This is a genomic window from Pseudomonas sp. 910_23 (assembly GCF_052850795.1).
In genome coordinates this window covers 169,599-227,269 of sequence record NZ_VXCZ01000007.1, presented here as the reverse complement: position 1 = coordinate 227,269, position 57,671 = coordinate 169,599, and the positions used below count along the sequence as shown (strand labels likewise).

Here is a 57,671-nt window from a genome sequence, read left to right as displayed (position 1 = left end):
CTTTTGCCACTGCCCGACTCGCCCATCAGCGCCAGACTGCTGCGCGCCCCCAGGTACAGGTCGACACCGTCCAGCACGGCCAGCGGACCTTGGGGAGTGGCGTAGTGTTTGATAACCCCTTGTACCTGCAACATAGGAACGCTCATTTGAAGGACTGCCAACGAGAATAACGGCTGAGGGTGATGCCCACGCAAATTTTTCACATGGATTTCACCGCCTGCCCATCCTCGACACTTTAGAGTGCGCTCCCAGTGGTGATAACCCACAACTTGTTAGTTACTAATTTTCACACTTTTTACGACGCTAATGTTCAGCAAAAAGACAGCAGTACTGTGACAGGCTGCTGCTCCACAACGGGCGATCGTCCATTAACTGCACTTGTTATAAACATAATTAAAGGGCCGAGGGTGAACAGCGTGGCAGACATGATCCTGGCCAATCCAAAACCCAAATGGGCAAGGTTGAAGCGCCTGAAAAAGTACCGCCTGCCTGTGCTGGGCATCGGCGTAATCGGCCTGCTGCTGACAGGTTTTCTGTTGTGGCCGTCTTCCCCGCTTGATCTGGGTGTCGGCAATCGCCTGGTCACCTCCGGGGTGCTCGCCAGTTGGCGCCAGGGCGACCTGGTGGTACTGGTGCGTCATGAAGAACGCTGCGACCGCTCGACAAATCCTTGTTTCGGCCCTGCCAGCGGCCTCACGATCCAGGGCACGCAACGCGCGACCGAGCTGGGCAAAGCCTTTGATTCATTGGGTATGGAGGCCACCGACGTGCTGAGCAGCCCGACCACGCGCACTGCCCAAACCTCGCTGTTCATGTTCGGCAAGACCGAGCTGTCCCCTGGCCCGCTCGCCATTTGCGGGGATGCCATGGCGGAGGAAATCCTCAGCCATAAAAAGCCGAGTCGCAACCTCATGTTGATCACCCACAGCGCCTGCATGAGCGACTTCCAGACGAGCCTGGGCTTTCCCCATGCCGCAGCGGCCGAATATGGCAGTGCACTGTTCGTCAAGGTATTGCCCAACGGCAAACTTGAGGCAATGGGCACTCTGAAAATCCAGCAATGGGCCGCAGTAGTTAAACAACTTTAATTACACTTATTTACATATCCAGCAGCTGTTACGTTCAGCAAAACGACAGCCCTGTTCTGGCATGTTCAGTTGCGCCTCTTAGTTAGGTTCCCCCCTCATTGATTCAGTGAACATCACGATGCTCGGCCCGATTAATTCAATACTCTTCCTGCACCTGTTTGAACGTCATGGAGCGACGTGCTCATGACCCGCTTGAACCCTCTGCCCTGGTTAATCCTGGGCTTTGCCGTTTTTTTCTTGCTGCCCCTGGGCTTTCACGGCCTGTGGATTCCGGATGAAACCCGTTATGCCCAGGTCAGCCAGGAAATGCTGATGAGCGGCAACTGGGTAGCGCCGCACTTTATGGGCGTGCGTTATTTCGAAAAACCCGCCGCGGGCTATTGGCTGATTGCCCTGGGCCAGGCGGTGTTTGGCGAGAACCTGTTCGGCGTGCGTATCGCCTCGGTCCTGGCCACGGCGCTGAGTGTGCTGCTGGCCTACCTGATCGCGCGGCGCTTGTGGAACGACCCACGTAAAAGCTTCGCCTGCGCCCTGCTCTACATGAGCTTTGGCCTGGTGGCCGGGCAAGCCGGGTATTCCAATCTTGATCCGCAATTTACCTTGTGGGTCAACCTGAGCCTGGTCGCCCTGTGGTTTGCTCTCGACAGCCCCACCTTACGCGGGCGTTTGGGTTGCTGGGCCTTGTTGGGGCTGGCGTGCGGCATGGGGTTCATGACCAAGGGGTTTCTGGCGTGGCTGCTGCCAGTATTGGTCGCAGTGCCTTACCTGATCTGGCAGCGCCGCGTCGGTGAGTTGCTGCGCTACGGGCCGGTGGCGATTATGGTTGCGGTACTGGTTTGCCTGCCGTGGGCATTGGCGATCCATGCGCGGGAACCGGATTACTGGCGCTTTTTCTTCTGGCACGAACACATTCGCCGCTTCGCCTCCGACAATGCGCAACATGCGCGGCCGTTCTGGTTCTTCCTGCCGATCATGGTCGTGGCGTGTCTGCCGTGGGCCGCATTACTGCCGACAACACTGTGCAAGGCCTGGAACGAAAAACGCCAGCCGGCGATCGCCTTTCTCGCCCTGTGGTGGCTGCTGCCCCTGGGCTTTTTCAGCCTGAGCAAAGGCAAGTTGCCGACCTACATCATGCCCTGCCTGCTGCCCCTGGCGCTGCTGATGGGCCACGGCTTGATCGACCTGATCAAGCAAGGCAAGGCACGTACGATTGTGATCAACGGCGCGGTCAATTTCGTTCTCGGCATGGCGGCCATGGTCGGGCTGATTTACCTGCAAATCACCGACCCGCTGTACGGCAACAGCCACGCCGAGATGTTCAGCCTGTCCCTGGCTTTTATCGTGCTGCTGGGCTGGATCCTCGCCAACCTGTTGCAGGCGGTGCGCCCGCTGACGTTATGGGCGATGCCGGCGCTGGGCATTGGCTTGCTGGTAGCCCTGCTGCCGGCGGGAATGCCGCAGTTGATAGCGGATAACGAAATGCCCGACCAGTTCGTGCTTGAGCACCTGGACGAACTGCAACACACCCGTGCTTTGCTGAGCAACGAACTGGGCCTGGCATCGGCCTTGTCATGGCGCCTGCGTGAGCCAGAGGTGGCGTTTTACGGCACCGAGGGCGAGCTGCGCTACGGCTTGCATTACGGAGAAGCGGCGCACCGCAAGGTCACGCTCGACAACGTGCAAGCCTGGTTGGCCCAAGCCCGCGAGCGAGGTTCGGTGGGCGTGCTGATGCGGGTCCGCAGCACCAGCGAACACCGCGAAGAAGGGCAATTGCCGCCCGGCGGCAAGCGCTATCGCAAGGGCAACCTGGTACTGACGATTTACCCCCAACAACCTTGATCGCCTTTGCAGGAACAGCCCATGAGCCTATGGAAAACCGAACGCGGCGCCCTGGTTTTACTGCTGGGCGTCTCGGCCTTGCTTTTACTGCTGGGCCTGGGCAGCCGCGACCTGTGGGGGCCGGAAACGCGCTGGGCCAACATCGCCCTGCAGATGCTGCAAAGCGGTGATTACTTCGACCCGTATCTCAAAGGCACGCCGTATTACGACAAACCCCTGCCCTCCTACTGGCTGATCACCGGCTTCGCCAGCTTGATGGGCGGCCTTGGCCCATGGTCGTTGCGTCTGTCATCGGTGATTGCGGCGTGGCTGAGTATCTGGCTGGTATACCTGATCGGCGAACGGCTGTTTCGCAAAGGCACAGGCTTGATCGCCGGCTGGATGCTCGCCACCACCTTCTACTTCCTGTTCTGGGCCAGGGTCGCCACCGCCGACGTGCTGACCGTGTGCGGCGTGCTGGCAGCCGTGTGGTGGTATTGGCGCGGACCGGAAGACACCACACTTGGGCGCTACACGGTGTTTTTCCTGTTGCTGGCAGCGACGTCACTGTTCAAGGGCTTGATCGGTTTTGTGCTGCCTGGGCTGGTGCTGCTGCCGCACCTGCTCAGCCAGCAGCGCTACAAACGCCACCTCAATCTGCGTCTGCTGTTGGCCATGCTGATCGCCGCGGCGTTTTACGCGATTCCTTTCGTACTGTCCCACCGCTACGGCGCGCCCTCTTATGGCGAGAGCGGCCTGGCGTTGGTGTTCAGGGAAAACGTAGTGCGTTTCTTCGACCCCTTCGATCACATGGGGCCGATCTACACCTACCTGATCTACCTGCCGGTCTACACCCTGCCCTGGGCCCCCTGCTGGCTACTGGGCCTGTGGCTGGCGGTGCGGCACTGGCGCCACACCCCACCAAACGTGCGCTGGCTGGTGTGGGGCCTGGGCCTGTTGTTTGCGTTCTTCACCGCCAGCGGCAGCCGCCGCAGCTACTACGTACTGCCGCTGGTGCCCTTTGCTCAACTGCTCGCCGCCTGGTGGCTGAGCGAACGCCTGAAGAAAAAACCGGCGAGCTGGCCGCGCTGGCAAAAAGGCTTCGGCATCAGCGCAGGCCTGCTCTTGCTGGTGCTGGGTGTGATCTACCCCTGGACTACCGGCAACGGCGGCGTGACCCGCTTCGCCGAGGATGTGCAAGCCCAAGCCGTGAAAAACGCACCATGGGACCAATGGCAAATGGTGCTGGTGGAGGTCGACAACAAGCTGCCCATGTACCTGCAAAACCACGGCAAGCCCTTCTACTACGTCAGCGAAACCCAGGACTACCCCCGCCAGGGCGACAGCGCCGCGTTCATGGCCTGGCTGGAAAAGACCAGCGGCCAAAGGTTCGATCCGCAACACACGATTATCATCGCGCAGTATTCCAGGGAAGACCCGATGCCGCTGGCGTTTCTGGGCGTGGATCATCGAGTGGTCACTACGCAATCGGATAATGGCGAGCGCTTGTTTCAGAAGCGTGAGGGAGGGAGCGTGGCGTTTGTTCCGATGCCACGCTGAGAATCGAAGAGGCTCTGTTTGCAAAGGTTTGGCGTGAGCCCCCTACGGGGTGCATTTAAACTTCGCACACAAACTCGTCAGCCTGCGCCTTGAGCCAATCAAACAACCGGGCGATATCCGGCTCCGACTGACGACCCTCTCGGCAAATGATGTAATAGGCAGCCGGCGACATCATCACAGGAGCTTCCAGCGCAACCAAGGCTCCCTCCTTCAACGCGTCATGTACCAGTGCAGTTCTGCCCAGCGCAATTCCCCCGCCTTTTACCGCCAGGCTGATAGCCAAACTGGAATCAGGAAAGCGTGGACCATGGTGATAGGGCGGTGCTTGGAGCCCCTGGAAGGCAAACCAGCTCTCCCACCCTGGACACACTTGATCATCCACCCGATGAATCAATGGGTACTGGGCGATATCCGCCAGGGCAATATCGCCGTGTATACGCGCAAACGCTGGCGAACATACAGGAAATACCGCATCGCGCATCAAAAGCTCGACATGGTGGTCCGGATAGTCGCCGTACCCCATCACCACGGCGACGTCATACTGATGCGCACTCAAGCTGCTGCTGCTCATGTCCACGCTGGTCAACACCAAATCCAGATTGAACGACGCGTGAGCATGAGAGCCATGCATCCTGGGAATCAGCCAGGTTGAGCACAGAGAGGACGTACAGGCGAGGTAAAGCGGTTGAGGTTTACCGGGACTGAGCGAATGCAGCACAGCATCCAGGTCTTTGAAAAAACCTTCGGCCACCGGCAACAGTGCCTGCGCCGCCGCCGTGAGTTTGACGCCCCGTGAGTGGCGCTCGAACAACTGCACCCCCCACCACTCTTCCAGACCTGCGATTTGATGACTGATAGCGCTGGCGGTGAGGTTCAAGTCGGATGCGGCACGCGCAAAACTGCCGGTCTGCGCGGCACTCACGAAGGCTTGAAGCATAGGGGTCGGGGGCGGACGTTGGGCCATCAGTTGCTCACTTTGATCAGGATGATCCCGCCAACAATGACGAATGCCGACAGCATTCGCCGCCAGCCAAACCGTTCATGAAAAAACAGTGCGGCAATAATGGCGCCGATAATAACACTGGTTTCCCGCAACGCGGACACCTTGGCTACCGCATCCAGGGACAACGCAAACAACACCAGGCCGTAGGACGCCAGGTAAAACACCCCTCCCAACATTCCCACCCGCCAGTGGCAGCGGATGGCCTGGGTGAATGCCGGACGCGCCTTGATCAACGCCAGTAACGGGATCGGGATGCTCTGAAATACGGTCAGGTAAATGATGTATTGCAGCACCGTCTCACTGGCTCGCACGCCTTTGGCGTCCACCACCGTATAGGACGCAATGAACGCTCCAGCGCACACCGCCATCAGGATCGGCTTGAGCATGTGCGCCGTCATCCTGCGCACAAATGTCAGGCTGATGATCCCCACGCAAATCATCAGCACACCTGCCATCGCCTGAAACGACAGCTGCTCATGCAGTAAGAAGTAGGAAAAAAGCGCAACCAGTACCGGCGGCACACCACGCATGACCGGGTAAACCTGACCGAAATCGCCGGTCTCGTAAGCCTTGATCAGAAACAATCGATAGATCGTATTGAGCACTACGGAAACCAGCACATAGCCCCACACCTCAAGGCTCGGCACATGAACCAACGGCAGCGCTGCCAAACAGATCAGCAATGCGGTGCCATCGACCATTGCCAAAGTCATGAAGCGACTGCTTCCGGCGCGTACTACGGCATTCCAAGTGGCGTGCATGAAGGCGGAGATCAAGACCAGGGTGATCGCGATATCGGAGTTGTCCATGGGGCTCGGCTTTTGCTGAAAACAGGGAGGAATCAGTTATGCAGGGCAAGCCAGGCATCATGGCTTGCGTAACCACATCCGTAGCATGTAGCGGTTGAGATCGCTCAGCCGCTCATCATCACTGATCTGCGCACAGGGAACATTCCTGTCTATGAAATGCGTACGGGTATGCAGGAACTTGTTGTCGGCAGAAATCAATACCTGCCCTGGTTCAAGCAGTATGCGATGTTGGACTGAAGACAGGTCGAGCACAGCATCCAGTATATTCAGCGCCTGAGTTTGTGCGAGGGTCAACGGGATACCAGCCTTCCGATGAGCCGACTCAATGTAGACACGAAAATACCTGATCAAAGGAATGCCTGCGTCTGAAAAACTCAATATGGGCGCTTTAAACAGCGTCTCATCCTCGGCCATGCCTCGATTCTCAAAAAAGAAATCGCATTTCAGCTGTGTCAGTACATCTGGAAACGTCATCAGCTCTGCGTAGACCGCGCTCGCATCAATCAGAATGCTCTCACCACCCAGCAGTGCTTTCTGACCACACGCCAAGATCAAATAGTCGATAGGTAGCGGGTCACTCACACCATCGTTGTGTACGTAAGCACCCTGCCGGGTTTGGTGGTATCTGGCACCCTCTTCAATATTCTTACCGCCCCGATCGTATACTTCAATAACCTTATGACCGAGATGATTCTGTACCATTGGCTTTCCCAGCAAAGAACCAAATGTCCAAATGAGTGATTTGAAGACTGCGAGGCTATCGACTTTAAAGCCATCCAAGATCAACACATGAGTTTCATGGTCAATCATGTTTCGAATATTGTTTAATTCCGCATGCAGGATGGGTGAGCGAAGAGGATTGATGCAGGCAGGTGTTGTATCGAAGCGATGATCTTGACCACTGGACTCGACTATATTCTTTGCGCACAACAACTCATCAAATGCGGCTTTTGAAAGCCTGACTTTGGCTGCCTCTTGACGAAAATGACTGACATCCATGTTCATCGCAATCCTTTACGGTGGTGAGTAGAGCCTCCATTTAACTAAGCTCAACCTTGTCCGAAAAAGCGAAACCTCATCAGGGTAGCCATCAACGCTCGTCATGACAGATTTTTCCTACGCCAAAATATGAGCTGTCACTGCTGGCAGTTTTGTCATGGTTTGTAAAGGGCCAGCAAGCCATCTCTCTTAAATTGCAGGAAGATGATTCTGGCCATGTAGCATTTGCTGGAGATAGCCAGAACCACAGTGGATCGCTCCATTGAGGGCATGAAGGCCTTGAATGCAGCACCTAAAAATGTGGGAGGGGCGGTGCGACGATTCGACTTGCTCCCGATGGCGGTGGGTCAGTTGACAAATCCAGTACTGACACCCCGCTATCGGGGGCAAACCCCCTCCCACATTGGGCGCATTTCAATGCCTTGGTTCAGCTTCGGCAGGCGAAGCGTGGAGGGCTCCATCGAGTGTATGACGCCCTTGAAGGAAAAACCCCGAAATGTGGGAGGGGCGGTGCGACGATTCGACTTGCTCCCGATGGTGCCAGGTCAGTTGATATATCTGCTGCTGACACCCCACTGTCGGGGCAAGCCGTAATGTCTGTAGGAGCGAGCTTGCTCGCGAAAAACGTCAACGATAACGCGGGGTTCCTGAATAAACGCGGCGCTTATGGGTTTTTCGCGAGCAAGCTCGCTCCTACAGGCGTATGGCCTGCCGCCCCACACACATTGAAGGCATTCCAATCCTTAGATCCGCCGGCGGCGGTTGAGGGCGGGAATGGCGGTTTGCGGCACTTCAACGCGCTGGACCTGCGCCACGGTTCTGGCGGCGAGTTGCGCCAGGGTTGGCTGGCTGAACAAGGTGCGTGCGTCCACTTCCAGCCCGGCCTTGCGCAGGCGGGCCACCAGGTTGACTGCCAGCAGCGAGTGCCCGCCCAGTTCGAAGAAGTGGTCGTGGCGCCCTACCCGCTCCAGTTTCAGCACGTCGGCCCAGATGCCGGACATCAAGGTTTCCACTTCGCCCTGGGGCGCTTCGTAGGCACGGCTGAGCACCGCGTCCAGGCCCGGCTCCGGCAGGGCCTTGCGGTCGAGTTTGCCGGCAGGGTTCAGGGGCAGTGCGTCGAGTTGTACAAAGGCGGCCGGCACCATGACTTCCGGCAGTTGCTCCAGCACATGGGCGCGCAAGTCTTCCAGGCTCGGCGCCTGGCCGCGCAGGGTGAAGTAGGCGACCAGGCGCTCATCGCGAATCAGTACCGCCACTTCACGCAACGCCGGGTGTGCACTCAGGCGTGCTTCGATCTCTCCCAACTCCAGGCGCACGCCGCGCAGTTTGACCTGGAAGTCATTGCGCCCGAGGAATTCCAGATTGCCGTCCGGCAGGTAGCGCACCAGGTCGCCCGTGCGATACAGGCGGTCACCGGCGACGAAGGGACTGTCGATAAACCGCTCGGCAGTCATCTGCTCCAACCCCAGGTAGCCGCGGGCTACTCCCACACCACCGATATGCAGTTGACCGCTGATGCCGATGGGTACCGGTGCGTCATGGGCGTCCAATACGTACAGGCGGGTATTGTTGATCGGGCGGCCAATCGGCAGTTGCACCGCGGGTACCGGCGCGCCGGGTTCGAGGGTCCAGGCGCTGCTGTCGACCGTAGCCTCGGTAGGGCCGTAGACGTTGTGCAAGCGCACCTTGGGCAAGCGCGCCTGCACGCCACGGGCCAGGGCCTCGGTCAGTTCGCCGCCGCCGCACAACACATCGGTGAGGCTGGTGCAGAGCGCCGACTCATCCAGCTCAAGAAACTGCTGCAACATCGCCGGCACAAACTTGATCACGCTGATCTGCTGCTCACGAATCAACTGGGCCAGGTACGCAGGTTCACGATGACCATCGGGCCGCGCCAGCACCAGGCGCATACCGTTGCTCAATGGCCAGAACAGTTCCCACACCGAACCGTCAAAGCTGAATGGCGCGCGCTGCAACAAGGCGCCGCCTGCGGCGTCGGGGCACAATTGTGAGCCCCAGTGCAGCAGGTTACCCAGGCCGCGATGTTCGATCATCACGCCCTTGGGGGTGCCGGTGGAGCCCGAGGTGTACATCACGTAGGCCAGGTTGGCGACGCTCAAACCCGATACCGACGGATTATCGGTCGGCGCCTGGCTCCAGGTGCAGCGGTCGAAATCGATCACGGGAATTGCAACCTCGCCCGGCACTTCGCGGGTAGCGCCGTGTACCAGCAGCGCCACCGGCTGGCTGTCGGCGAGCATGTAGCCCAGGCGTTCGCGTGGGTAGCCCGGGTCGAGGGGCACATAGGCACCACCCGCCTTGAGAATGGCCAATAACCCCACCACCAGCTCCAACCCGCGTTCCACACACAGTGCCACCCGCGAGTCGGGCTCTACGCCATGCTCACGCAAGTGAAAGGCCAACTGGTTGGCGCGTTCGTTGAGTTCGCGGTAGGTCAGTTGCCGTTCGCCGGCCTGCACCGCGATGGCATCGGGAATGTCCCGTGCATGGGCTTCGAACAGCGCCTGGACGGTGAGGGTTTGCGGGTAGTCCGTGGCGGTGGCGTTGAAGCCTGACAACTGGGTGTGCAACTCGCTGGCGGGCAACACCTGTATGTCGCGAAGCGGCATTTTCGGCGCCTGCTCAAGCGCATTCACCAGGCCATTGAGCACCGTGTCGAGGTAGCTCAGCACCCGCTCGGCCCCCACTGTGCACGGCGCCTTGGCCTTGAGCCGGAAACCGCTGGCTACGTCATCCACCGTCAACATCAGTGGGTAACTGAGGATATCTTCACTGTTGAGCAAGGCCATGCCCGGTACCAGTTTCAGTTCGGGATCGGCCGAGGTGTGGCGGTAATTGAGCAGGCTGTTGAACAACGGTGACACGCCGCTGCAACGCTGGGCCAACGCCAGGGAGGCTTGTTCATGAGCGAGCAAGGCGCTCAGTTGTGTGTGGGTGTCGTGCAGTGCATCCACCACGCTTTGCCCGGCCAGGCGCAGGCGCAGCGGCAAGGTGTTGATGAACATGCCCAACGCCCGCTCGGCACCCTCGCCGGCTTGCAAGCGGCCAAGCAATACGGTGCCGAACACCACATCGTCGCGGCTCGCCACCCGGCTGAGCACCTGGGCCCAGGCCAGGTGGAACAGGCTCGCGGCGCTCACGCCAAGAGCACGGGCCTGGCTGCGCAGGCGCAGGTTGAGCGCGTCGCTGAGCAGGCGTTCGGCTTCTTCGGTCTCGGCACGCTTGGCCTGGCGCTCCTGCACGCCAAACGCCAGGGTCGGCTCATCCACCTCTGCCAACTGCTGGCGAAAGAACGCCTCGTGCGCAGCCTGGCGCACGGCTGATCGGGCTTGCGCCACCACATTGCGATACGGCACCGGCACGGGCAGTTGCGCCTGTTGGCCGAGCAGATGGGCGCGGATCTCGTCCACCAACAGGGTGGTCGAGGTGGCGTCGTTGACCAGGTGATGAAAGCGCAGCCTGGCGATCCAGCGCTGATGGTGAGGTTCTTCGGCGTAGTCCAGGGCCATCAGCGGCGCCTGGCGCAAGTCCAGCGGTTGAGCCGGCTCGCGCAGCGGTTGGACCCGCAACCGCGCTTTTCGCCACACCACCTGCATCGGTTGTTCAAGGGCATCCCACACCAGGCTGGTGCGCAGGATGTCATGGCGGTCGATCACTTGTTGCAGGGCGTGGGCGAAGGCATCCAGTTGCTCGCGGCGCGCAAAGCTGAACAGAGCCTGTTGCTGATACGGGTCGTGCGCATCGGTGATGTGGTGATAAAGCAAGCCTTCCTGCAACGGCGCCAGCGGGTAGATTTCCTGCACATTCGCTGCGCCACCAGGGATGCTTGCGACGATGCGGTCGAGGCTGGCTTGATCCAGCTCGGCCAGGGCGAGCAGATCGGGGGTGATATGCGTACAGCCCGGCGGAATTCGATTGCCTGGCACCGCCATTTCAGTACCGCCACACGCCGCTGCCAGCGCCGCCAACGTTGGCTGGCCGAACAGCACCTGCACATCGGCACGCAGGCCGGCCTGGCGCATACGCTGCACCAGTTGCACCGCCAACAGCGAATGCCCGCCCAACTCGAAGAAGTGGTCGTGGCGCCCTACTTGCTGCACGTGCAGCAACTCGGCCCAGATCTGCGCAAGGGTAGCTTCCACACCGGTCTGCGCAGCTTCGAAGCGGCGAGCGACAAAGGCTTCCTGGCTGGGTGCGGGCAAGGCTTTGCGGTCGAGCTTGCCATTGGTGGTCAGGGGCAACGCTTCAAGGCGGATATAGGCCGCCGGCACCATGTAGTCAGGTAACGAGGCCTGCAGATGGGCGCGCAGGGTTTGGATCTCGACTGGCTCGCGCGGGATAAACCAGGCCAGCAATTGCCCTTGGCGAAACTGCACTACCGCGTCCTTGATCGCCGGGTGGGCGGCCAGGGCCGATTCGATTTCCCCCAGCTCGATGCGTACACCGCGGATTTTTACCTGGTCGTCGTTGCGCCCCAGGTACTCAAGATTGCCGTCCGGCAGCCAGCGCGCCAGATCGCCGGTGCGGTACATACGCGCGCCGTTGAAAGGATCGTCCAGGAAGCGTTCGGCATTCAGTTCAGGACGGTTCAGATACCCCCGCGCCACGCCTTTGCCGCCCACATACAACTCCCCCACTGCGCCAATCGGCACCGGGCGTTGTTGCGCATCCAGCAGATAAACCTGGGCGTTGGCGACCGGCGCGCCGATATGCAGCGGCTGGCCCACCTCAACGGCTCCAGAGGTGGCAACCACGGTGGCTTCGGTAGGGCCGTAGTTGTTGATCAGTTCAAATGTCTGCGCCTGGGTGAACGTGCGCAGGCGATCGCCGCCAATCAGCAAGGTGCGCAAGGTGGGATGCCCACGCTGCTGGCTGAAGGCGTATTCGGCCACAGGCGTGGGCAGGAAACACACGTCCAATGGCTGCGCGCGCCACCAGTCGAGCAACGCATCGATATTTTCCGCGCCGTCGTGCGCCGGTGGCAGGTGCAGCGTTGCACCCACGCATAACGCCGGCCAGACTTCCCAGGCCATGGCATCAAAACCAAAGCCGGCGACGCTGGCGGTATGGCTGCCCGCGTGCAGGTCGAACGCCCGGCAGTGCCAGTCCACCAGGTTCGATACGCTGTGGTGCTCCACCATCACGCCCTTGGGCAAGCCGGTGGAGCCGGAGGTGTAAATCACATAGGCCAGGTTCGACGGCGAGACCGCAACCTCGGGGTTACTGTCGATGTGCGAGGTGACCTGCTCCAGCACGACCACTGGCACCGTGGAGACAGGCAAGCGCTGGCGCAAATCCTGTTGGGTCAGGATTGCCATAGGCGCACTGTCTTGCAGCAGGTAGTCGAGGCGTTCAGCCGGATGGGCCGGATCCAGCGGCACGTAGCAGGCGCCGGATTTGAGCACTGCCAACAACCCCGCCAATGTGTCCAGCCCGCGTCGGGCCAGCACGGCCACGCGATCATCCGGCTGTACGCCGTGTGCCAATAGTTGATGCGCCAGGGCATTGGCCTGACGGTTGAGGTGGGCGTAGGTCAGCTGATGGCCCTGATACACCGCGGCTATGGCGTCGGGCGTGTGTGCGGCTTGCGCTTCAATCCGCCGGTGCAAGGTTTGCGGCAGTGCGTTGGGCTGCACGGTGGCGTTCCAGTGCAGCAGCCGAGCCTGAGCTTCAGGCGCCAGCATGGAAAACTCACCGACCGGCAACGAGGGGTCTTCCAGCCCTTGCTCCAATAGCCAGGTGAAGCCGCGCGCCATCGCCTGGACTTCGTCGTGCTGGAAGTACGCCTCGTTGTAGACGCAATGCAGCCACGCGCTGTCCTGGTAGCGGTTGCTGCGCAGGTGAATGGCGATCGGCAATGCCTCATGGTGGTTGGACACCTTGATGGCACGCGCCTGCACCTGACCAAAACGCAGGTCATGGTCGTCCTGCTCGAACGACACCGACAGGTCGAACAACTGCCCGCGATCGGTTCGTCGCAGGCCCAGCTCACGGTTCATCTCGCTTAACGGGAAGCGCTGATGGCGGAAATCCTGCTTGAGCTGATCGCGTATGCCGCGCACCAGCTCACCAAAAGGCAACCCTTCGCTGAACTGAAAACGCACCGCACTGACCTGGGCAAACATGCCGACGGTGGCGCGAAAACGCGCGTTGGAGCGGTTGAGAATCGGCAGCCCCACCACCCATTCCTGGCGTTGACTGGTGCGGCTGAAATACACATACATCGCCGCCAGCAGCACATGAAAAGCCGACGCCTGGCAGCGGTTGGCGACCTGCTCCATACGGTTGAGCAACGCCACCGCAAACCCTTCCAGGAAGGTGTTGCTCGACGCCTTGGTGGTTTGCTTCGGCGTCAGCAGTGGCTCGGGCAGTACCTGGAACTTGTCCAGCCAATAGTCGCGGTCACGGGCGTAACGGGCCGAGTGCAGGTAGCGCTGGTCGTTGTCGATAAAGTCGATATAGGACGGTGCGAACGGCTCCACGTGACGGCCCTGCTCCAGGGCGGTGTACAACTGCGCGAGGGATTGCAGCAACTGGCCGAAGCCCCAACCATCGAGAATCAGGTGATGGGCCTGGATACCGAGGTGGTAGTGGTCGTCGTCGAGTTTGACCAGCAGAACACGCACCAGCGGCGCGCCGCTCATCATGAACGGTCGGGCCATTTGCGCCTGCATCAGGGCCCGGCTCGCGGCGCACGGGTCGGGTAACGCCGCGAAGTCATGCAAGGCCACGTCCACCGCCAGTGCCGAAGCGAAGGTTTGCCGTGCCAGCCCCTCGGCGTCGGTATGCAATTGAATGCGCAACGCATCGTGCCTGGACACCAGCTGCGCTACGGCCTGCTGGATGCGCTCGGGCATCACTGGGCCGGCAACATCCAGATAGCCGCCAATGTTATACAGCGGCGAATCGCCCACGCGCATCTGATCAAGCCAAATGTCCTGTTGGGCGGCAGTGAGGGGGAAGCTGGCCGGCTGGCGGGAGGAATACTGCATAAGATCCTTCTCATGGGGGTCAGGCACTGGCCGCGCAGGGTGGCCCATTACGCCGAATTTGCCGGATTTGAGCATGGGGGGCCGCAGGCGTCTGTCACCCGAAACCCGGACATTCAAATGGATGGAACGGGCTTGGTGGGTCGTTCACTGCTGAAACGATTAAAGCGCTGTAGGAGATTGGCTATATATGGCCGATGCTGGCACTTTGAAATTCTGCAAAGTTTTAAATTTTTACCTTAAATATCACCCAGTTACTTAAACCTAAAAATACCTTGCGAGCGTTCGTTGCCGGTTTTATTGACCAGAAACGTCGGAATAATGACGCAGATTTTATGGCAGCTTGTGTCCCTCGTTTCCGCTACATACGTAGGACAAATCCATATGGCTAAATAAAATCTCGAACGCCGAGTTACGTTCAAGCAGTACGGATCGCCCCGCCGCAGCCCGGAGCCTCCGCAGACGGTTTTCGACATCAAGGATGAAATGGCTATGAGTCTGACCCGTAGTATTGGCGACACACAGGGCCCGCATTTTTATGCCGAAATGGGCGAGTTGATTTCAAATAGCGGCCATGAACGCTTCGCCGCAGACATGTTGCACCTGGTAGACAAATGGGTGCCGATTCACCTGGTGGACCTCAGCGAATGGACGCTCGATGAGCTGCGCGACCGCGTGCTCGACATCAAGCTGCTGGGCAGCGCCGGGCTGAAAAAGGAGTTGTCTGTACCCCAGACACTGCACCCGTTGAACGACCACCCGCTGATGCGCGAAATGCTGCGCATGCAAGACCCGTTGTTGATCCAGATGAAAGCCAAGGCCAACAGCGCGCACCCATTGGGCAGTTCGCACCAGTGCAACCTGGTATCGCGCCAAGGGAACCGACGCTGTGTGATTTCGTTCTACCGGCCGCCAACTCAGCGTGGGTTTTCCCTGGCTGAGTTGTCGTTTCTCAAGTGCTTGTCGGACACCCTGTTGCCTTTGATGGAGCGGCACGCGCAACTGCTGCGCCAGGTGCCGCACGCCGAGACGGAGCCGGCCCACACCCTGCTGGAACAATCGCAATTGCAGCGCGAGTTCTACAAGCGCCTGGCTCTGAGCGATATCACCCTTTCGGCGCGCGAGCAGGAAGTGTGCCTCGGCCTGTTGACCGGCGGCACCGTGCCGCAGATCGCGGAAAAACTCAGTGTGAAAAACAGCTCGATCGAAACCTACCTCAAGCGCGCCGCCGCCAAGCTGGGCGTGAGCGGCCGGCATGGCCTGGCCAAATGGATGGTGGGCGCCTGATGAACAAACGGATGCTTTGCTGTGTCGGTGTGGCGTGGACGCTCAGTGGCTGTTCGCTGATCCCCGAGTATCAGCGGCCAGCGGCGCCGACGCCTGCGCAGTATCCTCAAGGCGGCGTGTACAGCCTGGCGCAGGCCGGCGACCTGACGCAGAATCCGGATTGGCAGCAGCTGTTCCACGACCCGGCGCTGCAACAATTGATTGCCGATGCCCTGGTCAACAACCGCGACCTGCGGGTAGCCGCCCGGAATGTAGAGGCGTTCCAGGCGCAGTATCGTATACAGCGCGCCGACCTGTTCCCGGCGATCTCCGCCAGCGGTGCCGGCAAGCGTCAGAAATTGCCGGGTAACGTGACAGGCACAGGCAAATCGGCGATCACCTCCAACTATTCCGCCACCTTGGGCCTGAGCGCTTATGAGCTGGACCTGTTCGGCCGCGTGCGCAGCCTCAGCGAACAGGCGCTGCTGATTTACCTGGGCACCGAAGAAGCCCGGCGCAGTGCGCAATTGAGCCTGGTGGCGAACGTGGCCAACGCCTATCTGACCTGGCGCGCCGATCAGGAACTACTGGCCCTGGCCGAGCAAACCCTGGTGGCCAACGACCACAGCTGGCAACTGACCAGCCGCAGCAAAAGCGCAGGCAAAGCTTCGGCGCTGGAGGTGGTGCAAGCCCGTACCGCAGTGGAAAGCACCCGCGCCAGCGTCGCTCGCTATGAACGCCAGGTCGCCCAGGACCTTAACAACCTCGTGCTGCTGGTGGGCGGCCCGGTGGATGAGCATCTGCCCGCTCGCCCGCTGGCCGATGATCTGGTCGCCCGCGTCCCCGCCGGGTTGCCCTCCGACCTGCTGCAACGCCGCCCGGATATCCTCCAGGCCGAATACCAGTTGCAGGCGGCCAACGCCAATATCGGCGCCGCCCGTGCTGCGTTCTTTCCGTCCGTGACCCTCACGGCCAATGCCGGCAGCACCAGCAAGGAGCTGTCGGGGCTGTTCAAGGGCGGCTCGGGCACCTGGACCTTCCAGCCGCAAATCAACCTGCCGATCTTCAACGCCGGCAGCCTGCGTGCCAGCCTCGATTACGCCAAGTTGCAGAAGGACATCACGGTGGCCCAGTACGAAAAGTCCATCCAGAGCGCCTTCCAGGAAGTGGCCGACGGCCTTGCCGCTCGCCAGACCTTCAACGACCAACTGGATGCGCAACGGGATTTCGTTGCCGCCAACCAGAACTATTACGACCTGGCCCAGCACCGCTACCGCAGCGGCGTGGACAGCAACCTGACGTTCCTCGATGCGCAGCGTGCGTTGTTCAGCTCGCAACAGGCGTTGATCGTGGACAGGCTGGCGCAGCTGGTGGCGGAGGTGAACTTGTATACGGCGTTGGGTGGGGCGTGGCGCGTCAACGCAACGCCGACTGCCGCAACCGATACTCCCCCGGCGTCATCTGCGCATACCGCAGGAAAAACCGGCTGAAATACGCCGGGTCCTTGAACCCCAGCTGGTAGCAGATTTCATTTGCGGAGCTGCCGGTAAACAACAGCAGGCGTTTGGCCTCTTGCATCAGGCGTTCAAGAATCAGGCGCTTGGAGGGCAGGTCGGCGATGCGTCGGCACACCTCATTGAGGCGTGCCTGGGTCACGCCGATGGCCTGGGCATAACGCGCCAGCGGCCAATGCTCCAGGTAATGGGCTTCGATCAGTTCGTTGAAGCGGTGAAAAATCCGCAGGTCTTCATGGGCCGTCGGCCGTGCCGGCAGGGCGTGGGCGCACAGGCGCAGCAGGCGGATCATGATCAGGCGCGTCAGGCTGTCGAGGGCGGCCGCGCGCCCTGCCCGTTCGGCGTTGATCTCGCCGCACAGTTCTTCGAAAAGCTGGTCCAGCCCTTCGGCGTTGGCGCCCAGCGCGACACACGCAGCCCCGGAGGCAAGGCTGGGGTCGGCGTCGATCAAGCCCCACACCAGTTGCTGGCGCACCGTCAGCACATGCCCGTCGGCATCGGCTTCGGTGACGAAGGCGTGGGCCACCGTGGGCGGCGTGAGAAAAAACATCGGCCCTGCTTCGACGTACTGGCGGTCGTCCAGATACACCCGCACCGCGCCACTCTTGACGTAATGCACCTGGAAAAACCGGTCATGGCGATGCACGGCCATATTGCGCCCGAAAAAACCTGCCAGGTTGCCCAGCTTGTCGTAATGCACCTCGGCGTCGCTGTAACGCTGGTCGTAGACCTGCCCGAGGTTGATGTTGGGAATCGGCTGCACGTCGCCCTCCTCTTGTTGTTGTGATGCCATCGGAGTGTGCCACGCTTGACGGTAGTTAACATATTAATTATAACGTTAACAACTTAACGAACTGCCTATGCAGCCGTCGTCACCGCCAGGAGAAACGCATGAGCCGTACCCTGCATGATGTTGCCAGCGGCACCCTGTTCGGCGTTGCGCTGAACTACCAGGGCCTGCTGGACCAACATCTCGCCGCCTTCGAGCAGGCGCCCTACCAGAAGCCGCCAACCAAGCCGGTGTTGTTCATCAAGACGCCCAACACCCGCAATGCCCATGGCGGCGTGGTGCTGCAGCCTGCAGGCGAGCGCCTGCAACCGGGCCCGGCGCTGGGCGTGGTGATCGGCCAGCGCGCCAGCCGCGTCAGCCTGGACAATGCCATGGCCCACGTGGCCGGGTATGTGGTGGTCAACGAATTCAGCCTGCCGGAAGACAGCTATTACCGCCCTGCCGTCAAAGCCAAATGCCGCGATGGGTTTTGCGCCTTGGGCCCGCAAGTGATTGCCCGGGATCAAGTGGCCAACCCCAACGAGCTGGCCCTCAAGCTCTTCGTCAATGGCGAACTGCGCCAGCAAAACTCCACCGCCCGTTGGGTGCGCGATATCCCGCAATTGATCGCCGAGATCAGCGAGTTCATGACCCTGCACCCCGGTGATGTGCTGATCACCGGTACACCGGAGGGCCGCGTGGATGTGCAGCCGGGTGATCGTGTTGAAGTTGAAATCACTGGCGTCGGCCGCCTGCTCAATATCGTTCAGGCGGAGGCACTGGCATGAAGCGCGCACGTATCCGTTTTGAAGGTCAGATCCATGCCGTGCAGGTAGACGACGATCACAGCGTGCGCCTCAGCGATGGCCGGCGGCTTGCCGAAGATCAGGTGCAATGGCTGCCGCCCGCCACCGGCAATATGTTCGCCCTGGGCTTGAACTACGCCGATCATGCCGCCGAACTGGCCTTCACACCGCCGACCGAACCGCTGGCCTTTATCAAGTCGGTCGGCACCTACACCGGTCACCGTCAGGTCAGCTGGCGCCCGGACAACGTCGCCTACATGCACTACGAGTGCGAACTGGTGGCGGTGATCGGCAAGACCGCGCGCAACGTCAAGCGCGCCGACGCCCTGGATTACCTGGCCGGCTACACGGTGTGCAACGACTACGCGATCCGCGACTACCTGGAAAACTACTACCGCCCCAACCTGCGGGTTAAAAACCGCGACGCCACCACCCCGGTGGGACCGTGGATCGTCGACGTGGCCGATGTGCCCGACCCAGGCAACCTGAAATTGCGCACCTGGATCAACGGCGAGCTGCGCCAGGAAGGCAGCACTAAAGACATGATTTTCGATATCCCCTACCTCATCGAATACCTGTCCAGCTTCATGACCCTGCAACCCGGCGACATGATCGCCACCGGCACGCCCGAGGGCCTGGCCGATGTGGTGCCGGGCGATGAAGTGGTGGTGGAAGTCGAAGGCGTGGGCCGCCTGGTCAACCGTATTGTCAGTGAGACGGCGTTTTTTTCCGCCGTCAACGAGGCTTGAACAACATGATCAAACACTGGATCAACGGCCGTGAGGTCGAGAGCAAAGACGTATTCATCAACTACAACCCGGCCACCGGCGAGGCCATCGGCGAAGTCGCCAGCGGTGGTGCTGATGAAGTCGCACAAGCCGTGGCGGCGGCCAAGGAGGCGTTTCCCAAGTGGGCCAACACCCCGGCCAGAGAGCGCGCACGCTTGATGCGCAAGCTCGGCGAATTGATTGAACAGAACGTGCCACGCCTGGCCGAACTGGAAACCCTCGACACCGGTTTGCCAATTCACCAGACCAAGAACGTGTTGATTCCACGGGCCTCGCACAACTTCGACTTTTTCGCCGAAGTCTGCACCCGCATGGACGGCCACAGTTATCCGGTGGACGACCAGATGCTCAACTACACCCTGTACCAGCCGGTAGGCGTGTGCGGGTTGGTGTCGCCATGGAACGTGCCGTTCATGACCGCCACCTGGAAGACCGCGCCGTGCCTGGCGCTGGGCAATACCGCCGTATTGAAAATGTCGGAGCTGTCGCCACTGACCGCCAATGAACTGGGACGCCTGGCGGTGGAAGCCGGGATCCCCAACGGCGTGCTCAATGTGATCCAGGGCTACGGCGCCACCGCTGGTGATGCACTGGTACGCCACCCGGATGTGCGGGCGATTTCCTTTACCGGCGGCACCGCCACCGGCAAGAAAATCATGCAGACCGCCGGCCTTAAAAAGTACTCCATGGAGCTGGGCGGCAAGTCGCCGGTGCTGATTTTTGAAGACGCCGACCTGGAGCGCGCCCTCGACGCCGCACTGTTCACGATCTTCTCCCTGAACGGCGAGCGGTGCACCGCCGGTAGCCGGATCTTTATTCAGGAAAGCGTCTACCCGCAATTTGTCGCCGAGTTCGCGGCGCGGGCCAAGCGCCTGATCGTGGGCGACCCGCAGGACCCCAAAACCCAGGTCGGCTCGATGATCACCCAGGCCCATTACGACAAGGTCACCGGCTACATCAAGATCGGTCTGGAGGAAGGCGCCACACTGCTGGCCGGCGGCCTGGAGCGCCCGGCCAACTTGCCGGCGCACCTGAGCCGCGGCCAGTTTATCCAGCCAACGGTGTTTGCCGATGTGAACAACCGGATGCGCATCGCCCAGGAAGAAATCTTTGGTCCGGTGGTGTGCCTGATCCCGTTCAAGGACGAAGCCGAAGCGCTGCAACTGGCCAACGACACCGAATACGGGCTGGCGTCCTATATCTGGACCCAGGACATCGGTAAGGCTCATCGGCTGGCGCGCGGTATTGAGGCGGGCATGGTATTTATCAACAGCCAGAACGTGCGCGATTTGCGTCAGCCCTTTGGCGGGGTGAAAGGCTCGGGCACCGGGCGCGAGGGTGGCCAGTACAGCTTTGAAGTGTTTGCCGAGATCAAGAACGTGTGTATTTCCATGGGCAGTCATCACATTCCGCGCTGGGGTGTGTAGCCCAGGATCAAACAAGCCTCCTGTGGGAGCCGGGCTTGCCCGCGATGCAGACACCGCGGTCCTTCAGCCGTACCGAGTCGATGCAATCGCAGGCAAGCCAGCTCCCACAGGGACGTCACAAGCCTTACAAGAATAATTATTCAGGAGAATCATCATGGGCGAAGTGGTTCTGGCAGCGAAGATCTGCCACGTACCGTCGATGTACCTGTCGGAACTGCCCGGCAAGCATCACGGCTGTCGCGAAGCGGCGATTGCCGGGCACAAGGAAATCGGCCGGCGCGCCCGCGAACTGGGGGCCGACACCGCCGTGGTGTTCGACGTGCACTGGCTGGTCAACAGCGGTTATCACGTCAACTGTGGCGAGCAGTTCCAGGGCACCTACACCAGCAACGAGCTGCCGCACTTCATCAAGAACATGGGTTACGCCTACCCCGGCTGCCCCGAGTTGGGCGAACTGATCGCCGCCGAAGCCAACCTGGCCGGCGTGCGCAGCATGGCCCATAACATCCCGAGCCTGGAGCTGGAATATGGCACGCTGGTGCCCATGCGTTACATGCACATGGGCGTGCCCGAGGATGAAAAATTCAAGGTGATTTCCATCGCCGCCTGGTGTGCCTGGCATCGCCTGGAAGACAGCTTCGCCTTTGGCGCCGCCGTGCGCCGCGCCATAGAAAAGAGTGACCGCAAAGTGCTGGTGCTGGCGTCCGGCTCGTTGTCCCACCGTTTTTCCGACGACCGCCAGGCCGAAGCGAATATCCACAACTGGACCCGTGAGTTTGACAAGCAGGTAGACCTGCACGTCGTCGAGATGTGGCAGCAAGGTCGCTTCAAAGAGTTCTGCGCGATGCTGCCGGACTACGCCGAACACTGCTTTGGCGAAGGCAAGATGCACGACACCGCCATGCTCCTGGGCCTGCTGGGTGGGCCGGACTATGCCCAGCCGGCCGAGATCATCACGCCGCCGTTCGGCAGTTCGGGCACTGGCCAGATCAACGCGATTTTCCCGCTGTAGCTTTGGGAGAAACCTATGCCGCACTTTATCGCTGAGTACACCGACAACCTTGAACCATTGGCCGATTTGCCTGGCCTGTTTGAAAAAATCCACCGCGTGCTGGGCGACAGTGGCGTGTTTCCGTTGGGCGGCATCCGTAGCCGTGGTGTGCGCCTGGACACCTGGCGCATGGCCGACGGCAAGCATGACTACGCCTTCGTGCACATGACCCTCAAGGTCGGCCACGGCCGCGACCTGGCCACGCGCCAGGCGGTGGCCGAAGCCGTGTTCGCGGTGATCACCGCGCACTTCGCCCAGTTGCAGGCGCAGCGGTTGTTGGCGCTGTCGTTCGAGATGGTCGAGTTGCACCCACAGCTCAACTTCAAGCAGAACAATGTGCATGCGTTTCTGAATAACGCGGCGGGATAAAAACCTGCCCTCCCCTCACGGCCACTCAGACAAAAAGTACAACATCATGAGCACAGCCCACTCCACTGCAAGCCTGCGGCTTGCCGAGCACGACCGCACCCATCGTTTGGTGACCTGGCGCCTGATGCCCTTGTTGCTGGTGTGTTACCTGTTCGCCCACCTGGACCGTATCAACATCGGCTTCGCCAAGATGCAGATGAGCCACGACCTGCAGTTCAGCGACACGGTGTACGGCTTTGGCGCCGGGCTGTTTTTCATTGCCTACGCGCTGTTTGGCGTGCCCAGCAACATGGCCCTGGACCGGGTCGGGCCACGGCGCTGGATCGCCTGCCTGATGGTGGTGTGGGGCCTGCTCTCCACCGGCATGTTGTGGGTGGAAAGTGCTAGGGGCTTCTACGTGCTGCGCTTTTTGCTGGGGGTGGCCGAAGCCGGATTTTTCCCGGGGATCCTGGTGTTTCTCAACCGCTGGTACCCGGCGCGGCGACGTGCCCAGGTCACCGCCTTGTTTGCCATTGCCGTGCCCATGGCCGGGGTGTTGGGCGGGCCGATTTCCGGGGCGATCCTGGAGAACTTCCACGACGTGGGCAGCCTGCGCGGCTGGCAATGGATGTTCCTGATCGAAGGTGCGCCCGTGGTACTGCTGGGGCTGGTGGTGCTCAAGTGCTTGCCGGACAGTTTCGAAGTGGTGCACTGGTTGAGCAGCGAACAAAAACAGCAACTGCGCACCCAGTTGAGCAACGAAGAACAGCGCAAGACCATCACCTCGTTCAGCGGCATCCTGCGGGACCCGCAAGTGTGGCTGCTGGTGGCCGTGTACTTTGCGGTGATGCTGGCGGTCAACACCCTGGCGTTCTGGATGCCAAGCCTGATCCACGGCGCCGGCATCGGCCGCGACAGTCAGGTCGGCTTGCTCAGCGCCGTGCCCTACCTGGCCGGCTGCTTCTTCATGCTCGGCTGCGGGCGCTCGTCCGATCGCCAGCGCGAGCGTCGCTGGCATTTATGCGTGCCCCTGCTGATGGCCGCTGTCGGCATTGCCGTCGCGGGCCTGGCGCCCGGCAATGCGCTGCTGGTGATGAGCGGGTTGGTGGTCGCCGGCATGGGCGCCAGCGCGGCGCTGCCGATGTTCTGGCAACTGCCGCCGGCGTTTCTTTCCAATACCACTCAGGCGGCGGGCATCGCCATGATCAGCTCGTTCGGCAGCATCGCCGCGTTCCTCGCGCCCTACCTGATCGGCTGGATGCGCGACGCCACCCAGAGCGCCAGCCTGGCCCTGTACGTACTCGCCCTGTTTATCGCCCTCGGTGGCCTGCTGGTGCTGCGCACTCAGGCCGCCATCGTCAACCCACACTAGAGACCGTTGCCATGCTCGACTCCCAGCAAATCCTCGCGGCCGCCGCCCACCTGGACCGCGCCGAACGCAGCCGCGAACAGGTGCGTCAGTTTTCCCTCGACTACCCCGGCATCACCCTCGAGGATGCGTACGCCATCCAGCGCGAATGGGTTGCGCAAAAGATCAAGAACGGGCGCACGCTCAAGGGCCACAAGATCGGCCTCACTTCACGAGCCATGCAGGTCTCTTCAAACATCACCGAGCCCGACTACGGCGCCCTGCTCGATGACATGTTTTTCGACGAAGGCAGTGATATTCCCTTCGAACGCTTCATCGTGCCGCGTGTGGAAGTGGAACTGGCGTTCATCCTTGGCAAGCCGCTCAAGGGCCCCAACTGCACGGTGTTCGATGTGCTCGATGCGACCGAATGGGTGATCCCGGCGCTGGAAATCATCGACGCACGCATCCAGCAGGTCGACCCACAGACCAACGCCACCCGCAAGGTGTTCGACACCATCTCCGACAACGCCGCCAATGCCGGCGTGGTACTCGGTGGCCGGGCTGTGCGCCCCACCGAGATCGACCTGCGCAAAGTGCCGGCGGTGCTGTATCGCAATGGCGTGATCGAAGAGTCCGGCGTCTCGGCGGCAGTGCTCAACCACCCGGCCAAGGGCGTGGCGTGGCTGGCCAACAAGCTGGCGGCGCATGACGTCACCTTACTGCCGGGCCAGGTGATTCTCGGCGGCTCGTTTACCCGCCCGGTGGCCGCCCGCCCAGGGGATACCTTCCACGTCGACTACGACCTGCTCGGTTCGATCGCCTGTCGCTTCGTCTGAACACTGGAGGATTGTCATGGACATGCCTGTCAACCGCTTCAAACAACGCCTGCACAACGGCGAGGTGCAGATCGGCCTGTGGCTTGGCCTCGCCAATGCCTATAGCGCCGAGTTGGCCGCCAATGCCGGTTTCGACTGGCTGTTGATCGACGGCGAACATGCGCCCAACCACCTGCAGGGGATGCTTGCGCAATTGCAGGCCATCGCGCCCTACCCCAGCCAGGCGCTGATTCGCCCGGTGGTCGGCGACACGGCATTGATCAAGCAACTGCTCGATATCGGCGCGCAGACGCTGCTGGTGCCCATGGTCGAAAGCGCTGCCCAGGCCCAAGAACTGGTGCGCGCCCTGCAATACCCGCCCCAGGGTATTCGCGGCGTCGGCAGTGCCCTGGCCCGTGCTTCGCGCTGGAACAGCATCACCGACTACCTCGACCAGGCCGACGCGCAGATGTGCCTGCTGGTGCAGATTGAAAATCGCGAGGGCCTGGCCAATCTGGACGCTATCACCGCCGTCGAAGGCGTGGACGGCGTGTTCATCGGCCCGGCGGACTTGAGTGCGGCCATGGGGCATCGCGGTAACCCAGGGCATCCTGAAGTGCAGGCGGCGATTGAAGACGCCATTGTGCGCATCGTTCAAGCGGGCAAGGCGGCGGGGATTCTCAGTGCGGATGAACGCCTGGCGCGGCGCTATATCGAACTGGGCGCAACGTTCGTGGCGGTGGGAGCGGATACAACAGTGTTGATGCGCGGGTTGCAAAGCCTGGCCGGGAAGTTCAAAGACGTACCGGTGGCTGCCAATACCGGTGGTGTCTACTGAGATCCAATGTGGGAGCTGGCTTGCCTGCGATAGCGGTGTATCAGCGACAAATAAGCCAGCTGACCCGACGCTATCGCAGGCAAGCCAGCTCCCACAGTTGACCGGCGGTGGTTCAGTCATTAGTTCAGCGCTTGATGTTCTTCAAGTCATCCAGCAACCCCAGCAAGGTCTGGAATTTCTCTTCGCCAAGCTGATCCTGCAAACGCTGGTAGTTGGCCTCCATGCACTGGCTCATGGACTCGAAACTCGCCTTGCCCTTGTCTGCCAGGGTGATAAGCACCCGGCGCTGGTCCTGTTCGGCCTTGCGTCGGTGCACCATGCCGGCGGCTTCCATGCGCACCAGCACGCCGGTCATGCTCGGCTTTAGGATGCACGCCAGTTCCGCCAGTTGGTAAATCTCCAGCTCACCGTGCTGTTCGAGGATGCGGATGATGCGCCATTGCTGTTCGGTCAGGCCGTGTTCATTCAGCGACGGGCGGAAAAAACTCATCGCGGCCTCACGCGCTTGCAGCAAGGCCAGGGTCAGGGATTGTCGAGGTTTGGACATAGGATCAGGGTCACGAAGTATTTAGTTAATAATTTAACGAAACTCTAACATTCCCCGCCAGCGAGCGCGCTATAACTTGTGTGTGCCCTCGCCCGTGGCGCGCTGAATCAAAAACCCGGGCACGCAGGATCAAGACTTCCAGCCCGTCAGGGGCCCTAATGGAGGCATCCGCTTTAGCGCCTTCCTTCACTTTTTCAGGCTGCGCCATGATCAACATCGAAACCCCTACGTATTACACCGCCACCAAGAAATACAACCTCAGCTTCCCCACCCTGGAGCAAGACATCGACGCGGACGTCGTGGTGATCGGTGGCGGCTTTTCCGGGATCAACACCGCGCTGGAACTGGCGGAAAAAGGCATCACCAATATCGTGGTGCTTGAAGCACGCTACCTGGGCTTTGGCGGCACCGGCCGTAACGGCGGGCAGATCATGGCGGGCATCGGCCATGACCTGGAGAAGATCAAGAAGGACGTGGGCGAAGACGGGCTGCGCCAGGTGTTCGAGATCAGCGACCTGGGCGCCGACATCATCAAGAACCGCATCGCCAAGTACAACATCGATGCCGATTTCTGCCACGGCTACGGCTATATGGGCTTCAACGCCCGCCAGGAAAAAACCCTGCGCGCCTGGGAGAAGGACTTCAAGTCGGTCAACAGCCAGCATGAAATCCGCTTTCTCGGCGGCTCGGATGTGCAGCAGATCATCGGTTCCAACGCCTACACCAGTGCGCTGCTGCACATGGGCGGCGGGCATGTGCACTCGCTGAACCTGCTGCTGGGCGAGGCCACCGCGCTGGCCGGCCATGGGGTAAGGATTTTTGAGAACAGCCCGGCCCTGGAGGTCAGCTACGGCGAACGCATCACCGTGCGCACCGGGCGCGGTTCGGTACGCGCCGGCAAGTTGCTGTGGGCCTGTGACAGCTTTCTCAACAAGCTCGAACCGGAACTGCACCGCTCGACCATCAACACCTACGCCTTCCAGATGATGACCGAGCCGTTGTCCGAAGAATTGATCCAGCGCATCAGCCCGATCCGTGGCGCCTACAGCGATATCCGCCCGGTGATCGACTACTACCGCGTCACCAATGAAAACCGCCTGCTGTTCGGCGCCGCGACGCCTTTGGTCGAGCATATTCCCGGCGACCTGAAAGCCTGGAACCGCCACCTGATGCTGAAGATTTTCCCCTACCTCAAGGACGTGAAAATCGACCTGGCCTGGGGCGGCCCGATGGCGTGCAGCCCGAATCTGTTCCCGCAGATCGGCACCTTGCCGGGGCGCAGCAACGCGTTTTTCGTGCAGGGCTATTCAGGCTTTGGCGTCACCCCCAGCCACATCATCTGCAAGGTCCTGGCCGAAGGCATGAGCGAAGGCTCGGCGCGCTATGACCTGATCAGCTCGATCCGCCGCCCGACCATCATCGGCAAGGACGCAATTCGCCCTCTGCTGCTGACGGCGGGCAAATCCTGGCACCAATTGTCCGGCTACTGGAACGGGCGTCGTTGATTCGCTTTTTTTCACTCATCAGGAACCACTGCCATGACCCTCACCACCGTCAAACATAACGTCCAGCTGTCGGAACTCGATGCCTGGGGCACCGTGGCCGACCTCGGCTCACAAATCCTTGAAGGCGAGGTGCGCGCCTTCGGCAAGATGACATTCGGCGCACCTACCGATGCGGTCAGCAGCGCTTACTTCGGCACCACCCAGGGCAAATTCCGCATGGTCTACCCGTTCGCCGAACAAGCCACGGTGGTCACCGGCGAGGTCATACTCACCGATGAGTCCACCGGCCAGTCCACCCGCTACAAGGCCGGTGACAGCTGGTTTGTGACCAAGGGCACGCCGGTGCTGTGGGAAGTGGTCAGCGAGAGTTTCGTCAAACACTACTTTGCCGTCGTGTAAGGAGCCTTGCCATGAGCACTTCTTCTGACTGGATCACCGTGGGCGCCCTGGCCGACGGTTTTGCACCCGAAGCGTTCATCCTGCCGAACCTCGCCGACCTGGCGGGCCAGACCTTCACTCTGCACTTTGCCAATGGCTGGCAGATCGAGCATCGCTTCGAACAGGAGCGCCTGGCCTGGCACGCCGCCGACGGACACTCCAGCGGTAGTGCAGCCTATCGCGCCAGCTCGATTCGCCCGGGCCTGTACCTGGTGGACTTCATCAAGCACGAGGCCGGGCAAAGCTGGTCGATCAGCCTGGTGCTGGACACGCCAACGGCCTCCTTTACCGCGGTGATTGGCCGTATGCCGGAGCCGGCAGAGACCCACGAAGGTCTTTACCACCGCGCCCTGGCCGGCAAACCGCTGACCTCGGTGCACGCCGAGTTCCTCCACGGCAGCCTCGACCGGCCGTGGCAGGAGGGCCATTGCCTGCACGCCCCCACCGAGGAACTGGTGGGCCTGCGCAACCACTACCGCTACAGCCCCAGCGAGGTCTACGAGCACATCTACCTCAACCCGCGGTTCTATGCCTGGCAATGCCTTGAGGGTGTGGAGAAAGGCTTGTGCGACACCGACCGCTGCCATTACTACAAGATCGCCGAGCAGCTGTACCTGTTCGTCTGGCAGGAGAAGATCGTGCCCACCCTCGGCCTGGTGCTGATCGACCTGCAACAACACCGCAGCGACGGCAAGATCTTCGGCTACGCGGGGGCATCCTTCGACGCGCTGTCGAACTTCCCGATCAGTTCCTATTGCCAGGTGCTCAACCGCACGGAGTACCCCCGTGACTGAGGCGCGCACGGTGGTGATCACCGGGGCCGGCACCGGCATCGGCGCCGCCTGTGCCCGGCTGTACGCGCAGGAAGGCGCACGGCTGGTACTGATCGGCCGGCGCCGCGAGCCACTGGAACAGGCAGCGCAGGCCAGCGGCGGCCTGATCCTGGTGGGCGATGCCGCCTGCCCCGACACCTGGGAGGGCTTTATCCGCGAGATTCACGCCCACTACGGGCGTATCGATGTACTGCTGGCGTGTGCCGGCGGTCATGGCCTGGGCAGCGCGACCCAGACCAGCCCGTCTACGTGGGAAGCGGCGCTGCGCAGTAACCTGGACAGCGCGTTCTACAGTGCCCGCGCCTGCCTGCCGATGTTGCAGGAAAGCGCCGGCAGTGTCGTGCTGATCGGCTCCATCGCCTCGCTCGCGGCGGGGCCCGAGGTGTGCGGCTACACCACGGCCAAACATGCGTTACTCGGGCTCAATCGCTCGCTGGCACGGGACTACGGCCCCCACGGCGTGCGCGTGAACGCGGTGTGCCCGGGCTGGGTGCACACGCCGATGGCCGATGCCGAGATGCAGCCGTTGATGGAGGCGTACGGCGACACCTTGCAGCAAGCGTACGAGCGCGTGTGTGCCGATGTGCCGCTGCGCCGCGCCGCCCGGGCCGAAGAGATCGCCAAGGTATGCCGCTTCCTGGCCAGCGACGACGCATCGATCATTACCGGAGCGACCTTGGTGGCGGACGGTGGGTCCAGCATCGTCGACGTGCCGACGCTGGCGTTTACGCGCCTGGAGCCTGCTCATGCCCAATGACCTGGATTTCAGCGGCCAAGTCGTGCTGGTCACCGGCGGCGCCCAAGGGATTGGCCTGGGCATCGTCCAAGCCTTTGCCGAACGCGGTGCGCGGGTGGTGATTGCTGATCGCCTGCTGGAACAAGCTGAAAGGGTGGCCGCTGGGTTGTGCGCGCAGGGCTATCAGGTCGAGGCCGTGGGCGTTGACCTGGCGCAAGCCGAGGCGGTATTCGCCTGCGTTCAAGGGTTGGCGCAACTGGATATTGTGGTGCACAACGCCGGGTATTTCCCGCTGACAGCCTTTGCCGACATCACCCCGGCGATCTTGCAACGCACCTTGGCTGTAAACCTTTCGGCGCTGTTCTGGCTGACCCAGGCGGCGTTACCGACGTTTCGCGCGCAAGGCCGGGGTTGCGTGCTGGTGACGTCTTCGGTCACCGGCAATCGGGTGGGTTATCCGGGGCTCAGCCACTATGCGGCGTCCAAGGCGGGAGTGAATGGGTTTATCCGCAACGCGGCGCTGGAACTGGCGCCGTTGAATGTGCGGGTCAATGGCGTGGAGCCGGGCATGATCGCCACGCCGGCGATGAGCAACCTGGGCGATGCCGCGTTGAATGAGAGCATCGCCAGCCGTGTGCCGTTGGGGCGCTTGGGCGCGGCTGCGGATATCGCCGGCGCGATGTTGTTTCTGGCTTCTGACCTGGCTGGCTATATCACCGGGCAGACCTTGGTGGTGGATGGTGGGTCTACCTTGCCCGAAATCTAAAAACTCAATTCGGTCCAATGTGGGAGGGGGCTTGCTCCCGATAGCGGTGTATCAGCCAGCACATGTGTAGCTGATACACCGCTATCGGGAGCAAGCCCCCTCCCACATTGGATCTCATGCACATTGAAGAAGCTGTTTATGCCCCCACCGCCTGCAACCGGCTGGAGCGAAAATCCTTGGGCGACACTTCGAACTGTTTCTTGAATGATCGGCTGAAATGCGCCGAGTCGGTAAAGCCCCACTTGTAGGCAATCGAGGTGATCGACTCGCTACGCAGGAAGGGGTTGGTCAAGTCGTCAGCACTGCGCTTGAGCCGCGCCCGCTGGATGTAGCGGCAGACGCTGTCGTCCTGTTCCTCGAACAAACGGTACAGGTGCCGCACCGAGATATTCAGGCGGTTGGCCAGGCCAATCGGGCTCAGGCCAGGCTGGCCCAACGACTCATCAATGATCTTTTGCACATAGCTGCGCAGATTACTGCCCTGCAACGCAGCAACGCCCTCGCGGCACTCATCGCCCTGCTCCAGCGCCGAGCCCAGCAGCGACACAAAGGCCGCCTGCAGCGCGTCCACTTGCGTGGCGTCGTCGTCAGTGTCGTCCTTGCACAGTTGATCCATCAGCACATGCAACATACGCCCACAGGCTTTGGTCGAGGAGATCTTGCCGAACGCCCGCGCCTGGCCGCCCAGGTGCTTGCACACCTCAGTGCGCGACAACGACAGCGAGGCATGTTCGATCAAACCAAAGGGGGTGATTTCGATCGAGCCCACCGAGTCCATCAACAGCATCTCGCCGGGGGCCAGCTGCACGGTCTGCTCGTTCTGGGTGATCTGCGAATAGCCGCTGCGCTGGCTGACCAGGAAGCACTCCTGGTCATTGTCGTGATCGGCGTGGTGCGTCGGGCGTTTGATCAGCCCGGCATTGGTGCGCAGGATGGCCAGGCCACGGGGCAAGTTGTGGATCTCGCCAATAAACAGCGAACGGTTGAAGGCCAGTTCGGTATCGAAGTGGCCGCACGCGGCGCGCAGTTCGCGGTTCCAGCTGTCGAGCCCGTCGGGTGCATGCTGTGGGATGCTCATGGGGGTGTCTCCGCAGTGGCGTTCTTTTTGTTGTTCTGATGCAATAGTTAACATGTTATCTATATGCACGCAACAACAACCTGTTTGCCCTTTGCAGAAGCACTAATGATGCCAAACGGTATGTGGGAGGGGGCTTGCTCCCGATAGCGGTGGGCCAGCCAACACATTCATTGGATGACCCGCCGCTATCGGGAGCAAGCCCCCTCCCACAGAGGTGCGTCATTGGTTTCACAGGCCAGACATCACCCGCTGCAACCCACCTATGGCTGCCAATAGATACCTGCGTTGCTCGGTGCTCAACGCAATGTAACGCCGAAACGCAGGCATCCGATTGACCACCTCACTCCCGCCCATATGCTCCAGGCGCACACACCATTGCCGGTCCTTGAGATCAATGCGCAGGCGCTTGAAATCCAGCGGCATCAGCGCCTGGAACAACCCGCTGTCGGCCAGCAAACGCGCCTGTAGCTCACACGCCAGAGCCTGGCTGCCGGAGCGCCGGCGCACGCGGATACCGTTGCGCCGAATAGCGCCGCCATGGTGCACCTCGAAGCTGCCAGCGCCACTCGCTGAAGCCGGTACGCGCAGGACGCACTCGGTCAGCACCAGGTGCATCAACAACTGCGACTCGGTGCGCTCGACAATCTCGAAGTTCACACCGTCCACTTCAAGCGTCGCCAGGCTCAGATCACGCCGCAAGCGCGCCAGGGTCACCCCAGGTCGATAACCGCTCGGTGCACGGTCTGCGCTGAACAGCTCACACAGTTTTTGCCGCAAAGTCGTTATAACCGTCATGGGCAGGCCCCGGTTCGTGGCTGAATTCCTTGGCCAACACCTCCTCAACGCAGGCGGGCTTGAAGGGGTTGACCTTCTGCACCACCAGGGTCCAGAACAACGCATAGGTGGCGGTCACGCCGAGCATCACCCCAAACGGCACATAAATGTCGGCCGGGTTCATGCCTGGCGGGGTGATAAACCACATGCCCAGCAGGATTCCGATGCTGGAGACGATCTGCGGCAGCGGGAACCACGGCGATCGGTACGCCCTGGGCAAATCCGGACGGCGAATGCGCAGGATCACCACAGACAGCGTCACCAACAGGTAAGCAAAACTCCACGCGCACACCGCCGCCAGCACCAGGTGCATGATGTTGTCGGTATTGCCGCCCAGGTACAGCGCGTGCAGGCACGGGATCAGCATCGCCACCAGAATGCACAGCAACGGCGTCTTGAAGCGCGGGTGCAGGTAGGTGAACACCTTCGGCAACGCGCCATCCACCGCCATGCCGTAGAGGATGCGCGGAACACCGGCCATCAAGGTATTGATGGTCGCAGCACCAGCGAACAGGAAGCCGATACCCAGCCACAGCGGCCCGATCTGCCCCATCACCTGTTCAGCGAACCGTGGGATAGCCATGGGTGTGTCCAACAGGTGCACGCCGGAGGCGGCGTCGAGCACCACGTTTTCCACCTGGCGCTTCATCGCGGCGCCATAGATAAACATGCACGTCGCCACGCCCATCAGCCCGAGCATCATCGCCCGTGGCATCACCTTGGCCGATTGGCGCAGGTCCGGCGCCAGCGGGGTGACGAACTCGCAGCCGACGAACATGAACATCGCCATGCCCACCAGCGACAACACGGTGACCAGGTCGGTGCCCACCAGTGATTCCCCGAACCAGCCATCCAACTGCACCGCCGGCGCGGCGATCAGGCCCAGCACGCCGAACACCATCAGGGTGGTCCACATGCCGAACGTAAGGATGATCTCTGCGCGGCCAAAGGCGCTGACCCCGAAGGCGTTCAGCACCCCGAACACGATCACGAAACCCACGCCCAGCAGCCATGAGCCGCCGGCCGATTCTGCCAGGGTATTGAGGTGTTCGAAGTTCACCAGCGCCATGACCCCGGCGAGGATGGTTTCGGCGGTGCCGGCGAACACGTGCACGATCAGATACGCCGACAAAGTGCCGGTAATCGCAAAGAACCGGCCCATGCCGCAGTTGATGTAGTCGTACACCGAGCCGGTGGTGGGCAGTATCGAGGCGGCCTCGGCGAAGGTCGTCGCCTGGGCCAGCATCATCACCACGGCGATCAGCATCGCCAGGGCAAAGGCGCTGCCGCCAATGCCAAAACCCATGGTGGCGGTGAGGATCACCGGGCTTGCCATGATCAGCCCGATGGTGCTGGCCAACGCGGTGGGGAAACCTACCGTGCCCCGGTTGAGGTGCGCGGTGAGTCGGTCGTTGATCGACATGGTGGGGTCCTCGAAAGCGGTTTTTTTAGTGTGTCGGCACTCTGCGCCCCACCTGGCTCGATCGTCTTGCCCCTGTCTGCCGAAGGTTTTGTTGCTGCCTGCCACGGCGTATCGCCTGGCGGCCAGGGTCAACTGCCTGGCACGCATATGAAAGACTTGGCCTGCGACCGCTCGCCCTAATGCGCCCTCACTCTTAACCAAGATGGGGACAATAACAATGGAGCACACATTGAAAAACCGCCGCCTGCGCCAGGCGGTCGGCCTCGGCATTGCACTGCTGGTCGGCCAGGCCCAGGCCATCGAGTTGTATGCCGATACCGACACCCAGGTCACCGGCAACTTCCTTGCCGTCTACGGCCTGTTCAACAGCCCGAAGAACTACGATGGCCGCAGCGGCGGCTCCACCTGGCGCGAGGGGTTCATCAAGTACGGCCTGAGCGTCGAGCAGAGCCTGGGCAACCTGGGCGGCGTATACGGCACGGCGAACCTGGTGAGTTCCGGCACCTGGGGCGACGGCGATGCGTCGGGGTTGACCAACGGCACCGAGCGCACCACCAAGTTTGACGAAGCGTTCGCCGGCTGGCGCTCCGGCGAGCTGTTCCCGGCGCTGGGCAAGGATGGGGTAGACCTGTCGTTTGGCCGCCAGATCATCATGTTGGGCGACGGCTTCATCATCAACGACGACGGCCCCAACCTCGGCAATGGCGTAGGCGACGGCGAGTTCAATCGCGGCGGCGCCTACTACATTGCCGCGCGCCATGCCTTCGACAAGACTGCGGTGATTCGCCTGGGTGGCAAGGACGGCGTGCATGGCAGCCTGATGTGGATCAAATCCGACAACCGCGCCCAAGCCCTCACCGAAATGGCCGCTGGCACCCTGGAGTACAGCGCCGCGCCGGGCACCCTGGGGCTGACCTATATTCATGGGATCGATGTGGATGAGCGCTTCGCCACCGACCTGCAGCGCCAGCGCAAGGGCATGAACCTCTATAGCCTGCGCGGTGCCGGTAATGCAGGTATCGACAACGCGCACTTGGCTTTCGAACTGGCCCGCCAGGACCGCCGCGACAGCCAGCAAAACGCCGGTTACGTCGAAGCCGGCTACACCTTTGCCCACCTGCCCTGGTCACCGGACCTGACCTACCGCTACGCACGTTATTCGAAAAACTGGGACGGCATGTTCTCAGGCTTCAACCGTGGCTACGGCACCTGGGTGCAGGGCGAAGTGGCGGGCAACTATTCAGGCCCATTCAACAGCAACACGGCGGTGCAACATGTGGCGTTCAAGGTTAAGCCGCGGGACAACGTCACCCTCGGCGCACTGTTCTTTGACTACAACACCGTCAGCACCCGCGGCCAGTTGAACCTGGATGGCCGCGAACTGGACCTGTACGCCGAATGGGCGGTGAACGAGCACCTGATCATCACGCCGCTGCTGGGCCTGTACAAACCCGATAAAGCGGCCGACACCGGCGGTAACCAGGTCGGCGGCAACGGCACCAATGTCTACAGTCAGCTGGTGGTGGCCGTGCCGTTCTGAACCACCTCGGGCGCGCAGGGAGGCAGCGCCCGGACCTCGGCGTAGGCGCCCTGGTGGTAGAGCAACGGCGCACGGCCGAAGTCATCGAACGCCACCACCTTGCCGATCATGATCCAGTGATCGCCGCCATCGATCTGCTGGTACTTCTCGCAGTGAAAGCGCGCCGAGCAATCGGCGAACACTGGCGAGCCGCCCTCACCCGGCTCGTACTCGATGAGGGCGAAGCGGTCTTCACGGGGGCGCGCAAAGTTGTTGGACAGGTGCACCTGGTCCGCCGCCAGCACATTCACCGCAAAATGACTGGCCTCCTCGAACACTGCATGGCTGTTGGAGCGCTTGTCGATGCTCCACAGCACCAGCGGCGGGTCGAGGGACACCGAGTTGAAACTGTTGGCGGTCACGCCGACCTTGTGCCCGGAAGCGGTGGCGGCAGTGACCACCGTCACACCGGTGGCGAAGTTGCCGAGGGCGCGGCGAAAGGCCCTTGGGTCGAAAACGTCAGACATGCAAGACTCCCAGGTGGCCGCGAGTGGCCGCCCTTATTGTTATGGGTGATAGGCGCGGCTACACCATGCTCGGGTCGGGTTCCAGACCCATCAGCTCACGGCCGAGGATTTGCGCGCACACGTCGTAGTCGGTATAGGCATGGGCGCCTGTCATATGGGAATCGCGGAACAGGCGCTGCATCTCGTTGTGCTCGAACCAGGCATTCCCGCCCGCAGCGGCGAACAGGCGGTCTACCGCGTCGATGCACATCTTGGTGGCGTAACCCTGATTGGTGCGCCAGAACGCCAGGGTTTCCCGCGTGGGATAACGGTGGGCGGCGCTGTGTTCGGCGTGTTCCTGCCAGGTTTTTTCCAGGAACGCTCGGGCGGCGGCGACCTGGTGGGTGGACTCGGCCAGGCGCATCAACGCCGGGGTGGCTGCGCCGACGGCGGCACCGGTGTAGGCGCGCACCCGCGTCCTGGTTTTTTCGCGAAACACCTCAAGCATACGCTCGGCCACACCGAGGCTGACGGTGGAGAAGCCACTGGCAAAATATGGCCGATACGGCGCGTAGAAAATCTGGCTGTCGGGGTAGAGGCCAAAGCCTGCGGACTTGCCCTCCATCATGTCCTTGGCCTTCTGGATACGGTGTTCGGGCACCCAGGAGTTGTCGATGATCAGGGTCTTGGTGCCGCTGCCTTTCATGCCAGCGGCGAACCAGTCGTCACGAATCTGATAGTCACTGCGCGGCAACACGGCAAAGCAGTAATCCTGGGTGCCTTCGGCGTTCTGGCGACGGCAGCCGACAATCGCCCACTCGCCATGGTCACAGCCGCTGCTCCAGCCCATCTCACCGCTGAAGTACACCCCGCCCTCGCCCTCGGTCACCCGACCGAACGGCGCAATACTGCTGCTGGCCGTGGCATCCGGGTTGGCACCCCAGATTTCCTGCTGCAACTGGGCCGAGAACAGCGCCAGTTGGTGGCTGTGAGTACACAACAAGCTCATCGCCCAGGCGGTACTGGCGCAACTACCGGCGAGCAAGGCGATGCAGTCGGCGAACTCGGGCAGCGTCAGCTCCAGGCCGCCGAAGGCCTTGGGCTGAAAGGCACGGTGCAGGCCGATGCTTTTGAGCAGGGCGATATTTTCATCCGGTACCTGGCGCAGTTGCTCGGCACGGCTGGCATTCGCGGCAATGGCCGGCAAAAGGGGTTTGAGGTCTTCAAGGAGCGGGTTTGGCTTTTTCATGGACGGCCCTGCTTATTATTGGAAGTCCGACAGGCGTTCCGGATTGCGGAACGGCGCTGGATGCAGGGCCAGTATCGAACGGGCCGTGCTGGCGGGAAATGCACGTTCGGCAGGCAAGCTTGTACTTTTCACAGGCGCGGCAGGCACAGGCATAAAACCTGGCAGGCACAGTCAAGCCGCTTATTGGTGCGTTGGTTACCCTCGGGTTTTCTTTTGTGAATTGCCAGGAACCTGCCATGAGCGATATCCCGTTGCTGCCTCAAGTCGAAGCCTTTTTGCGTCGCCGCCATGGGCTGTTTATCGACGGTGTCAGCGTGCGCAGCCACGCCGATCAAACCCTGAACGTCATCAACCCTGCCACCGGCCAGGTGATCGCCGAAGTGGCCGACGCTGACCTGGCGGATATCGACGCCGCGGTCGCTTGCGCCAACCGTGGTTTCCAGCGATGGTCCCAGGCCGCGCCCGCCATACGCGGCAACGTGCTACTCAAATTGGCCGATCTGTTGGAACAGCACCGTGAAGAGCTGGCGCAGATCGAAACGTGCCAGTCGGGCAAGATCATCCAGATCTCCCGCGCCTTCGAGGTCGATCAGGCCGCGCATTTCCTGCGCTACTACGCCGGCTGGGCCACCAAGCTCAGCGGCCAGACCCTGACCCCATCCCTGCCTTCATTCAATGGCGAGCGCTACACCGCCTTTACCCTGCGCGAGCCGGTGGGCGTGGTGGTTGGCATCGTGCCGTGGAATTTCTCGACCATGATCGCCATCTGGAAACTCGCCTCGGCGCTGGTGACCGGCTGCAGCATCATCATCAAGCCCAGCGAATTCACGCCTCTGACCCTGCTGCGCATCGCTGAACTGGCCATCGACGCCGGGCTGCCGGCGGGTGTGCTGAATGTGCTCACCGGCGGCGGCCATGTCGGCAAGGGGCTGGTGGAACACCCCGGCACCCATAAAGTGTCCTTCACCGGCTCAGTGCCCACCGGCATCGCCGTCGGCCGCAGCGCCATGGGCGCCGGCCTCACCCGTGCAACCCTGGAACTGGGTGGCAAGAATGCCGCCGGCTTCCTACCCGATATGGACGTGGACAAGGCAGTGGACGGCATCATCGAAGCGGGCTTTTTGCATTCGGGGCAAATCTGCGCGGCGGCCGAACGCTTTTTCGTGCACCGCTCGCAAATCGACGCCGTGCTGGAAAAACTCAAGACGCGCCTCGGCCGCCTGAACATCGGCTCACCGCTGGACGAACACACCGAATTCGGCCCGGTCACGCACCAGCAGCACCAGCACAAACTGCTCGGCTACTTCAACCAGGCCCGCGCCGAAAACAACACGATCATCCACGGCGGCCACCTTATCGACCGGCCTGGTTGCTACGTCGAACCCACGGTGATCCTCGCCAACCACCTGCACGACACCCTGCTCAACGAAGAAACCTTCGGTCCTATCGCCACCTTCCTGCCCTACGATGACGAAGACGAACTGCTGGCGCTGATGAACCACGGGCCCTATGGGCTGAGCGCCAGCCTGTGGACCAACGATTTGGGCAAGGCCCTGCGCATGATCCCGGCCATCAATGCGGGCACCTTGTGGGTAAACATGCACACCTTGCTCGACCCGGCAGTGCCGTTTGGCGGCAGCCGGTCTTCGGGGGTTGGGCGGGAGTTTGGCAGTGCATTTATTGAGGATTACACCGAGCTTAAGTCGGTGATGATTCGGTATTGATTGGGGGGGGGGGCAGTGCACATCTGGTTTGGTGTACACCGCCCCCTCCCACATTTGGATCGCATTGCATCAGTGAGATAGCTGTCTTTGTCAGCCACTACTTGCTGCTTTCAAAAAAGCGCTCGCCTAACTGAACGGAACCACCGCCTCTGCCTCCACCTCGATCAACCATTCCGGCAACGACAACCCACTGACCATAATCCACGAAGACGGCGGCGGGTTATGCGCGAAGCGCTGGCGCAAAGCTTCAGCAATCGGCTCCTGCTGCTCCCGGGCAGATTCGACGATATACAACCGCAGCATGATCACATGGGACAGATCACCCCCCACCTCAGCCAGCACCTTCTCGACATTGTCCAACGCCGTGGCCGTCTGCTCGGCAATGCCAGGGCCCACAGTGCGCTCTTGAGCATCGACGCCCACCTGCCCGGAGAGCATGATCCGTCGCCCTTGCGGCACTTCCATGGCCTGGCTGAAACCGTATTGCAGGGAGTTAAATACCGTCGTGGGATTAATGACCTTTCGCTGCATGACGAGTCCTTGTTGGCAGTAGGAAAACAAGGCTAACCCAAAGGAACTCCTCAGTCAGACGGTTCAACATCCAGCAACATGTTCATGGATAAAGCGCTGAAGCGGACATGTCCGGTGGCCTGATGAATAAACGCAATTCAACAAGCAATGACGCCCCTCCCACATTTGGGTCGCATTGCGTCAGTGAGATAGCTGTCGTTTTCAGCGCCCAGCGCCTGCGCCTCCATCTCGATCAACCTTGCGGCAACGACCACCCGCTGGCGTTGATCCAAAGAGTGAGTTCATCAGACCGCTCTTACACAAACTTCGGGTTGCGTCCGATGAGTCTCGCCGCTAACCTTCGCGGGTCGCTGCAAAATCAGCGAATGGGTGTGGTAGCCCAGTTCTTTCATAGACCCCAAAACGCTCAAGGGCGTTTTTTTGTGCGGGCTGCTTTGTGGCGGCTGTGCATGGGAGGCTTCGGCCTGCCGGGTTTCTATGACCGGTCTACCACCCCGTGTACAGTCGCCTCCTTACTTCGTGTGGTAGCGAAATGGAGGTGCTCATTCATAGGAGCTTCGCCATGAAGAAAGTCACACCCAATCCCCCGCCATCCCCCTCGGATGACAACCCACAACTACCTCCCGATGTCATTTTCACCGTCCGCCCCGGACTCAGCACTGAAGCCGCCTTGAGCAATGCCAGCGAAATGCTGGAGTCAGCGACTGTCTGTGCCTACGACTGTGCCGAACAGCTTGACGGCCAGAGCCGCAAGCATGTGCTGGCGGTGGTGCAGATGATTGAGATTGCGCAGTTGCTGGTCGATGAAGCGCTGAACCGGGAATGCCCGGCGGCCTGATTAACAAGCGCAAACTCAACAGGCAATGACGTTCCTATATGGGAGGGGGCTTGCTCCCGATGGCGGTGGGTCAGTCACAAATGTGTCTACTGACACTACCTCATCGGGGGCAAGTCGAATCGTCGCACCGCCCCTCCCACATTTGATCTCACTGCATCAGTGAGGTAGTTGTGCCAGGGAGAGCGTGCCAGGCTATCAGGTGCCCATTGCTAGGCTGTGCGGTGAAAACTCTGCGAACTGCCAGCGCAGTGCCAATGCTGCCGGACGGCGGACCACGTGCTCCACCGTCACCGTCCACAAGCGCTGCGCGCCCTCGAACTCGGCCACTGGCGGCCCGCTGAGAATCAACGATGTGCGCCCCGCCACTTGCAGCACGTCGCCGGTTTCAAAATCGACAAACAGCAACCCCGCTACCGGATTGGCGTGCAGGTTGCCGAGGGTGTTGAAAAACAGGTTGCCGGCAAAATCGGGGATGGTCAGCACGTTGCCTTCCACCCGCACAAACCCCGTGTTGCCGCCGCGATGGGAAACGTCCACCGAGCGTTCGCCGTGCTGGTCCACGTAGCTGGCGACGAAGAAGGTGTCAGCGTTGCGGATCAGCGTTTGGGCGGCGGCGTCCAGGCTGGTGCTGCGCTCGGCTGTATCGCCAGGTTTGCGCGCAATCCCAGCGACGGGCCGCAGTTGGATGTACTTGGGGCAGTTGCCGAAAGTGTGCACCACATCAACCGCAAAGCCGTCATGATCCAGCGCTCCGATCCGACCGTTCATGCGGTTGCGACGCCGGGTGCCGAGGTCGATGCCCAGCAGGCCAACGGACGCGCCACGAGTGATGCCAGCCGAGGCCGGATCGCTTCTGGCGGGCAGGCTGTCGATTTGCAGCGCCTGTGGATCCGGTGAATGGGCAAACCCTGGCGCGCCCTCCAGCATGGTCGCCCAGGGGATACCCTGTTCGTCCACCACACCCAGAATGAGGTAAGGCAACAACGGATAAAAATCACGATGCTGCTCGGGCAAATGATCACGAATGACCTTTGGCCCGATCATGGCCATGCGTTCGGCGACGCCTGCACTTTCCTGCAAGTGCCGTTCGCCGACATGCCAAGGGGATTGTTCGATCGAGTTCATGGCGATCACCTCTGGTTGGATAACCGAATGCTGCGCCTACCCAACCCTGCAGAGAATGCCCACCCTGGGCAATCCACTATTACGCCAACTGAAATGCCGGATGTTCGCGCAACGCGGTGACGCAGTAGTCGACAAAACTGCGCACGCGCATCGGCGCATGGCGGCCTTCGCGGTAGATCACATGCACCGGCAGCGGCGGCAGTTCAAAGGCCGGCAAGACACGACGCAGTTGGCCATTTATGAGGTGATCATGAACCGGATAACTGAGGCAACGAATCACCCCTGCGCCCTGCACCGCCGCATTGATCGCGCCTTGCACCGTGGCGCAACTGAGGCGGGCGCGGGCGTTGAGGGTGTAATGCAGGAAATCCCATCGCAGCGCTTCGGCGCTGGCAATCAGATGATGTTGCTTGAGGTCGGCCGGATGCCGGGGCTCGCCTTTGGCCGCCAAATACGTGGGGCTGGCGCACAGCAGGGTGCGCACCTGGCCGACCTGCCGTGCAATCAGCGACGAGTTGGGCAGCTCACCCACCCACACCGCCACGTCAAACCCCTCTTCGTGCAGGTTGGGGTAATAGTCGTGGTAGTTAGCAATGACACGCACCGCCGGGTAGCGATCCATATAGCCAGCCAGCAGCGGCGCCATCACATAGCGACTGAACAGCAACGGCAGGCATATCCGCAGGTTGCCCTGGGCGTGCACATGGGCGCCGTTGGCCGAGGCTTCGGCCGCATCCACCGCTGCCAGCAGGCGTGCACAGTCGGCAAGATAAGCCTGGCCTGCATCGGTGAGGTTGACCCCGCGTGTGCTGCGCTGCAGCAACACCACCCGCAGGCGTGCCTCCAGGCGCGCAACCGCACGTACCAGGGTCGGGCCGGAAACCCGGGCTTGGCGTGCTGCCGACGCCAGGCTGGGTTGCCCGGCCAGCGCCGCAAACAACTGCATATCGCGAAAGCGCTCCATCAGGTGCGCCGCTTCGTCGCCGGGTTCAGGGCCGGGTCCTGCCCGAGGCGATGGCTTAAGAAGTCCACAAAGGTGTTGATCTTGGCCGGTACGCGACCATTGTGCTGGAACACCACCTGAATCGGCAGCGGCGCCGGTTCGAAAGCCTCCAGCACCAGCTCCAGCTCACCCGCCGCCACCGCTGCCGCGACTTGATACGACAGCACCCGGGTCATGCCCCAGCCCAGGCGCGACAGGTTGATTGCGGCATTGTTCGCCGTAACGCTCAGACGCGGCTCAATGGCTATCTTCAGCGGCTGGCCGGCGTCGACGAACGTCCATTCACTGACCAGTTGGCTGGACGATGAGGTGACGATCTTAGCTTCTCGCAATTGCTCAGGCCGCTGCGGGCGCCCATGTTGGTCCAGATAAGCCGGCGATGCGCACACCACCCGGCGCACTTCGCCGACCTTGATCGCCTGCTGCCCGGGTTCGTGCAGATGGCCGATACGCACCGCTACATCGACGCCTTCGTCAGCCATATTGACTACACGGTCGACCAGCAAGGCACTGATGTTCACCAGGGGAAACTGGTCCAGGTACTCCCCCAGCACAGGCGCCACATACAGCTCGCCAAACAGCACCGGTGCGGTCACTGTCAGGTGACCGCCGGGGATGGAGTAACTGCCCGCTGCCGCTTCCTCGGCCTCGTCCAGCTCGGCAAGGATACGCCGGCAATCTTCCAGGTAACGCTGGCCGGCTTCGGTCAGGTGCAGGCTGCGCGTGGTGCGCGCCAGCAGTTGCGTACCGATGCGCTGTTCCATAGCGGCAATGGCGCGGGTCACGCTGGGTGGCGAGGTCTTCAGGCGGCGTGCAGCAGCAGAAAAACCCTCCTCCTCGGCCACCGCCAGGAATACCTGCATCTCATGAAATCGGTCCATCGCCATCCCTTGATCGTTACTGTGATTGCAGCCCCACCGCCGTGCGCGGCATAGCGACAAACCCTGGCAAGGCTTCGATGCTGGCAAGCCAGGCACGCACCTCAGGGTAGTCGGCCAGCGACACGTTGCCTTCCGGCGCATGGGCCACGTAGGTATAGAACGCAATATCGGCAATGCTTGGCTGATCACCAGCCAGAAAACGGCTCTCGCCCAGCTGCTGCTCCATCACGTTCAGCAGGGCATAGGCTCGGTTGATTGCGCTGACAGTGTCCACCTCGGCGCCAAACACTGTGGCCAAGCGCGCCGTGGCGGGCCCCGCATGGAGTTGACCGGCGGCGGCCGACAGCCAGCGTTGGACCCGCGCATGCCCGATGGGCTCGCTCGGCAACCACTGCCCTTTGCCATAGGTACTGGCAAGGTAAACCAGAATCGCATTGGAGTCGGCCAAGACAGTACCGCCGTCATCGATCACCGGTACCTGGCCGAAGCAGTTGAGATTAGCAATGAATTCGGGCGTTTTATGCGCACCTTGCTTGAGGTCCACCAGGATAAATTCATTGGGCAAGCCCAGCAGGGACAACATCAGCTCGACCCGATGGGAGTGGCCGGACAATGGAAAACCATAAAGTTTGATCGCAGGCTGGGTCATGAAAGGCTCCAAAAGAATGGGTATCGACGCCAGGCATATTCCACTGCCGCCTCAGTCGGCGGAATGACCAGAATTTACAATCCAGCATTTCATTGGGCGAAACAATCACCTGTCCGAAATTCTCGGCGCCGGCGTCGCAATTTCATGAAAAAAATTCAAACTATCGTCCTTCCTATCGTTCACACCTTCACGTGCAACGTTAAGTAGGAGGCGACATGCAATACCGACAACTGGGTCATTCCGGCCTGCTGGTATCGGAAATCATCCTGGGCACCGTGCCCTTTGGCGGTCGTGCGGAGTTCGAAAAATGCGGCGCAGTGGACGTGCCCTTGGCCAAGCGTATGTTCGATATCGCGTTCGATGCCGGGGTGAATATGGTCGACACCGCCGATCTTTACTCCCACGGCTTGGCCGAAGAGGTCGTCGGCAAAGCCTTGGGCGACAAGCGCAACGATATTCTGCTGGCGACCAAGGGCCGCAGCCCGGTGGACCAGAACCCGAACAATTCCGGCTCATCGCGCTATCACTTGATTCGCGCCTGTGAAGCCAGTTTGAAGCGTTTGGGCACCGACCATATCGACCTGTACCAACTGCATAACTGGGACGGCATGACGCCCATCGAAGAGACCCTCGAAGCCCTGCGTCTGTTAGTCGGCTCGGGAAAGATCCGTTACTTCGGCACCAGCAACTTCACCGCCTGGCAGATGATGAAAACCCTGGGCAAGGCTGAGCTGCACGGCATGCTCAAGCCCATCACCCAGCAGATCTACTACACCCCGGAATCCCGTGAAGCCGAGTACGAATTGCTGCCGTTGGCCTTGGACCAGCACGTCGGTACTTTGGTATGGGGCCCGATGGGCGAAGGCTTGCTGACCGGCTCGACCCGACGCGGGCATAAGCCGCCGGCAAATACGCGCCAGGGCAGCGGCTGGCCGGAACCCTATGTGCATGACCAGGAGCGTGCCCTGGACATTATCGAAACCCTTGCCGCCGTCGGTGATGAGCATGGCGTATCGGTCGCCCGTACCTGCCTGGCCTGGCTCAAGGATCGTCCGGGGATCACCTCGCTGATCGTCGGAGCGCGTACCGAAGAGCACCTGCGCGATAACCTTGCCGCGACTGAACTGAAGCTGACCGAGGAACAATCGTCACGCATCGAGGCGGTCACCCGGCGTCAGCCGTTGTATCCCTATTGGCATCGCTTTACGGCCGGGATTGATCGTTTTGATCCTGCGGAACAGCCGTTCCTGGCCGAGCACCAAAAGACCATGGATGCGCGCAAGGACAAGTAAACACAACCCTTAATGTGGGAGCGAGCTTGCTCGCGAAAGACGTCATCGATAACGCGTGGTTCCTGATTAAACGTGGCGCCTGTGCGTTTTTCGCAAGTAAGCTCGCGCCTACAAAGAACCTTAAGCCCGCGCCCACATTTTCGGGTTGCACCGAATAGCAATGCTGCCTATATTTGCCGCCTGGCGCTCTCTACGCCACCTTCCGCGGAAAGGGCTGCGCCCAGGACATCACAGCTCTACCTCATTTCTACGACTCCCAACCTTAAAGCGGAAAAGGTTCGAACAAGGAGCTCGTATGTCGCAACGCCCTTTCGCCTCAAACACCGACGGCCGCCTCAACCTTGAGCAGCAGCGCAAGCGCGCCAAGGAACTGTTGTCGCGCCTGAAAAGCCAAGACCCCAGCGCAACCTTGTCCCAGGCTCAATGGCAGCTTGCCAAACAGCTGGGCTTCGCCAGTTGGCCCAAGCTCAAGGCCCATGTCGACGCCCTCGACTTTGCCGCCCGCCACCCTGGTTTCGAGGCCAGCGATGAATCCCGCACCACCCATTGGCGGTGTGGCAATGATATTGCCCACAGCCTGCAACTGGCCGGGTTCAAGGGCCAGTTCCGGATGCTCACGGACCCGTTGTGCATGGGGCCAGTGCGTGAACTGCCAAGCGAAGCGTTCCGCGCGATGCGCAGTACTTTTATCAGTCAGGCCTTTGCCCTTGACTCCACTGAAGTTGCGCATCGCGTCAACGATGAATACGACCAACTACAAACCTTGGCCAATACCGATCACAGTGTGCTGTGGTGCGAGGCGGACGCCTACGACCAACTGTTTCTGGTGCGCGCCCTGGCCGGCCTGGAGCAGGCGCCGCGCAAGCTGGAGCTGATTGAGGCCGACCGCATTCCCGGGGTCGAGCGATTTATCGGCATAGGCCAATTGGCCCCCGATGTGCTGGCCTGGCTCTGGCCGCAGCGGCGCTTGATCGACGACAACGCAGTGCAATTGGCCAAACGGGCCTGGTCGGCTTATTGCGACAGCTCACCGCTCAAGCTCGCGGAACTGGCCCATGGCAATTACCCTGCCCTGCCTTTTCTGGCACCGGCGTTACGACGCCAGTTACAGGAGTTGCCGGGTATCGAGGACGGTTTGTCGCTGACTGAACGTTTGTCCCTGAGGTATATCGCCGAGGCCGGGCCTGTGCCTTTCGGCCGGGTGTTTGCCGAGTTGATGGCCAAGCGCGAGCCACTGCCTTTCCTGGGCGACATGATGTTCCATGCGCTGCTGCGCCCATTGATTGATGGGGCGGCGCCGCTGCTGATCGAGTCCGAAACGGACGTGGAGTGGCCGCGCCGCGTATTGGCGTTGACGCCACTGGCGCAGCAGGTGCTGGATGGCAATGCCTGCTGGCTGGACCACGCCAGCCATGAGCGTTGGGTCGGCGGTGTGTGCCTGCGGCCACGGCAACCTCATTGGGCACTGGGCCTTGATGATCTGCCCGTCTGGCGTGACTGATGCCGCGCGATACGATCAGCGCTTGGGAAACAACCCCACGGCACATGCCACCACAGTCGGGTCGCCTTGGTAGACCGCCCGCGGGCTCATCGAAGGCGGGGGCGACCGGCCGTCCACGGTGCGCAGTATCGGCCGCTCAACGGTCGGGGAACTGTGCGCCGGATCAACAATTTCCATGCAGCGACGCAGGGAGTTGAAGTCGGGCGATTGTGACAACGACAGGTGCAGGGTCTGGCTAACCGAGACCGACACCACAGAGCGCTGCGCACATTGCCCGTCATAGATCAGCGTATGGCGGATCAACGGGTTGTCATGGCAGTACTTGAGCAGGTTGACCTGCCGTGAGTGCACTAGCGCAGTGTTGATGATCAGCAGGTCAAACGCCACAACGCCCGAGCGTGTCAGTGCCTGCAACTCGTCGAACGAACTCAACGGCGCGATGCGGTGATAGCCCAGCTGGTTGAGCATTTTCTCGATCTTGATCCGTTGCAAAAGCTCTGCATCGGCAATCAGAAGGCGTAACGCTTTATTGGACATAGGGTAAACCTGACAGTTGGGCATCCGCGTCGATCATTCAACGCTGAGCAAAGTAACCGTCAGGGGTGAACCCTGACTTTAAGGCGATTCTGAAACGGCAATCCGGGGCACACCGTACTTTTAAGAATCGCCTCAAAGCCTTCGCGCCACTCGCCACCTACCATGAGCTGCGTTCCCTTACCCGACCATGGAATTGCCGTGTTCATGTTTCTACTCAGAATGGTGCTGGTGGCCTGCGGGCTGCTGGTGCTTGCGCCCCCGCCTGCCAATGCGGCGCTGAAGATCGAAGGCACGCGCCTGATCTACTTCGGCCAGGACAAAGCCGCCGGTATCAGCGTGGTCAACCAGGCCTCGCAAGAAGTCGTGGTGCAAACCTGGATCACAGGCGAGGACGAATCCACCGACCGTACCGTGCCCTTTGCCGCCACCGAGCCATTGGTACAGCTGGGCGCCGGGGAGCATCACAAGCTGCGCATCCTGTATGCCGGTGAAGGCTTGCCCAGCGATCGCGAATCGCTGTTCTGGCTCAATATCATGGAGATCCCGCTCAAGCCCGAAGACCCCAACAGCGTGCAATTCGCGATCCGCCAGCGGCTCAAGCTGTTCTATCGGCCCCCCGCACTCCAGGGCGGCTCGGCCGAGGCGGTGCAGCAATTGGTATGGAGCAGCGACGGGCGCACGGTAACCGTCAACAACCCCAGCGCCTTTCACTTGTCACTGGTCAACCTGCGAACCGACAGCCAGACGCTCAGCGATTACCTGCTGCTCAAGCCCCATGAACGCAAAACCCTGACCGCGCTCGACGCTGCGCCCAAGGGCGCCACCCTCCACTTCACCGAAATCACCGATATCGGTTTGCAAGCCCGTCATAGCACGGCGCTTAACTGATAAATCACGGGGTATTTGAACCGATGTCACTGACCAAACGCTGTTTACCGCTTCTGGTGTTGACCTGCGCGGTCTTGCCCGCCACCAGCTACGCACTGGCCTGCCGCGAGGACGGCACCAACTCGATCATCACCCAGGAAGCGCTGGGCACGGCGCTGGCGGTGGCAGCCGATGCCCCCAACGGCACGATTATCTGGGAGTCCGGCCCTCGCTCGACCAACGTGATCTGCAAGGACGACTACCTCCACGGCCGTGAGGAAGTGTATTTCTACGTCAACCCGGCCAACGTGAGCATCGGCACCGGGATCCGCGTGGGCATTCGCTACAACAACCAGCCGATTACCCAAAGCACCGGCAAGGTGGGCACCGGTTTCTTCTCCGACCGAGGCTGCAATTTGTCCAATTGCGTGGGTTGGGACAAGGCGCGCTTTACGCTCAATTTCAGCGTATTCATCGAGAAGTACGACCCCACCCCACCGAGTGGCCAGGCCAGCACCTTGACCTCTTACCGCGTGTTCCAACTGGATGGCGTGCGCGGGCTCAACTCACGACCCAACAGCAACTTCAATTATGTGGTCACCGGCATGAACGATATCCGCTTCGTACCTTGCACTCCGGAACTGACCATCAGCCCCAGCGTGGTCAACTTCCCCACACCCTCGCGCAAGGCCTCGATCGGTGAAGTCGCCAGCAGCGCGAACTTCAGCCTGAACCTGCGCAAGGGCTGCGACACGCCCTATACCGTCAGCGCACGCTTCGCCACCACGCCGGGCGGCGGCAGTGTGAACAATGGCCTGCTGGTGCCGGACAACAACAGCTCAGTCGGCATCTCGCTGTCTCGCGCCGAGAGCCAGCAGCAACTGCCCTTCAACAACTGGTTCACGCTGCAGGAGCTGATGGGCCTGGGCCAGAGCCACGATGAATTCCGCGCCGACCTCAAGTGGCGCACCCTACCGATTCCCGGAGCGTTCGACGCTGCCGTGGTGGTGGATATGTACTACAAGTAGGTGATTTTTAAGGATCGTCTTATGTCACCGGCAAAGGCCGAGACGTAAAGTCTGCCGATGCGATTGAAAAGTTATCTGCTCCAGATCAACCCCGTCCTCTCCCGACCCGAAGCAGCCAGGAGGCTGCTTCGTATTTTTGCGACTGTGCTGCTGGTAGGCATCCTCAGCGGGGTCTATACCTTTTTGCTGTCGACCTTCAACAACGACATCTCCCAGCGCCGCGGCTACATGAGCAGCGCCATTGCCGAAGCCCATACCTTTTTCACCAACCGCCAAGCCCTGCTCGAAAGCCTGAGCCTGTCGGCAGTGCGCAAGCAGTCCAGGGTCTATCCGTCCTCGGCCGAAGAACAACACCTGGAATTAGGCGACACATCAGGCAACCAGTGGAGCATCTGGCTGACCGCACGCATGCGCGACTACCTCAAGGCCAAACAGCTTAACCTGCTCTATGTCAACGCCGGCCCCAACCCGCAAGTGATGCGCCTTTACGACGCCACCCCGCAGGTATTGCCGATTTCCAAATGCATGCTCAACCGCCTCAAGGCCCTGCAGCACACCGACCCGGCCACGCTTAACGAACTTTGGCTGAGCGACAGGACTGAACAGCACTCGCACCTGTATATCTTCATCCGCCTGGACGAGCGTGATCGCGACTCCGGCTGGCTGGGACTGGAGATGGAGAGCAGGGAAGTCTCCTCGACACTCAGCGACCAGAGCGCCGGTGAGTTCATGATGCTCAATTCCCAGGGCATGCTGGTGTTCACCAACAGCACCGATACACAGTTGAGCCAGCAACACCTGAGGCCCGGCGAAGACAGTTTTTTCGGTTTTGTCGGCAACGGCTGGCTACCCGACCACCTGGTGATTCGCAAACACCTGAAGTCCTCCGAGTGGCAGTTGATGTACTCCATCGACCTGCGTGCGGTGGTCACCGGCGTGTGGAAACAGCTGCTCGGTTCGCTGCTGTTCTGCCTGTTCAGCCTGACACTGATCTGGCTGGTGATGCGCCGCGTCGACCAGCGTTTCATCCTTCCGTCGATCCATCGCATCCAGGCGTTGATTGAAAGCGAAGCCTTCGGCCGCGATGTGATCCAGACCGCCCCCGTGGCCCTCTGCGTGCTGCGCCGCACCGACGGCCAGGTGGTACTGGAAAACACCCTGGCCCAGCAATGGCTGGGTAACGGGCCGGAGCGCGAGGCGCTGCGCGCCGGCTGGATCGAGCAAGCCTTTGCCAACGGCCCTTCCGAGCGCAGTGACTACTTTGAAACCATCGACGGCCGTCATCTGTACCTGAGCAGTGCACCGACCCGCTACAAAGGCGAAGACGTGCTGTTTTGCGCCTTCAGTGATATCAGTGCGCGCAAGCAGGTCGAGGCGGCGCTGGAAGAGGCGCGGCAATCGGCGGACGCAGCCAACGCGGCAAAAACTCTGTTCCTGGCGACCATGAGCCATGAAATCCGTACACCGCTGTATGGCGTGCTCGGCACCCTGGAACTGTTGGCGCGCACGCAACTGGATGCGCAACAAAAGGACTATCTGCAGGCGATCGAAGGCTCATCGTCGACCTTGCTGCAACTGATCTGCGATGTGCTGGACGTATCGAAGATCGAGGCCGGGCAGCTGGCACTGGAGATGAGCGAGTTCTCGCCGCTGGACCTGGTGCATGAAATCATCCAGGGCTACGCCGCAGCGGCCCACGCCAAGGGCCTGCAGCTGTATGCCTGCTTCGATCCCAAGCTGCCGGAACTCCTGATCGGCGACGTAACGCGCATCCGCCAGATTCTCAATAACCTGCTCAATAACGCGGTGAAATTCACCGACTATGGGCGCGTGGTGCTGCGGGTCAAAGTGCTGGGCCGCGACGGGGAACGCTCCAGTCTGTTGTGGCAAGTCTCGGACACCGGCAAAGGTATCGCCCAGGAAGATCAGGCGATGATCTTCGAGCCGTTTTACCAGAGTGAGGGCAATACCAATGTGGTCGCCGGCACCGGCCTGGGCCTGCCGATCTGCCAGCGCCTGACGGAGTTGATGAACGGCAATATCCGCATGGTCAGCGAACTCGGCCTGGGTAGCAGTTTCAGCCTGATCCTGCCGTTGGAGGAAGCATCTGTTGCACCGATGACACCGTTGCTGGCCGAGACCATTTACGTGGCCTCGCCGATCCCGGAACTGGCAAACGCGATCGCCGGCTGGTTGCGCCGTTGGGGCGCAAGGGCCCAGGCCGGCTTGCCGACGCTGGCGGACACGCATCTGCTGTTGCAAGTGCACCCCGGCAGCGTCGACCCGTTGCTGGTGCCCGAGTGGCCCGGGCCGGTGATTCACGTAAGCAGCAACGCCTGCCCCGGCGTAGAAGCCGACGCCGGCGCCTGGCACGTCAACCTCAACCACCTGGGGGCTATTCATCAGGCCGTGAGCCAGGCGCAAGGGCTATGGGTGGCCCGCGCCGATGAGCAAACGCACCGGCGGGACCTGAACAAACTCAACCTGCACCTGCTGGTGGCCGAGGACAACATCATCAACCAGCTGATTTTGCGTGATCAACTCGAAGAACTCGGCTGCACCGTGGAGCTGGCGGCCGACGGTCAGCAAGCGTTACAGCTCTACACCGCCGGCAATTTCGACGTGGTGTTGACGGATGTGAACATGCCCCATATCAACGGCTATGAACTGGCGCGTGAACTGCGTCGACAGGGCTGCACGTTGCCGATTATCGGGGCCACCGCCAACGCCATGCGCGGCGAGGCCGACCTGTGCCTGGCCGCCGGCATGAACCATTGCCTGGTCAAACCCTTTGCGTTGCGGGCTCTATTCAACTCCCTGGCGCCTTATGCACGGATCCCCCATGAAGCCCCTTAGTATTCTGATTGTCGAGGACCATCCCCTGCAGCATATCTACCTGCAGAACCTGCTCAGCGAGTTGGGAGATTTCCTGCTCGAAACCGCCGAGGATGGCAAAGAAGCGCTGGAGCGCCTGCGCCAGCGGGACTTCGACCTGGTACTGACCGACCTGCTGATGCCCGGCATGGACGGCGTGCAGTTTATCCAGTGCCTGGCCAGCCTGCGCTGCAAGCCGGCGCTGGCGATCATGAGCGCGGCGTCGAGACGCATGCTGATGGCGGCCAGCCTGGTGGCGAAAAACCTCGATGTGGAAGTGATTGGCCTGATTTCCAAACCCGTGAACGCCGAGGCCTTGCGCACCCTGGTCAACCAACTCAGAAACAGGGTGCGCAAGCCTGCCCCCGAATTACCAGAGCACATGGACATCGACCGTCACACGCTGGTGCAGGCCATGAGCAGCGGCCAGTTCCAGGCCTGGTTCCAGCCGAAAAAATCCCTGGCCAACGGCCGTATCGTCGCCGCCGAAGCCCTGGTGCGCTGGATGCACCCCGAGCAAGGCGTGATGCTGCCTGCCGCGTTCCTGCCGGCGATCAAGGCGTTCGAACTGGAGGAGCGGCTGTTGTGGCTGGTGCTCAAGCAAGCGATCCACGCCCAGGAACACTGGCGCCAGCGCGGCTATGAAATTCCAGTGTCGATCAACCTGCCGACCCACTTGCTCAACAGCCATGACCTGGCAGACCGTTTGCTGGAGTTCGTGCTGCACCACAATGGTATCCCGGGCATGATCTGCTTTGAGTTGATGGAGTGTTCGGTGCCGCAGGACATCAGCAACTTCTACGCCGGCGCCTGCCGATTGCGGATCAAGGGGTTCGGTTTGTCCCAGGATGATTTCGGCAAGGGCTACAGCTCCTACCTCAATCTGGTGTCCACGCCCTTTACCGAACTGAAGATCGACCAGGCACTGGTGCAGGGCAGTCACGACAACGAAGGCATCGCCCAGGCATTGGCGAGCATTATCGCGCTGGGCCGCAAGTTGGGTCTGACGGTGGTCGCCGAGGGCGTGGAAACCCCGCAGCAATTGGCGCTGCTGCGCAAAATCGACTGCAATCAGGTGCAGGGTTTCCTGATCTCTCACGCCGTGTCTTCGGACCAATTTCAGCAACTACTGAACAATGATGGCCCCGCGACATCTCACTAGCTGGCGGCCCCGGATTACTTGCCCTTTAAAGGAGTAAGCAGCATCCAGTGCCGATTTTTCCTGCGCCTGCGGACCCCCTGATGAAGCACAACAACGCGATCCTCGAAGCCTTTACCCGCAGCTCATTGCGCCTGAACAAGGGCTTGATGGTCCTGATGGGAATTGCTTTGCTACTGGTACTGACCAATTACTGGTCTCTGCAAAGGGGCGTCGAAATCCGGTACGGCGCCATGCGCTTTCACTTTGCGCGACTGATGGAAAATCTCTCAGATCAGCAAACCTACCTCAAGAGCCTGACGCATCCCGGCATCCAGGCCGAACTGCTGCACGCCACCCACGTGCAGATCAGCCTCAAGAGCCGCATGGTCGACAACCGCCGCACGTTGTACGAAGGCCAGAAGTATTCGTTTTCGGTACCGTTCAGCATCAAGTTCGATGAACAGCAGATCGGCGCCGCCGCCAGACCGCCGATTTTTGCCCTGGGCGCGCACCTGACCAGTTACTACAGCGCCTTCTGGTCCTCGTCGCCGTACGAGGCACCGCAAACCTTTGTGCTCAATCGCCAGACCAACTACACCATCACCATTCCGTCCGTGGGCTACCGGCACCGGGAAAGCCCCGAGGATACCGATAACCCGGTGGCGCGGGTCAACGCCGTGCAGCAAATCCTTGCACAGACGCCGCAGCCGCTGGAGCAGAATCGGGTGTATTGGCAGGCCGGTCCCGAACCCGAGCATTTGCTGGCCTACATCGGCCTGCCACTCGACGCACAGGGCCAGGCAGTGATCGGCACCCTGCTCGACGTGTCGCAGGTCGACGATGTACAGCGCGCATTGAATCACTCGGCGTTTGATCGCTTCACCCTGATTGGCCCTGACGGCAGCCGGTTGATCGGGCCTACCATCCAGGCGCAGCTCAGCGACGGTGTGCACTTCACGGCCAACGGCATTGAATTCAAGATAACCCAGGCCGGCGACCAGCCCTGGAGCGCGGTCTATGGCCTGAACTACTCGCACTTCTTTCACTCCGCATTGTGGCCGTTGAGCACCTTGGCTTTGCTGCTGTTCAGCCTGATCACCCTGGGTTGGGCCGGCAGTCGCTGGTATCGGCGCCAGGTGATTACGCCGGCGCAACTGGCCCACGAACGCATTGCCGAAAGCGTGGCATTCAGCCGCGTGATCATCGACACCGCCCCCACCGGGTTATGCGTGGTGCGACGCAGCGATGGCAAGGTGTTGATCGAAAACCAGCGGGCCCAGCAATGGCCGGGTACCGCACGTTTGGTGGCGGCCATGGCCGGTAAGCACGACATGGCTGAGAGCGGAGAAACGCATCTGGAGATCGAGGGCCGGCACCTGCAGATCGGCTTTGTGTCGACCCGCTATCAGGCTGAAAACGTGCGCCTGTACGCTTTCAACGATATTACCCGGCATATCGAAGATGCCCAGTCCCTGGAGGAAGCGCGTCACGCCGCCGATGCGGCCAGCGAGGCCAAGACGTTGTTCCTGGCAACGATGAGCCATGAAATCCGCACGCCGCTGTATGGCGTGCTCGGCACCCTCGAATTACTCGGTCTGACGAACCTTGACCCACACCAGAAGGCCTACCTTCACACCATCCAGCGCTCGTCCGCCACGCTGTTCCAACTGATCAGCGATGTGCTGGATGTCTCGAAGATCGAGTCCGGGCAAATGGCGATAGAAGCTGTGGAGTTCTGCCCGCTGGACATGCTCGAAGACACCCTGCACACCTACGCCGCTTTCGCCCATCGCAAGGGGCTGCAGCTCTATAGCTGCATTGACCCGCAGTTGCCGGACTGCGTGATGGGCGACCCGATGCGCATCCGCCAGATTCTCAATAACCTGGTCAGCAACGCGATCAAATTCACCGATTTCGGGCGCGTGGTGATTCGTGCCAGGGTGACGGGGCGCGACGCCAATCATGTCGACCTGCAATGGCAAGTCACCGACTCGGGCGTAGGCATCCCCGAGGCGCAGCAGGCCAAGCTCTTCGATGTGTTCTACCAGGCGCCGGACACCGCCAGCGAAGGTGGCGCCGGGCTTGGCCTACCGATCTGCCGGTGGCTGGCGCAGATGATGGACGGCGAGATCCGTGTGGTCAGCGAGCCTGGGCTGGGCAGCAGCTTTACGTTGAAAATGCGCCTGCCGCTGTGTGGCGGCACACTCACCAACCTGCCGCTGATCGAACCCAGCCCGACGCCGGTATACGTACAGGCACCGGTACGCGAACTGGCGCAGGCGATGAGTGACTGGCTCAACCGCCTAGGCATTACCGCCGCCCTGGCGGCGACCACCCAAGACAAAGACAACCACCATGCAGTGCTGGTGGACCTGTTGCCCAGGGAGCCCGCCAGGCCATGGGTCGGCCAGCGCGTGCTGTGCCTGCCGGGGGCGCACAGCCCGCCGCTGCACACGGCGCAAGGCTGGGTGGTGGATCTGCACGACGTACGCGCCCTCGCCGCCACCGTGTCACTGGCGCAGCATGGCAAGCATGAGCAGCCGACGCCGACCCGACCACAAAGCGCGGGGCGGTTGGGGCTGCGCATCCTGGTGGCCGAGGACAACCCGGTCAACCAGGCGATCATCAAGGAGCAGCTGGAGGCACTCGGTTGCTCAGTGAGCCTGGCCGCCAACGGCGAGCAGGCGTTGCAATTGTGGCAACCCCAGGCTTTCGACCTGGTACTGACCGACGTGAATATGCCGTTGATGAATGGGTACGAGCTGGCCAGAATCCTGCGCGAACATGACCCTCAGTTGCCGATTATCGGCGTGACCGCCAATGCGATGCGTGAGGAAGGCGTGCGTTGCCTGGCGGTGGGCATGAACGCCTGGATCGTCAAGCCCTTGAGCCTGCAAACCCTGCGTGGCCAGTTGATCAAGCTGTGCAAGGTCCAGCCCCCGGTTGAGCCTGCCGCGTCGGTATTCGACGACAGTGTGCAACTGTCGGACAAGATGCGCCCGCTGTTCATCAGCAGCGTGCAGCAGGACATACAGCGCATCGGTGTGGCTCTGGCACAGCGTGATACCCGCAACCTCGGCCAATTGCTGCATTCGATCGCCGGCGCCCTGGGTGCTGTTCAGGCCCTCAGCCTGGCCCAGGCGTGCATCGAACTGGAAAGCGCCCTTGACCGCGGCAGCCTCGACACAACGCTTGAGCTCAAGGTGAAGACTGTGATGCGGCGTCTGTCGGCCGTTCTGGAGACTCTCCAGCCCGGGCATTCTTCACTCACTTGAACTGGCACTACGGACGGCCCTTTATGAAAAAATTCAACGTGGTAATCGCCGACGATCACCCGATCGTGTTGCTGGGCGTTCGCGAACTGGTAGAGCGTGACATGCGCTTTCAAGTCGTCGGCGAGGCCGTGTGTTCGGCCGGCCTGATCGAGCTGTTGCAGCATCAAGGCGCTGACATCGTGATTACCGACTACAACATGCCGGGCGACTCGCCTTATGGCGATGGCCTGAAGCTGGTGGAGTACCTGAAACGACACTTCCCGCAGGTACAGATCCTGATCCTGACCATGATCTCCAACCACCTGATCCTCACCCGCCTGCAAGAGCTGGGCGTGGTCGGCATCATCCAGAAAAGCCAGTTGCATACCGAGATTCAACTGGCACTCAAGGCGATCGCCCAGGACAGCGACTATCGCAGCCTGGAGCCGCCAAAGACCTCGGTGATAGAGACCCTCACGGCAATTGACGAGCGCTTTACCAGTTTGTCGCCCAAAGAGTTCGAGATCCTGCGCCTGTTTATTTCCGGCATGAGCGTGAGTGACATTGCGCGCCGCCAGAACCGAAGTTCAAAGACCATCAGCGCACAAAAGATATCGGCCATGCGCAAACTTGAAGTGAGCAGCGACCAGGATCTACTTGCTTATTGCCTGGAACGAAACATCTTCAACTAACGCATAACTTGCAAGCCATTCCTGGACAATGGCTTTGCCCTTTGTTTTCGAGCCTTCCACCGTAGCAACAGCACAAATAAGCTGCCCGCCCCAGAGCTTATAAGAATCGTCTTATTCGCTCCCTCCGCCTCGTCGCCTACTCTTTGCTCGCAGTTCAACAACAGCACTTTTTTCAACTAACACTTACGGACATCATCATGAAGAAGTTTTCCCTGGCTGTGATCGCCTCGGCCATTATCGCCGCTTCCGGCAGTGCATTTGCCGCGGACCCTGCTCCGACGCCAACTCTGGGCGGCAGCGGTAAAATCACCTTCACCGGCGTCATTAATAACGATGCCTGCTCGGTGGACGGCGCCAACTCCGACCGCACCATTTCGGTGGACATGGGCAACGTATCGATCAAGGACATGGGCACCGCGGAAAACCCGACCGCAGGTCGCGTGACCGCCAAAGACTTCAACCTGAACGTCAACTGCAACCAGGGCACCAAGGTCGCCATGATCTTTGACGCCAACAACGGCGGTTCGGGCCTGGTCACCGGCAAAAAGGTACTGGCCCTGAACCCGGGTTCGGCCACTGCACAAAACGTCGGTATTGCCCTGCTCGACAGCAAGGGCGGTCTGATTGACCTCAGCTCGCCAAGCACCGCACGCATTGAAAGCACCATGCACGGTGCCGGTACTGAAGGCGGCGACGCCACCCTGAGCTTCGCGGCCGCCTACGTCACTACCGCAGCCGCGGGTTCGTCCACCGCCGGTCGCGGTGACGCCACCCTGCCGTTCATCCTGCAATACGAATAATTCGGCGCCCCGGGCACCGAACGCGCGAGGCCTTGCGGCCTCGCCATTGTCTTCTGATTACACCGGATAACCCTCATGCCGCCTCGTTCTATCGCCGCATGTCTGGGGCTGCTGGGCTTGCTCATGGCTACCCAGGCCGCCGCCAGCATTTCATTGAATGCCACCCGTATCGTGTTTGACGGTGACCACAAGGAAGCCAACATTACCGTGCGTAACGGTAACCAGGATGTATTGATTCAA

General features: G+C 61.1%; 48 protein-coding genes and 1 pseudogene (2 of these 49 cut by a window edge). 31 read left to right on the top strand and 18 right to left on the bottom strand.

The window, feature by feature from the left end; all coding sequences use genetic code 11:
• Positions 1–134: the beginning of an ABC transporter ATP-binding protein gene (locus FW800_RS11265; RefSeq protein WP_446437638.1), read on the bottom strand. 535 nt of this gene lie to the left of the window's left edge; the window shows 134 of its 669 coding nt (coding positions 1–134); the start codon lies at positions 132–134; its stop codon lies beyond the left edge, outside the window.
• Between the two features lie 273 nt (positions 135–407).
• Between FW800_RS11265 and pmrG the strand changes: the two genes are divergently transcribed.
• From pmrG to FW800_RS11250, 3 genes are all read left to right on the top strand, one after another.
• Entirely contained in the window at positions 408–1,088 is a 681-nt protein-coding gene (pmrG, locus tag FW800_RS11260; protein WP_446437637.1) for a lipopolysaccharide core heptose(II)-phosphate phosphatase PmrG, read from the top strand.
• A gap of 183 nt (positions 1,089–1,271) precedes the next feature.
• The gene (gene arnT / locus FW800_RS11255; protein ID WP_446437636.1) at positions 1,272–2,927 is read left to right on the top strand and encodes a lipid IV(A) 4-amino-4-deoxy-L-arabinosyltransferase; all 1,656 of its coding nucleotides are present in this window, start codon (positions 1,272–1,274) and stop codon (positions 2,925–2,927) included.
• Between the two features lie 21 nt (positions 2,928–2,948).
• Positions 2,949–4,466 carry an ArnT family glycosyltransferase gene (locus FW800_RS11250; RefSeq protein ID WP_446437635.1) on the top strand — a complete coding sequence of 506 codons (1,518 nt, stop codon included), beginning with the start codon at positions 2,949–2,951 and terminating at the stop codon, positions 4,464–4,466.
• 55 nt (positions 4,467–4,521) lie between these two features.
• On the opposite strand, the gene FW800_RS11245 is transcribed toward FW800_RS11250, so the two are convergent.
• From FW800_RS11245 to FW800_RS11230, 4 genes are all read right to left on the bottom strand, one after another.
• Positions 4,522–5,430 carry a LysR substrate-binding domain-containing protein gene (locus FW800_RS11245; RefSeq protein WP_446437634.1) on the bottom strand — a complete coding sequence of 303 codons (909 nt, stop codon included), beginning with the start codon at positions 5,428–5,430 and terminating at the stop codon, positions 4,522–4,524.
• Positions 5,430–6,278, bottom strand: coding sequence for an EamA family transporter (locus FW800_RS11240; RefSeq protein ID WP_446437633.1), 849 nt, complete (start codon positions 6,276–6,278; stop codon positions 5,430–5,432). Before FW800_RS11240 ends, FW800_RS11245 begins: the two co-directional genes overlap by 1 nt.
• 57 nt (positions 6,279–6,335) lie before the next feature.
• Positions 6,336–7,277, bottom strand: a complete 942-nt coding sequence (locus FW800_RS11235; protein WP_446437632.1) for a TauD/TfdA family dioxygenase — start codon at positions 7,275–7,277, stop codon at positions 6,336–6,338.
• Between the two features lie 743 nt (positions 7,278–8,020).
• Positions 8,021–14,290, bottom strand: coding sequence for an amino acid adenylation domain-containing protein (locus FW800_RS11230; protein ID WP_446437631.1), 6,270 nt, complete (start codon positions 14,288–14,290; stop codon positions 8,021–8,023).
• A gap of 489 nt (positions 14,291–14,779) precedes the next feature.
• Between FW800_RS11230 and FW800_RS11225 the strand changes: the two genes are divergently transcribed.
• Positions 14,780–15,574: a helix-turn-helix transcriptional regulator gene (locus FW800_RS11225; RefSeq protein WP_216091783.1), complete on the top strand. Its 795-nt coding sequence runs from the start codon at positions 14,780–14,782 to the stop codon at positions 15,572–15,574.
• Positions 15,574–17,043, top strand: a complete 1,470-nt coding sequence (locus FW800_RS11220; RefSeq protein WP_446437630.1) for an efflux transporter outer membrane subunit — start codon at positions 15,574–15,576, stop codon at positions 17,041–17,043. The genes FW800_RS11225 and FW800_RS11220 overlap by 1 nt, the downstream gene beginning before the upstream one ends.
• On the opposite strand, the gene hpaA is transcribed toward FW800_RS11220, so the two are convergent.
• The gene (hpaA, locus tag FW800_RS11215; RefSeq protein WP_164699538.1) at positions 16,970–17,860 is read right to left on the bottom strand and encodes a 4-hydroxyphenylacetate catabolism regulatory protein HpaA; all 891 of its coding nucleotides are present in this window, start codon (positions 17,858–17,860) and stop codon (positions 16,970–16,972) included. The genes FW800_RS11220 and hpaA overlap by 74 nt on opposite strands.
• A gap of 98 nt (positions 17,861–17,958) precedes the next feature.
• Between hpaA and FW800_RS11210 the strand changes: the two genes are divergently transcribed.
• From FW800_RS11210 to hpaI, 8 genes are all read left to right on the top strand, one after another.
• Positions 17,959–18,624 (top strand): fumarylacetoacetate hydrolase family protein, encoded by a 666-nt coding sequence (locus FW800_RS11210; RefSeq protein WP_122733792.1) that lies wholly within the window; start codon positions 17,959–17,961, stop codon positions 18,622–18,624.
• Positions 18,621–19,391, top strand: coding sequence for a fumarylacetoacetate hydrolase family protein (locus FW800_RS11205; protein ID WP_446437629.1), 771 nt, complete (start codon positions 18,621–18,623; stop codon positions 19,389–19,391). The genes FW800_RS11210 and FW800_RS11205 overlap by 4 nt, the downstream gene beginning before the upstream one ends.
• A gap of 5 nt (positions 19,392–19,396) precedes the next feature.
• Complete coding sequence (hpaE, locus tag FW800_RS11200) at positions 19,397–20,857, top strand: 5-carboxymethyl-2-hydroxymuconate semialdehyde dehydrogenase (RefSeq protein WP_032880382.1); 1,461 nt, start codon at positions 19,397–19,399, stop codon at positions 20,855–20,857.
• A 154-nt stretch (positions 20,858–21,011) separates the two neighbouring features.
• Complete coding sequence (gene hpaD / locus FW800_RS11195) at positions 21,012–21,869, top strand: 3,4-dihydroxyphenylacetate 2,3-dioxygenase (RefSeq protein WP_446437628.1); 858 nt, start codon at positions 21,012–21,014, stop codon at positions 21,867–21,869.
• Between the two features lie 15 nt (positions 21,870–21,884).
• Positions 21,885–22,277 carry a 5-carboxymethyl-2-hydroxymuconate isomerase gene (locus FW800_RS11190; protein WP_446437627.1) on the top strand — a complete coding sequence of 131 codons (393 nt, stop codon included), beginning with the start codon at positions 21,885–21,887 and terminating at the stop codon, positions 22,275–22,277.
• Positions 22,278–22,323: 46 nt separating this feature from the next.
• Positions 22,324–23,628 carry an MFS transporter gene (locus tag FW800_RS11185; RefSeq protein ID WP_446437626.1) on the top strand — a complete coding sequence of 435 codons (1,305 nt, stop codon included), beginning with the start codon at positions 22,324–22,326 and terminating at the stop codon, positions 23,626–23,628.
• Between the two features lie 11 nt (positions 23,629–23,639).
• Complete coding sequence (gene hpaH, locus FW800_RS11180; RefSeq protein ID WP_032880377.1) at positions 23,640–24,443, top strand: 2-oxo-hept-4-ene-1,7-dioate hydratase; 804 nt, start codon at positions 23,640–23,642, stop codon at positions 24,441–24,443.
• Positions 24,444–24,459: 16 nt separating this feature from the next.
• Positions 24,460–25,260, top strand: coding sequence for a 4-hydroxy-2-oxoheptanedioate aldolase (gene hpaI / locus FW800_RS11175; RefSeq protein WP_446437625.1), 801 nt, complete (start codon positions 24,460–24,462; stop codon positions 25,258–25,260).
• Positions 25,261–25,384: 124 nt separating this feature from the next.
• On the opposite strand, the gene hpaR is transcribed toward hpaI, so the two are convergent.
• Entirely contained in the window at positions 25,385–25,807 is a 423-nt protein-coding gene (gene hpaR / locus FW800_RS11170) for a homoprotocatechuate degradation operon regulator HpaR (RefSeq protein WP_005789546.1), read from the bottom strand.
• 206 nt (positions 25,808–26,013) lie between these two features.
• Here hpaR and FW800_RS11165 point away from each other — a divergent pair, with 206 nt between their 5' ends.
• Genes FW800_RS11165 through FW800_RS11145 form a run of 5 tightly spaced genes read left to right on the top strand, consistent with a single transcriptional unit; the run spans position 26,014 to position 30,085 of the window.
• The gene (locus FW800_RS11165) at positions 26,014–27,312 is read left to right on the top strand and encodes an NAD(P)/FAD-dependent oxidoreductase (RefSeq protein ID WP_446437624.1); all 1,299 of its coding nucleotides are present in this window, start codon (positions 26,014–26,016) and stop codon (positions 27,310–27,312) included.
• Positions 27,313–27,345: 33 nt separating this feature from the next.
• Positions 27,346–27,711, top strand: coding sequence for a cupin domain-containing protein (locus FW800_RS11160; protein ID WP_078821793.1), 366 nt, complete (start codon positions 27,346–27,348; stop codon positions 27,709–27,711).
• Between the two features lie 11 nt (positions 27,712–27,722).
• Positions 27,723–28,544, top strand: a complete 822-nt coding sequence (locus FW800_RS11155) for a molybdenum cofactor biosynthesis F family protein (RefSeq protein WP_078821794.1) — start codon at positions 27,723–27,725, stop codon at positions 28,542–28,544.
• On the top strand, positions 28,537–29,340 hold the full coding sequence (locus tag FW800_RS11150; RefSeq protein WP_446437623.1) for an SDR family NAD(P)-dependent oxidoreductase: 804 nt from the start codon (positions 28,537–28,539) through the stop codon (positions 29,338–29,340). The genes FW800_RS11155 and FW800_RS11150 overlap by 8 nt, the downstream gene beginning before the upstream one ends.
• Positions 29,330–30,085 carry an SDR family oxidoreductase gene (locus FW800_RS11145; RefSeq protein ID WP_446437622.1) on the top strand — a complete coding sequence of 252 codons (756 nt, stop codon included), beginning with the start codon at positions 29,330–29,332 and terminating at the stop codon, positions 30,083–30,085. The genes FW800_RS11150 and FW800_RS11145 overlap by 11 nt, the downstream gene beginning before the upstream one ends.
• Before the next feature lie 136 nt (positions 30,086–30,221).
• On the opposite strand, the gene feaR is transcribed toward FW800_RS11145, so the two are convergent.
• The 3 genes from feaR to FW800_RS11130 form a co-directional block, all read right to left on the bottom strand.
• Positions 30,222–31,163, bottom strand: coding sequence for a transcriptional regulator FeaR (gene feaR / locus FW800_RS11140; RefSeq protein ID WP_446437621.1), 942 nt, complete (start codon positions 31,161–31,163; stop codon positions 30,222–30,224).
• Between the two features lie 228 nt (positions 31,164–31,391).
• Complete coding sequence (locus FW800_RS11135) at positions 31,392–31,958, bottom strand: DUF3156 family protein (RefSeq protein ID WP_446437620.1); 567 nt, start codon at positions 31,956–31,958, stop codon at positions 31,392–31,394.
• A complete protein-coding gene (locus FW800_RS11130) occupies positions 31,921–33,420 on the bottom strand; it encodes an APC family permease (protein WP_446437619.1) in 1,500 nt (499 codons plus the stop codon). The genes FW800_RS11135 and FW800_RS11130 overlap by 38 nt, the downstream gene beginning before the upstream one ends.
• Positions 33,421–33,637: 217 nt before the next feature.
• On the opposite strand from FW800_RS11130, the gene FW800_RS11125 reads away from it, so the two are divergent.
• Positions 33,638–34,960 (top strand): hypothetical protein, encoded by a 1,323-nt coding sequence (locus FW800_RS11125; protein ID WP_446437618.1) that lies wholly within the window; start codon positions 33,638–33,640, stop codon positions 34,958–34,960.
• Between the two features lie 32 nt (positions 34,961–34,992).
• Here FW800_RS11125 and FW800_RS11120 read toward each other — a convergent pair.
• Positions 34,993–35,466, bottom strand: a pseudogene (locus tag FW800_RS11120) (flavin reductase family protein); the annotation flags it as partial.
• Positions 35,467–35,524: 58 nt separating this feature from the next.
• Positions 35,525–36,694: a p-hydroxyphenylacetate 3-hydroxylase oxygenase component gene (locus tag FW800_RS11115; protein ID WP_446437617.1), complete on the bottom strand. Its 1,170-nt coding sequence runs from the start codon at positions 36,692–36,694 to the stop codon at positions 35,525–35,527.
• 236 nt (positions 36,695–36,930) lie between these two features.
• On the opposite strand from FW800_RS11115, the gene FW800_RS11110 reads away from it, so the two are divergent.
• Complete coding sequence (locus tag FW800_RS11110; protein ID WP_446437616.1) at positions 36,931–38,418, top strand: aldehyde dehydrogenase family protein; 1,488 nt, start codon at positions 36,931–36,933, stop codon at positions 38,416–38,418.
• A gap of 126 nt (positions 38,419–38,544) precedes the next feature.
• On the opposite strand, the gene FW800_RS11105 is transcribed toward FW800_RS11110, so the two are convergent.
• Entirely contained in the window at positions 38,545–38,949 is a 405-nt protein-coding gene (locus FW800_RS11105; RefSeq protein ID WP_446437615.1) for a RidA family protein, read from the bottom strand.
• A gap of 562 nt (positions 38,950–39,511) precedes the next feature.
• On the opposite strand from FW800_RS11105, the gene FW800_RS11100 reads away from it, so the two are divergent.
• The gene (locus FW800_RS11100; protein ID WP_032880349.1) at positions 39,512–39,787 is read left to right on the top strand and encodes a DUF6124 family protein; all 276 of its coding nucleotides are present in this window, start codon (positions 39,512–39,514) and stop codon (positions 39,785–39,787) included.
• 195 nt (positions 39,788–39,982) lie between these two features.
• Here FW800_RS11100 and FW800_RS11095 read toward each other — a convergent pair whose 3' ends face one another.
• From FW800_RS11095 to FW800_RS11080, 4 genes are all read right to left on the bottom strand, one after another.
• Positions 39,983–40,912, bottom strand: a complete 930-nt coding sequence (locus tag FW800_RS11095) for a flavin-nucleotide-binding protein (RefSeq protein WP_446437614.1) — start codon at positions 40,910–40,912, stop codon at positions 39,983–39,985.
• Between the two features lie 79 nt (positions 40,913–40,991).
• Positions 40,992–41,876: a LysR family transcriptional regulator gene (locus FW800_RS11090; RefSeq protein ID WP_446437613.1), complete on the bottom strand. Its 885-nt coding sequence runs from the start codon at positions 41,874–41,876 to the stop codon at positions 40,992–40,994.
• Positions 41,876–42,796, bottom strand: a complete 921-nt coding sequence (locus tag FW800_RS11085) for a LysR family transcriptional regulator (protein ID WP_446437612.1) — start codon at positions 42,794–42,796, stop codon at positions 41,876–41,878. Before FW800_RS11085 ends, FW800_RS11090 begins: the two co-directional genes overlap by 1 nt.
• A 16-nt stretch (positions 42,797–42,812) precedes the next feature.
• Positions 42,813–43,445: a glutathione S-transferase family protein gene (locus tag FW800_RS11080; RefSeq protein WP_446437611.1), complete on the bottom strand. Its 633-nt coding sequence runs from the start codon at positions 43,443–43,445 to the stop codon at positions 42,813–42,815.
• Between the two features lie 215 nt (positions 43,446–43,660).
• On the opposite strand from FW800_RS11080, the gene FW800_RS11075 reads away from it, so the two are divergent.
• Both FW800_RS11075 and FW800_RS11070 read left to right on the top strand, forming a co-directional pair.
• Positions 43,661–44,737, top strand: a complete 1,077-nt coding sequence (locus tag FW800_RS11075) for an aldo/keto reductase (protein WP_103733819.1) — start codon at positions 43,661–43,663, stop codon at positions 44,735–44,737.
• A gap of 295 nt (positions 44,738–45,032) precedes the next feature.
• Positions 45,033–46,238, top strand: a complete 1,206-nt coding sequence (locus FW800_RS11070) for a DUF1835 domain-containing protein (protein WP_446437610.1) — start codon at positions 45,033–45,035, stop codon at positions 46,236–46,238.
• Positions 46,239–46,253: 15 nt separating this feature from the next.
• Here the strand turns inward: FW800_RS11070 and FW800_RS11065 are convergent, their stop codons facing one another.
• Entirely contained in the window at positions 46,254–46,775 is a 522-nt protein-coding gene (locus FW800_RS11065) for a chemotaxis protein CheY (protein WP_248128619.1), read from the bottom strand.
• A 204-nt stretch (positions 46,776–46,979) separates the two neighbouring features.
• Between FW800_RS11065 and FW800_RS11060 the strand changes: the two genes are divergently transcribed.
• From FW800_RS11060 to FW800_RS11025, 8 genes are all read left to right on the top strand, one after another.
• Complete coding sequence (locus tag FW800_RS11060; protein ID WP_446437609.1) at positions 46,980–47,663, top strand: fimbrial biogenesis chaperone; 684 nt, start codon at positions 46,980–46,982, stop codon at positions 47,661–47,663.
• A gap of 23 nt (positions 47,664–47,686) precedes the next feature.
• On the top strand, positions 47,687–48,670 hold the full coding sequence (locus tag FW800_RS11055; RefSeq protein ID WP_046068816.1) for a fimbrial protein: 984 nt from the start codon (positions 47,687–47,689) through the stop codon (positions 48,668–48,670).
• 57 nt (positions 48,671–48,727) lie between these two features.
• Positions 48,728–51,526: an ATP-binding protein gene (locus FW800_RS11050; RefSeq protein WP_446437608.1), complete on the top strand. Its 2,799-nt coding sequence runs from the start codon at positions 48,728–48,730 to the stop codon at positions 51,524–51,526.
• Positions 51,513–52,706, top strand: coding sequence for an EAL domain-containing response regulator (locus FW800_RS11045; protein ID WP_223019066.1), 1,194 nt, complete (start codon positions 51,513–51,515; stop codon positions 52,704–52,706). Before FW800_RS11050 ends, FW800_RS11045 begins: the two co-directional genes overlap by 14 nt.
• A gap of 80 nt (positions 52,707–52,786) precedes the next feature.
• Positions 52,787–55,960 carry a response regulator gene (locus tag FW800_RS11040; RefSeq protein ID WP_446437607.1) on the top strand — a complete coding sequence of 1,058 codons (3,174 nt, stop codon included), beginning with the start codon at positions 52,787–52,789 and terminating at the stop codon, positions 55,958–55,960.
• A gap of 23 nt (positions 55,961–55,983) precedes the next feature.
• Positions 55,984–56,631, top strand: a complete 648-nt coding sequence (locus tag FW800_RS11035) for a response regulator (RefSeq protein WP_032880328.1) — start codon at positions 55,984–55,986, stop codon at positions 56,629–56,631.
• A gap of 197 nt (positions 56,632–56,828) precedes the next feature.
• Entirely contained in the window at positions 56,829–57,431 is a 603-nt protein-coding gene (locus FW800_RS11030; protein ID WP_059397238.1) for a fimbrial protein, read from the top strand.
• A gap of 75 nt (positions 57,432–57,506) precedes the next feature.
• Positions 57,507–57,671, top strand: the 5' end (the start) of a protein-coding gene (locus tag FW800_RS11025) for a fimbrial biogenesis chaperone (RefSeq protein WP_446437606.1). 576 nt of this gene lie beyond the right edge of the window; the window shows 165 of its 741 coding nt (coding positions 1–165); its start codon is at positions 57,507–57,509; its stop codon lies off the right edge, out of view.

Bases quoted from the DNA above. Each gene is read 5' to 3' on its own strand.
- arnT (WP_446437636.1), top strand. From the start codon at position 1,272: ATGACCCGCTTGAACCCTCTGCCCTGGTTAATCCTGGGCTTTGCCGTT.
- FW800_RS11250 (WP_446437635.1), top strand. From the start codon at position 2,949: ATGAGCCTATGGAAAACCGAACGCGGCGCCCTGGTTTTACTGCTGGGC.
- FW800_RS11245 (WP_446437634.1), bottom strand. From the start codon at position 5,430: ATGGCCCAACGTCCGCCCCCGACCCCTATGCTTCAAGCCTTCGTGAGT.
- FW800_RS11240 (WP_446437633.1), bottom strand. From the start codon at position 6,278: ATGGACAACTCCGATATCGCGATCACCCTGGTCTTGATCTCCGCCTTC.
- FW800_RS11235 (WP_446437632.1), bottom strand. From the start codon at position 7,277: ATGGATGTCAGTCATTTTCGTCAAGAGGCAGCCAAAGTCAGGCTTTCA.
- FW800_RS11230 (WP_446437631.1), bottom strand. From the start codon at position 14,290: ATGCAGTATTCCTCCCGCCAGCCGGCCAGCTTCCCCCTCACTGCCGCC.
- FW800_RS11225 (WP_216091783.1), top strand. From the start codon at position 14,780: ATGAGTCTGACCCGTAGTATTGGCGACACACAGGGCCCGCATTTTTAT.
- FW800_RS11220 (WP_446437630.1), top strand. From the start codon at position 15,574: ATGAACAAACGGATGCTTTGCTGTGTCGGTGTGGCGTGGACGCTCAGT.
- hpaA (WP_164699538.1), bottom strand. From the start codon at position 17,860: ATGGCATCACAACAACAAGAGGAGGGCGACGTGCAGCCGATTCCCAAC.
- FW800_RS11210 (WP_122733792.1), top strand. From the start codon at position 17,959: ATGAGCCGTACCCTGCATGATGTTGCCAGCGGCACCCTGTTCGGCGTT.
- FW800_RS11205 (WP_446437629.1), top strand. From the start codon at position 18,621: ATGAAGCGCGCACGTATCCGTTTTGAAGGTCAGATCCATGCCGTGCAG.
- hpaE (WP_032880382.1), top strand. From the start codon at position 19,397: ATGATCAAACACTGGATCAACGGCCGTGAGGTCGAGAGCAAAGACGTA.
- hpaD (WP_446437628.1), top strand. From the start codon at position 21,012: ATGGGCGAAGTGGTTCTGGCAGCGAAGATCTGCCACGTACCGTCGATG.
- FW800_RS11190 (WP_446437627.1), top strand. From the start codon at position 21,885: ATGCCGCACTTTATCGCTGAGTACACCGACAACCTTGAACCATTGGCC.
- FW800_RS11185 (WP_446437626.1), top strand. From the start codon at position 22,324: ATGAGCACAGCCCACTCCACTGCAAGCCTGCGGCTTGCCGAGCACGAC.
- hpaH (WP_032880377.1), top strand. From the start codon at position 23,640: ATGCTCGACTCCCAGCAAATCCTCGCGGCCGCCGCCCACCTGGACCGC.
- hpaI (WP_446437625.1), top strand. From the start codon at position 24,460: ATGGACATGCCTGTCAACCGCTTCAAACAACGCCTGCACAACGGCGAG.
- hpaR (WP_005789546.1), bottom strand. From the start codon at position 25,807: ATGTCCAAACCTCGACAATCCCTGACCCTGGCCTTGCTGCAAGCGCGT.
- FW800_RS11165 (WP_446437624.1), top strand. From the start codon at position 26,014: ATGATCAACATCGAAACCCCTACGTATTACACCGCCACCAAGAAATAC.
- FW800_RS11160 (WP_078821793.1), top strand. From the start codon at position 27,346: ATGACCCTCACCACCGTCAAACATAACGTCCAGCTGTCGGAACTCGAT.
- FW800_RS11155 (WP_078821794.1), top strand. From the start codon at position 27,723: ATGAGCACTTCTTCTGACTGGATCACCGTGGGCGCCCTGGCCGACGGT.
- FW800_RS11145 (WP_446437622.1), top strand. From the start codon at position 29,330: ATGCCCAATGACCTGGATTTCAGCGGCCAAGTCGTGCTGGTCACCGGC.
- feaR (WP_446437621.1), bottom strand. From the start codon at position 31,163: ATGAGCATCCCACAGCATGCACCCGACGGGCTCGACAGCTGGAACCGC.
- FW800_RS11135 (WP_446437620.1), bottom strand. From the start codon at position 31,958: ATGACGGTTATAACGACTTTGCGGCAAAAACTGTGTGAGCTGTTCAGC.
- FW800_RS11130 (WP_446437619.1), bottom strand. From the start codon at position 33,420: ATGTCGATCAACGACCGACTCACCGCGCACCTCAACCGGGGCACGGTA.
- FW800_RS11125 (WP_446437618.1), top strand. From the start codon at position 33,638: ATGGAGCACACATTGAAAAACCGCCGCCTGCGCCAGGCGGTCGGCCTC.
- FW800_RS11115 (WP_446437617.1), bottom strand. From the start codon at position 36,694: ATGAAAAAGCCAAACCCGCTCCTTGAAGACCTCAAACCCCTTTTGCCG.
- FW800_RS11110 (WP_446437616.1), top strand. From the start codon at position 36,931: ATGAGCGATATCCCGTTGCTGCCTCAAGTCGAAGCCTTTTTGCGTCGC.
- FW800_RS11105 (WP_446437615.1), bottom strand. From the start codon at position 38,949: ATGCAGCGAAAGGTCATTAATCCCACGACGGTATTTAACTCCCTGCAA.
- FW800_RS11100 (WP_032880349.1), top strand. From the start codon at position 39,512: ATGAAGAAAGTCACACCCAATCCCCCGCCATCCCCCTCGGATGACAAC.
- FW800_RS11095 (WP_446437614.1), bottom strand. From the start codon at position 40,912: ATGAACTCGATCGAACAATCCCCTTGGCATGTCGGCGAACGGCACTTG.
- FW800_RS11090 (WP_446437613.1), bottom strand. From the start codon at position 41,876: ATGGAGCGCTTTCGCGATATGCAGTTGTTTGCGGCGCTGGCCGGGCAA.
- FW800_RS11085 (WP_446437612.1), bottom strand. From the start codon at position 42,796: ATGGACCGATTTCATGAGATGCAGGTATTCCTGGCGGTGGCCGAGGAG.
- FW800_RS11080 (WP_446437611.1), bottom strand. From the start codon at position 43,445: ATGACCCAGCCTGCGATCAAACTTTATGGTTTTCCATTGTCCGGCCAC.
- FW800_RS11075 (WP_103733819.1), top strand. From the start codon at position 43,661: ATGCAATACCGACAACTGGGTCATTCCGGCCTGCTGGTATCGGAAATC.
- FW800_RS11070 (WP_446437610.1), top strand. From the start codon at position 45,033: ATGTCGCAACGCCCTTTCGCCTCAAACACCGACGGCCGCCTCAACCTT.
- FW800_RS11065 (WP_248128619.1), bottom strand. From the start codon at position 46,775: ATGTCCAATAAAGCGTTACGCCTTCTGATTGCCGATGCAGAGCTTTTG.
- FW800_RS11060 (WP_446437609.1), top strand. From the start codon at position 46,980: ATGTTTCTACTCAGAATGGTGCTGGTGGCCTGCGGGCTGCTGGTGCTT.
- FW800_RS11055 (WP_046068816.1), top strand. From the start codon at position 47,687: ATGTCACTGACCAAACGCTGTTTACCGCTTCTGGTGTTGACCTGCGCG.
- FW800_RS11050 (WP_446437608.1), top strand. From the start codon at position 48,728: ATGCGATTGAAAAGTTATCTGCTCCAGATCAACCCCGTCCTCTCCCGA.
- FW800_RS11045 (WP_223019066.1), top strand. From the start codon at position 51,513: ATGAAGCCCCTTAGTATTCTGATTGTCGAGGACCATCCCCTGCAGCAT.
- FW800_RS11040 (WP_446437607.1), top strand. From the start codon at position 52,787: ATGAAGCACAACAACGCGATCCTCGAAGCCTTTACCCGCAGCTCATTG.
- FW800_RS11035 (WP_032880328.1), top strand. From the start codon at position 55,984: ATGAAAAAATTCAACGTGGTAATCGCCGACGATCACCCGATCGTGTTG.
- FW800_RS11030 (WP_059397238.1), top strand. From the start codon at position 56,829: ATGAAGAAGTTTTCCCTGGCTGTGATCGCCTCGGCCATTATCGCCGCT.